A 49,881-nucleotide genomic window follows, 5' to 3' on the forward strand; every position below is an offset into this window, starting at 1 on the left:
CCCTTAATCGGCCGTCTGAGCAAGTTATGGCGCAGTCTGCCGCTGCGCAACATTACTGAAGTTTTCCTCGGCTGCCGCTAGAATGGCCGCTTTGCGAAGTATCTGGAGTTTCTGTTATGCGCACTTTCCGTCTGGTGATCGCCTGCCCGGACCGCGTGGGTATTGTGGCCAAGGTCAGTAGCTTTCTGGCGACCTACAATGGCTGGATAACCGAGGCCAGCCATCATTCGGACAACCAGAGCGGCTGGTTCTTCATGCGCCATGAGATTCGCGCGGATTCCCTGCCCTTCGATCTCGATGGCTTTCGCCAGGCTTTTGCGCCCATCGCTCGCGAGTTTTCCATGGAATGGCGCATCACCGATTCCGCGCAGAAGAAGCGGGTGGTGCTGATGGCCAGCCGCGAGTCGCACTGCCTGGCGGACCTGCTGCACCGCTGGCACAGCGACGAGCTGGACTGCGATATCCCTTGCGTGGTGTCCAACCACAATGACCTGCGCAGCATGGTCGAGTGGCATGGCATCCCCTTCCATCACGTGCCCGTCGATCCGAAGGACAAGGCGCCGGCTTTCGCCGAAGTGGCTCGACTGGTCGGCGAGTACCATGCCGATGTGGTGGTACTGGCGCGTTACATGCAGATACTGCCGCCGCAGCTGTGCCAGGAATATGCCGGGCGGGTGATCAACATCCACCACAGCTTCCTGCCGTCCTTCGTCGGCGCCAAGCCCTATCACCAAGCCTCTCTGCGCGGGGTGAAGCTGATCGGTGCCACCTGCCACTATGTCACCGAAGAGCTGGATGCCGGCCCGATCATCGAGCAGGACGTGGTGCGCGTGAGTCATCGCGACAGCGTCGAAGACATGGTGCGCCTGGGCAAGGACGTGGAGAAGATGGCGCTGGCCCGCGGCCTGCGCTATCACTTGGAAGACCGCGTGCTGGTGCACGACAACAAGACGGTAGTGTTCGACTGACCGCTCTGCGCGGGAGGAGGACGACATGCTCAGATCGATCAAGGTGCGCGACTACATGACCACGCACCTGCTGACCTTCAGGCCCGATACCGACCTTTACCGGGCGATCGGGTTGCTGCTCGAACACCGTCTGTCCGCCGCGCCGGTGGTGGACGAGGCGGGGCAGTTGCTCGGTCTGCTGGCCGAGACCGATTGCCTGCGCGGCATTCTCTCCGGTGCTTACTTCGAGCAGACCGGCGGGCTGGTGGGTTCCTGCATGAATTCCCAGGTCGACACCGTATCGCCCGATGCCAGCGTTATCGAGGTGGCCGAGCGCTTTCTGCAGGGCGGGCACCGACACCTGCCCGTGGTGGAGGCGGGGCGCCTGCTCGGCGAGCTCGGTTGCCATGAGGTGCTGCTGGCCGTGAAGGAGTTCGCCCAGCACGATCGAGGTCATATCGACCATGGCTGACAGGGCTCCCGGTACCGCTACACCGCCACCCACCCTCGGTGAGGGTTGCGTGCGTCGCTACGATCCCGAGGCGCTGAGCGAGCACGACGGCACCGAGTTTCCCGGTGCCGCCGAACTCTGGCAGAAGCTGCGGCAAGCACAGCCGCCTGCCGTCGAGGGGGCGCAGGAGGAGCCTGCGCCCGACTGAGGTCAGATGCGGAAGCTGTCGACCAGTTGCTTCAGGCGCGAGGCCTGCTGTTCCAGGTCGCCGCAAGCGCGCAGGGTCGCCTGCAGGTTCTCCACACCTTCCTGGTTGAGGGTGTTGATCTCGGTGATATCCATGTTGAGCGAGTCGACCACGGCGGTCTGCTCCTCGGTGGCGGTGGCGACCGACTGGTTCATGCCGTCGATCTCGCCGATGCGTTGGGTCACGCTGCCCAGACGTTCGCCGGCCTGATTGGCGATCTCCACACTTTCCTCGCTGTAGCGCTGGCTCTCGGTCATGGTGGTGACCGACTCGCGGGCACCGACCTGCAGCTCTTCGATCATCTTCTGGATTTCCTGCGCCGACTCCTGGGTGCGATGCGCCAGGTTGCGCACTTCGTCGGCCACCACGGCAAAGCCGCGGCCCGCTTCGCCGGCCCGCGCCGCTTCGATGGCGGCGTTGAGCGCCAGCAGGTTGGTCTGCTCGGAGATGCTCTTGATCACTTCGAGGATCTGGCCGATGTTCACCGTCTTGCTGTTCAGCGTCTCGATATTGCGGCAGGAGGCGCTGATCTTTTCCGACAGCTCGTTCATCGCGGCGATGGTCTTCTGCAGCACCTGGCTGCCGTCTTCGGCCAGATGACGGGCATCGGAAGCCTGGTGCGAGGCGTCGGCGGCGTTGCGCGCGATCTCCTGGGCGGCGGCGCCCAGTTCGTTGATCGCCGCGGCAACGCTGTTGGTGCGGCTGGCCTGTTCGTCGGAATTGGCCATCGACGAGTTGGAGGCATTGACCACCAGTTTGGCCACTTCGTTGAGCTGCTGGGTGGCCGAGGACACCTCGCGGATCGAGCCGTGGATACGCTCGACGAACTGGTTGAAGGAGGTCGCCAGCTCGCCGAATTCATCGCGGCTCTGCACGCTCAGACGCTTGGTCAGGTCACCCTCGCCCTGGGCGATGTCGCGCATGGCCTTGCCCATCACCAGCAGCGGCTGCATCAGCACGCGGATCAGCATGCCCAGCAGGAACATGATGATGACCACGGCAATGATGGTGGCGATGATGGCCGAGGCACGGAACTCGCTGAGGGTGGCGTAGGCCTTGTCTTTGTCGATGGACAGACCGACGTACCAGTTGACCGAGGGCAGGCCCTTGACCGGGGTGAAGGTGAGGATGCGTTCGACACCATCGAGTTCCGCTTCGGTCACACCAGCGCTGACGGTCGGCGTGTTCTGCGGATAGACCTCCTTGAGGGTTTTCATCACTAGGTCCTTGTTCGGATGGACCAGGATCTTGCCGTCGGCGCTGAGCAGGAAGGCATAGCCGATGCCGTCGAAATCCAGCGAGTTGATGATCTGCACTAGGGTATCGAGGCTCAGGTCACCGCCGACCACGCCGCTGCTGCCGGCCGGGGTGGCGATGGTGATGATCAGCTTGCTGGTGGCAGCATCCACGTAGGGTTCGGTCAGCGTCGAGCCGCCAGCGCTCATGGCGTCCTTGTACCAGGGACGGCTGCGCGGATCGTAGCCCTCCGGCATCTGCTCGTCCGGGCGCATAGTGAAGCTACCGTCGGCCGCGCCCAGGTAGGTGAAGTCGAAGGTCGAGGTCAGCACCTTGCTTTCCATTGTCTTGACCAGCGAGTCGGGGGTGCTGGTTTCGTCGATCGACTGGGCCACGTTCTCCACCAGCAGGATGCGTCCGGACAGCCAGTTCTGGATATTGCTGGCGGTTACCTGGCCAAGGCTCTCCAGTTCCTGTTCCAGATCTGTTCGGATGGCATTGCGCTGCAGGTAATCGTTGTACAGGGTGAACAGGGAGAAGGCTGCGATCACTACCAGCGAGGCGGCGAGCAGGATCTTGTGGCTGAACTTCAGGTTCTGGGTCATGGTTACTTGCTTCCGGTAAGGTCTGGCAGCAGTCTTATAGGTGGCCGCGCGGCGACGCAGCGGCCTTATGGGTAACACCATCTATAACGACATACTTGCAGTAAAGCTTTAGCCCGAGGGATGGCAAGATGCCTGTAACCGATACTTTTGTGCTGGGAGCCGATCCGCAGGGGCAGCCCGTGAGCCAGGCCCTGCGTCTGACCAATCGTCACGGCCTGGTGGCCGGTGCCACGGGGACCGGCAAGACGGTGACTCTGCAACGTCTCGCCGAACTGTTCAGTGATGCCGGCGTGGCCGTATTCGCCGCCGATATCAAGGGCGATCTCTGTGGCCTGGGCGCTGCGGGCAATCCTCAGGGCAAGGTGGCCGAACGTATCGCCGGCATGCCCTGGCTGAATCACCAGCCCCAGGCCTATCCGGTGACCCTGTGGGACGTGGCCGGGAAGAGCGGTCACCCGTTACGCACCACCCTGAGCGAGATGGGGCCGCTGCTGCTGAGCAATCTGCTGGAGCTGACCGACAGCCAGCAGGCCGCCCTGTATGCGGCCTTTCAGGTGGCCGACCGCGAGGGCCTGTTGCTGCTCGACCTGAAGGATCTCAAGGCCCTGCTCAATCACCTCAAGGACAATCCCGAGATGCTTGGTGAGGATCGAGCACTGTTTGCCGGCGCTTCCTCACAGGCCCTGTTGCGCCGCCTGGCGACCCTCGAACAGCAAGGCGCCGAGGCGCTGTTTGGCGAACCGGCGCTGCAGCTGGAAGATATTCTACGGCCCGATGCGGATGGCCGCGGGCGCATCCACCTGCTCGATGCCAGCCGCCTGGTGCATGAGGCGCCCAAGGTCTATGCGACTTTCCTGCTGTGGTTGCTGGCTGAACTGTTCGAGCAGCTGCCCGAGCGTGGCGATGCTGACAAGCCGGTGCTGGCGCTGTTCTTCGACGAGGCCCACCTGCTCTTTGCCGACACGCCCAAGGCCCTGCAGGAGCGCCTGCAGCAGGTGGTGCGACTGATCCGCTCCAAGGGCGTGGGGGTCTACTTCGTCACCCAGTCGCCCAGCGACTTGCCGGATGAAGTGCTGGCCCAGCTCGGCCTGCGTATCCAGCATGGCTTGCGCGCCTTCACCGCCAAGGAACAGAAGTCGCTGCGTGCGGTGGCCGATGGTTTCCGTCCCAATCCGGCGTTCGACAGCCTCAGCGTGCTCACCGAACTGGGCATCGGCGAAGCGCTGGTCGGTACCCTGGAGGAAAAGGGTACGCCGGCCATGGTCCAGCGCGTGGCCATCGCCCCGCCGCAGTCGCGCATCGGTCCGCTGAGCGACACGGAGCGGGCGGCACTGCTGCGCAGCTCGCCCCAGGCCGGTCGCTATGACAAGGCGGTGGACCGCGAGTCGGCGTATGAAATGCTTATGGCTCGTGCAGCCGAGGTGCCTGCACAGGCACCGGTCGGCAGGGGTTCGCCTGCGCCGGCAGAGCAGGGCGGGCTCGGTGGTATGGCGGGCGAGCTGCTGGGCAGCCTGGCCAGCCAGGTAATGAAGACCGCCGTGCGTCAGGCCGCCAACCAGATAGGTCGGCAGCTGGTGCGCGGGCTCATGGGGTCTCTGCTGGGTGGCGGTCGGCGCCGTTGAGGCGCCGATTCACTCGGCTTCGCGGGCCTGTTCGATTTTCTGCAGTTCCAGCTGAAATGCCTGGTCCAGCAGGCTGGGCTTCTTGCGCCAGGGTTTGCGCTCGGGGTCTGGCTGGGCCGCGTAAGTGAGTACCTCGCCGCCGTATACATCCTTGTAACGCTGCGCCTGGCGCTCCAGTTCGGCGCGCAGTTCGTCTTTCGTCACATGTTCACCCGTTGAGAGAAGTGCCGGAAGTGGCACCCGTCATCTGTATCAATACAGAATGTCTATAAGTAAGACGGTCGTGATTATAGCGATTGGCTCTTTAATTTTCATCGCTAATCAGTTTGTGCTTCTATTATTGGAAACCCTGTCGCACAAGGAGTTCAGTGAATCTGACTGCTTGGGCAAGTTGTTTCTGGCTAATCGTGTAGGCACAACTTTGCTTGCCGACTGGGAAATAACATTCCTGCAGCGGTAATGGTCTTGCTTCGATAACGAGCGTGCAGCCGCGCCGCAAAGCCGGTGTGACAATGCGGATTCAGGTTGGAGTGGGTCGAGCGGGGGGCTGCCCTGCTCGGTTGCTCAGGCCAGGAAACCCCGTTCGCGCAGCTGCTGGACTATCAGGTCAGCCGCTTCTTCGGCACTGTGCCTGAGCGTCTCGATGCGGATTTCCGGCTGCTCGGGTGCCTCATAAGGTGAGTCGATGCCGGTGAAATTCTTCAGTTCGCCGCGCCGGGCCTTCTTGTACAGCCCTTTGGGATCGCGTTTCTCCACTTCCGCCAGTGGCGTGTCGACGAACACTTCGATGAATTCGCCTTCGGCGACCAGATCCCTGGCCAGCTGACGTTCCGAGCGGAACGGCGAGATGAAGGCGGTGACCACCATCAGGCCGGCGTCCACCATCAGCTTGGCTACTTCGCCAATACGGCGAATATTCTCCACCCGATCGGCGGCGGTGAAGCCCAGGTCCTTGTTCAGACCGTGGCGTACGTTGTCGCCGTCGAGCAGGTAGGTGTGCACACCCAGGGCGTGGAGGCGGCGCTCCAGCAGGTTGGCGATGGTCGACTTGCCGGCGCCGGACAGGCCAGTCAGCCAGATCACGCAAGGTTTGTGACCGTTGAGGCGGGTGCGTGCCGCCTTGTCGACTTCCACGGCCTGCCAGTGGATGTTCTGCGAACGGCGCAGGGCGAAGTGCAGCATGCCGGCACCCACCGTCTGATGGGTGTAGCGGTCGATGACGATGAAGCTGCCCATGTCGCGGTTTTCCGCATAGGGGGCGAAGGGCGCGGAACGGTCCAGACTCAGGGTGCAGACGCCGATCTCGTTGAGGCCGAGGGTCTTGGCTGGCAGCTGGTCGAGGCTGTTGACGTCGACCTGGTACTTGGGCTGGCCGAGAGCGCCGCCGATGCTACTGGCACCGAGCTTGATCAGGTAGGGGCGGCCCGGCAGCATGGCCTCCTCGCTCATCCAGACCACGGTTGCCTCGAACTGGTCGGCCACCGCCGGCGGAGCATCAGCCGCGGCAATCACGTCGCCGCGGCTGATGTCGATCTCGTCGCTCAGGGTCAGGGTCACCGATTGACCGGTAATGGCCTGCGGCAGATCGCCATTCAGGGTGACGATGCGCTCGACCCGGCTGGTCTTGCCCGACGGCAGCACGCGGATGGCATCACCAGGGCGCACGCTGCCGCCGAGGATGCGCCCGGAGAAGCCACGGAAATCCAGGTTGGGACGGTTGACCCACTGCACCGGCATGCGCAACGGCGCATCTTCGCGGGCCTGTTCCAACTCCACCGTCTCGAGGAACTGCATCAGGCTCGGACCCTGGTACCAGGGCGTGTTAGGGCTGGGCTCGGTGATGTTGTCACCGCGCAGGGCAGACAGCGGGATGCTGTGGATATGTTCGATGCCGAGCCTGCTGGCGAAGGCGCGGTAGTCGGCGTCGATCTGCTCGAACACTTCCTGCGAGTAACCGACCATGTCCAGCTTGTTGATCGCCACTACCACCTGGCGGATGCCGATCAGCGATACCAGATAGCTGTGCCGGCGGGTCTGGGTCAGCACACCCTTGCGCGCGTCGATCAGGATCACGGCGACGTCGGCGGTGGAGGCGCCAGTGATCATGTTGCGGGTGTACTGCTCGTGGCCGGGAGTGTCGGCGACGATGAACTTGCGCTTCTCGGTGGCGAAGTAACGATAGGCCACGTCGATGGTGATGCCCTGTTCGCGCTCGGCGGACAGGCCGTCCACCAGCAGGGCGAAGTCCAGTTCGCCACCCTGGGTGCCGTGTTTCTTCGAGTCGTTCTCCAGGGCGCTGAGCTGGTCTTCCAGCAGCGCCTTGGATTCGTAGAGCAGGCGTCCGATCAGCGTACTTTTGCCGTCGTCGACGCTGCCGCAGGTGATGAAACGCAGCAGGGTCTTGCGCTGGTGAGCCTCGAGGTACTGCTCGATGTCCTCGTCGATGAGCTGGCGGTGGGCGTTCATCAGAAGTATCCCTCGACTTTCTTCTTCTCCATGGAGCCGGCGCTGTCGTGATCAATGACCCGCCCCTGGCGCTCGCTGGTGGTGGCCAGCAGCATTTCGCGGATGATCGCCGGCAGGCTGTCGGCTGCGGACTCCACCGCCCCGGTCAGCGGGTAGCAGCCCAGGGTGCGGAAGCGCACGCTCTTCAGTTCCGGCTGCTCGCCGGGACGCAGCGGCATGCGCTCGTCATCGACCATGATCAGCACGCCGTCGCGCTCCACCACCGGGCGCCGGTCGGCGAAGTACAGCGGCACGATCGGGATATTCTCCAGGTGGATGTACTGCCAGATGTCCAGCTCGGTCCAGTTCGACAGGGGGAAGGCACGAATGCTCTCGCCGGGCAGCTTGCGCGCGTTGTACAGGCGCCACAGCTCCGGGCGTTGGGCCTTGGGCTCCCAGCGGTGCTGGGCGCTGCGGAAGGAGAACACGCGCTCCTTGGCGCGCGACTTTTCCTCGTCGCGGCGTGCGCCGCCGAAGGCCAGGTCGAAGCCATGCTTGTCCAGTGCCTGCTTCAGGCCTTCGGTCTTCCACAGGTCGGTGTGCAGGGCCGAACCATGGGTGAAGGGATTGATGCCGCGGGCCCGGGCATCCTCGTTGTGGTGCACCAGCAACTCCATGCCCGACTCGCGGGCCATGCGCTCGCGCATCTCGTACATGGCGCGGAACTTCCAGGTGGTGTCCACGTGCAGCAGCGGGAAGGGCGGACGCGAGGGGAAGAAGGCCTTGCGCGCCAGGTGCAGCATCACCGCACTGTCCTTGCCGATGGAATAGAGCATCACCGGGTTTTCCGCCTCGGATACCGCTTCGCGGAAGATGTCGATGCTCTCCGCTTCCAGGCGTTCAAGATGGGTAAGGGGCATGTTCGGTGCCTCATGTGGCCAATGGGGTGCAGCTTACCGGTCGCCCGGGCGGGGCAACAGGGCTGGGGTCTGTGAGGCAGCGTGTAAGTTAGGGCGACGGGCGGGCTTAGTTGTTGTTCTTGAACTGGCTGGCGAAGTCCCAGGCCGCCTGGCTAGCGGAGAAGTTGCCGCCGAACAGCTTGCGGTTGCGCCGGCTGTCGCCGCCGGGCCAGACATGTTCGCCTCCGGGAATCAGTCGAAGTTGCAAAGGCGCCTTGCCCTGACAGTTCCAGCTGGTCAGCTCGGAACCATCCGGCAGTGCCTGCCCGCTCGGTGGCGTGTTGCAGCCATGGGCGTTGGCGATCATCTTCAGGGTCTCGGGCACGGAGCGGTGCTGCACACCTGCGATGGCGTTCTCCCCCATGCCTCCCTGGTACGGTACGTTGCTGTCCTTGCTGCCATGGATATGCAGCACCGCAACCCTGCTGGCGCCGGGGCAGCTGTTCAGCGCCAGCGTGCCCGAGACGGGAACAATGGCGGCGATATCCTGCGGCAGTTCGCAGGCCAGCCGGTAAGCCATCATCGCGCCATTGGAGATGCCGGTGGCGTAGATGCGTGAGTGATCGATGGCGTGGTGCCTGGCGACATCGGCGAGCATGGCCTGGATGAAGCCGACGTCGTCGATATTGCCTTCGACTGCCGGACCGCAGCATTTCCCGGCATTCCAGGTGCGGCGGTTGGGCATCAGGCGCATGCCGGTACCATTGGGGTAGGCGACCAGAAACCCGTTGCTCTGGGCCACACGGTTCATGCCGGTGGTGCGCTCGGTTTCATCGGCATTGCCCAGCCCGCCGTGCATCACGATCATCAGTGGCAGGGGCGCTTTGGGGGCGCCATCTGGCACGAACAGCTTATAGCTGCGTTCGGCACCGGCGAAGTTCAGTTGATGGGTTTCTCCCTCGCGGGCCTGTGCGCTAACGGCGAGCAGGCCGAGTACCAGGGCGACTCCACTTGCGATGCGCATGCGCCTCTCCTCAATAGCCTTCTTCTGCCTGTTGCACGCTGGCCACATCGAGGGCGGCGTCCTCGAGTTCGCGTACCACGGTGAGATCGCTGCGCAGCTCGGTCAACACCGCTTCCAGCCACTGGATGTCGGTCTCGATCTTCTGCCGGAACTTGCTGATTTCCTTCAGGCTGAGGTTCTCCGAGGGGCGTCCCTGGCCGTCGAACAGCAAGCGCACGCTGGCGGCGATCTCGCGGTTGCCGCTGAGGTGTGACAGTTCGCGATCCAGGTAGTGGCGCACACGACTGGCCTGCACGCGCTTCTGCAGATCGTCGCGCAACACCTGCAGGTGCGGGGGCAGTTCCGGGATCAGATCGCTCGGGGTGCTGATATGGCCCAGCCGGGTGCGGGTTGGCATGGCTCGTCTCGCTCAGTGGGAGTAGCCGAACTCCAGCGCCAGGCGCTGGACCTCGGGCTTCAGGCAGGCGCCATCCGGACGCCAGGGCAAGGGCGCGCGCAGCGGCGGCTGCTTCGGCTCATGCGGTTCGAATAGCGGATCGCGGAGGAAGTTCGGGTCGTTGCCGAACAGTGCGTTGATCGGTCCGACACTGGCAAAGGGGGACAGCTCCGGATGCAGCATGTCCTCCAATGCTTCGAAATCGTCGCGCAGGCCCAGCCAGCGGCAGATGCGCGGCAGGCATTGCAGCGGGTCGGCCATCACGTCTTCGCCGCGCACGTGCATCCTCTGTCGGGGCGGGATCTTCTCCAGCAGCTCCAGGATATTCAGATTGATGTCATGCCAGGCGATCTGTGGATCGACGAAGGCTTCGCCTTCGCCATAGTCGATGGAGTTGACCGACAGGGCGTAGTTGCCATCCTGAATCTTCATCACCGAGTGGCCCTGGTTGGTCGGGTGCCGCGTCAGGTGCAGGTAGAAAGCATCCGGATAGGCCTCGTAGATGCGCTGCAGGTAGACCGGGCTGACCACGTGGGCGGGGCTCTTGTCGATGGCCATCAGTGGCGATACCGCGTCGACGATCTCGCGAAACACCTGCATGCCGCTGCGATTCTGCCGTGCCGCGACCCAGTGGTTGGCCATCACCACGGCGGCGCTGCTCTGTTCGCCGGCGTAGATCTCTGCCACCGCACGCAGGATGCCGTGGCGCTGGAAACGCGACATGCCGGTCTTGTCCGGGCCGTCCTGCCACATCTCGATCAGTCGATCGACCGTGAACAGGTTCAGCTCCGGCAGGCCGTAGGTCTGCGGATGCTGGCCAAGCATGCCGGCGATCAGCGAGGTATAGGACCTCGGCAGCGCCAGGATGAACAGTGGCTGCGCCATCAGGCCTTGCCCGCGAAGCCTTCGACGAAGGGCACTTCGAAACACTTCTCGTGCATGATCGGGCCGTGGCCGAAATAGCCGTCCTCGCCGAACAGCTCGCCGTGGTCGGCGGTGATGATGAACCAGGTGTTCTCCGGTGCCTTTTCCATCAGTTTGCCGATCAGCCCGTCGACATACTCCACGCAGCGGATCTGCTGCTGGCGCAGCATCTCCATCTGTTCCTGATCGAAGAACGCCTCGCTGTCTGCCGCATTGTGCTGAGCCTCGCCACCCAGGCTCTTGAACACCCCGTGTACGCCGGAGATGCGCGGCAGGCTGTCGTCCTTGAGCATGTAGGGGTAGTGGGTCTCGCCCAGGTTGAGGAAGTAGTAGTGCGGCTCGTCCTCGGGGAAGGTCATCTCCTCGACCATGCCGGCGAAGTCGTTGTGGTTGCCCATCAGCTTGTAGTCATCGAAGTGCTGATTGATCGCCGTCTGCTGGTTGAGCACCGGCATCGACACCCGTGCCACGGTGCGATAGCCCAGCTGGCCCAGGACCTTGGGCAGCGACAGTTCCGGAATGAAGTCGCGGAACGACACATCGGCGATGCCGGTGCGCTCCACCCACTGGACGAACTCTTCCTTGTACACCTCCGAGGCATAAACCTCGCGCGGCGTGCTGTGCGGCAGCATGCCCATGGTGAAGGCGTAGTGCGACGGCGCGGTCCAGGAGGCATAGGAGTAGCGCTTTTCCACCTGGCCGACGCGCTCGATGTTCGGTGTGCTGGCGGCCATGCAGGAGTCGTAGCGGCAGCTGTCCATGATGATGAAGACGATGTGGTTGATGGGCGCGCTCATGGGGTTGTCCTCTCTGGGCGAATGCAGCGGTGGTCCGCACCGGGCGTTGCCGCAGGCGGTTGAACGTAGTGCGTGAACCCGGTGTGGCGGTGCGCTGTGATCAGGCTTGAGGCATCCATACCTTGTTCCTTGGGGGAGGGTTCCGATCACGCAAACGCTGTTCGCGGATTCGCATCAACCCTGCCGATGTTCGGTTCGAGACTCAGTGTCCCTGTTGTTATTTCCCGACACCCCCTCCCTTGGGTGGGGGGCAAAACCGTTGCGTGCTGATCTTATGGTTGGACGTATTTTTGACGTTATATGTTTTTTGGTCTGCTAATGGATGTATTTTTGACATTTTTTGGTGGCTGGTAGTAAATAGCCATCGAGATAGTTTCTGTTTCGTTGTGGTGTGTGTCTCACTGTGCCGTTACAGATGCGTAGTTACTCTTATAAATAAAGATCTGTATTTCTGCCTTCGCATCACCTTTCTGGCGTGAGGCGCTACCGGAGTAGCGCGATTTCGGATGGTTGCTGCGAGGGATTGCGGTGGGGACGATCGAGCCTTCAATGCGCCTTCCCGGGCTTTTGCCCGCGTCTTGCATCTGTGCTCAACAGGTAGTCGCTGCCAGCTAATCGGCCCCCGAGCCGGAGCGGACAGTCCGCGGCACGGGGTCTTTGGGCCCGGAAAAGAGCTACGTACCATGCAAGGCACTGGTCTTCGCAAGTTGCTGCTGTCGCCCCTTGGTTTTGACCACCCCGCCCTGGCGATAGCCGCTTCCCGTGCTGGCGGCACCGGGGTGCTGGACCTGGAGCTGAGTCGCGCTCCGGCCCTGGCTCAGCTACAGCTGCTGGCTCGCCAGGCCGGTAAGCAGGGCTTCGGCGTGCGTCTCGGTGGCTTCGATGGCGAGCTGGCTGAACAGCTCATTCAACTCCTGGATGCAGGCCTGAATCTGCTGATTCTCGGCCGTGAGCACTGGGCCGAATGGCAGGGCTGGCTGGCTGGCGCGGCGCTGACCGAGACGACCCTGCTGCTTGAGCTGAGCGACAATGACCCGCTCGATAGTGCCACTGCCTGCCGCGTGGACGGCCTGCTGCTCAAGGGGCACGAGGCCGCCGGCTTCGTCGGCGAGAGCAGCGCCTTCATCCTCATACAGCACTGGCGCGCGACCTGCGATTTGCCGCTGTACCTGCGCGGCGGCATCACTCCGCACACCGCTGCCGCCGCGGCCCTGGCCGGTTGCGCTGGCGTGGCGCTGGACAGCCAGGTGCTGTTGCTGCAGGAATCACCGCTGGCCACCGAGCTGCAGACGCACCTGCGCAGCCTCTCCGGCAGCGAGACGGTGGCCGCCGGCAACGGCGAGTTCGGGTGTTACTGTCGCATCCTCTCGCGTCCCGGCTTCGCCAAGGCCAAGGCCTTTATCGTCGCTGCCGAATCCCTGACACCCGAGCAGATACGCGAGCGCCTGCTGGCCGAGGTGGAGTGGCGCAATCCGCCTGCCGGCCTGCTGCCGCTGGGGCAGGACGTGGCCTTCGCCGCCGCCTGGCAGAAGCAGTACGGCAGCGTCGCCCAGCTGTTCCAGGCCATCGATGCGGCCGTGCAGCACAACCCGCAGCTCGCCCTGAACGCTCGTGCCCTGCGTGCCGAGCGCGCGCCCCTGGCTGATGCTCTGGGCCTGGGCCTGCCGCTGGTGCAGGGGCCGATGAGCCGGGTCTCGGACAAGGCCGAATTCGCGGCCGCGGTGGCCGAGGGTGGTGCGCTGCCGATGCTGGCCCTGGCTCTGCTCAAGGGCAAACCGCTGGCGGGCCTGCTGGAGAAGACCGCCGAGCTGCTGGCCGGTCGGCCCTGGGGTATCGGTCTGCTCGGCTTCGCCCCACAGACCCTGCTGGACGAACAGATCGCCACGGCCAAGCCGCATCAGCCGAGCTACGCCATCATCGCCGGCGGCCGTCCGGACCAGGCGGTGCGCCTGGAGCAGTCGGGCATTCCGTCCTTCTTGCATGTGCCGTCATCCAACCTGATCCCGATGTTCCTCAAGGAAGGCGCGCGGCGCTTCATCTTCGAGGGGCGCGAATGCGGCGGTCACGTCGGCCCGCTGAGCAGCTTCGTGCTGTGGAGCAGCATGATCGACCGTCTGCTGGAGGAGATCGCCCTGGGCGTGCCGGCGCACGAGATCCAGGTGCTGTTTGCCGGCGGCATCCATGACGCGCGCTCCTCGGCCATGGTCCAGGCCATGGCCGCACCGCTGCTGGCCAAGGGCGTCAAGGTCGGCCTGCTGATGGGCAGTGCCTACCTGTTCACCCGCGAGATCGTCGAGGCCGGCGCCATCGTCGAGGGCTTCCAGCAGCAGGCCATCGAGTGCGCACGCACGGTCAACCTGGAGTCCGGCACCGGCCATGCCAGCCGCTGCGCCTACACGCCCTTTGCCGCCGCCTTCTTCGCTCGGCGCAATGAACTCAAGCAGCAGGCGGTGCCGGCCGACGAGGCCCGCGAGCAACTCGACGACCTGATTCTCGGCCGCCTGCGCCTGGCCTCCAAGGGCAGCATGCGGGTGGGCGAGGAGGGCGTGCTCAAGGAATTCTCCGGCGCCGAACAGGTGGCCGACGGCATGTACATGATCGGCCAGGTCGCCACCCTGCGCGACGCCATCACCGATATCGCCAGCCTGCACCGCAGTGTCACCGAGGACTCCCTGGCCTTGCTGGAGGACTACCAGCAGGCCCAGCTCGAAGCGGTTGTCGAACCCGGCGAGCCGGCCGACATCGCCATCATCGGCATGGGCTCAATCCTGCCTGGCTCCAGCACCACCCGCGAGTATTGGCAGAACATCCTGGCCAAGGTCGACGCGATTACCGAGATCCCTTCGCACCGCTGGGACTGGCGCCTGTACTTCGACGAGAACCGCAGCGCACCGGACAAGATCTACTCGCGCTGGGGCGGCTTCATCGACGACCTGGTGTTCGACCCGACCCGCTACGGCATGCCGCCCAAGTCCATCGAGTCGGTCGACCCGATGCAGCTGATGGCCCTCGACATCGCCCGCCAGACCCTGGCCGACGCCGGCTATGAGCAGCGCGGCTTCAACCGCGAGAAGGCCTCGGTGATCATCGGTGCCAGCGGTGGTGCCGGCGACGTCGGCATGCAGTACGGCCTGCGCTCCGAGCTGCCGCGCTTCAAGGGCGACCTGCCGGGCGAGATCGCCGGGCGCCTGCCGCAATGGACCGAGGACACCTTCGCCGGCATCCTGATCAACGTGATGGCCGGGCGTATCGCCAACCGCCTGGACTTCGGCGGCGTCAACTTCGCCACCGACGCGGCCTGCGCCTCGTCCCTGGCAGCCATCTATCAGGGCATCAACGAGCTGCTCTCCGGGCGCAGTGACCTGGTCATCGCCGGCGGCGTGGACACGGTGCAGGGCCCGTTCGGCTACCTGTGCTTCAGCAAGACCCAGGCCTTGTCGCCGCGCGGCCGCTGCCGCACCTTCGACGAGTCGGCCGATGGCATCGTGATTTCCGAAGGCATCGCCATGCTGGCGCTGAAGCGCCTGAGCGATGCCGAGCGCGACGGCGACCGCGTCTACGCGGTGATCAAGGGCATGGCCGGCAGCAGCGATGGCAAGGCCAAGGGCCTTACTGCGCCGCTGCCCGCCGGCCAGCTGCGCGCCATGCGCCGCGCCTACCAGCAGGCCGGCTTCGGTCCGGACAGCGTCGGCCTGTTTGAGGCTCACGGCACTGGCACCGTGGCCGGCGACACCGCCGAGCTGGACAGCACCACTGCGCTGTTGCGCGAGGTTGGCAGCCGTCCGTCCCAGGCGGTAGTCGGCTCGGTAAAGACCATGATCGGCCACACCAAGGCCACCGCCGGCGTGGCCGGCATGATCAAGGCCGCCCTGGCCCTGCATCACAAGATACTGCCGCCGCACCTGGGCGTGCAGTCGCCCAACGCCGTGCTGAAGAAGGACGACAGCCCGCTCTGCGTGCTCGATGAGGCGCAGCCCTGGCTGACCGCCGCTCAGCAGCCGCGCCGTGCCGCAGTCAGTGCCTTTGGCTTCGGTGGGACCAACTTCCATGCGGTGCTCGAGGAGTATGCCGGCGAGTACCGCCCCTGGCTGATCCAGGGCGTCAGCGATGCCTGGAGCGCCGAGCTGCTGCTGTGGCGTGCCGGCAGCCGCGAGCAGCTGCAGAGCCAGGTGGCCCAGCTGCAGGCGCAGCTGGCGGCGCCGGGCAAGGTGGCGTTGCGCGATATCGCCTGTTACCTGAGCGACAACCTGGGCCAGGGCGAGCACAGCCTGGCGCTGGTGGTCGGCAGCCTGGACGAGCTGGCCGACAAGCTGGCCAAGGCCCAGCAGCGCCTGGCCGGCGAGATGCTGATCGACCCGACCATCGTGCTCGGCGACAGCCGCGTCGAGCCGGGCCAGGTGGCCCTGCTGTTCCCCGGCCAGGGTTCGCAGAACATCAATATGCTGCGCGAGCTGGCCGTGCTGTTCCCGGTGGTTGCCGACACCCTGGCCGAGGCCGACAGCCTGCTGGCCGCCGGCACCGAGCGTTTCGCCAGCAAGCCGCTGAGCCAGTTCATCCATCCGCGCGCCTGCTATGACGAAGCCTCCCGTCAGGCGGCGAGTGCGGCGCTGACCAGCACCGACGTGGCCCAGCCGGCCCTCGGTGCAGTAGAAGCCGGCCTGCTGCGTCTGCTGAGTGAACTGGGTGTTTCCGGAGATATGCTTGCCGGCCACAGCTACGGCGAGTTCGTCGCCCTGTTCGCTGCCGGGCAGATCGACTTCGCGACTCTGATGAGCCTGTCCGAGGCTCGTGGCCGATTTATCGTCGAGGCTGCCGCCAGCGCCGGCAGCGAGCTGGGCAGCATGGCCATGGTCCAGGCACCGCGTGCTCAGGTCGAACAGGCCATCGCCGCCATTCCGCAGCTGCTGGTCGCCAACCACAACGCCCCGGAGCAGAGCATTATCAGCGGCTCCAGCGCCGGCATCGCCCAGGCACTGGAGGTGCTGCAGCAGAGCGGCATCAATGCCAGCCCGATTCCGGTAGCCGCCGCCTTCCATTCGCCCTTCGTCGCTCCGGCCCAGGGCCTGCTCGCCGCCGCCATCGAGGCCGCGCGCTGGCAGGCCGGGCGTCTGCCGGTCTACTCCAACGCCAGTGCCGCCCTGCATGCCGCCGAGCCAGCGCTGGTCAAGCAGGCCATGGCCGAGCACCTGGTCAAGCCGGTGGAGTTCGTCGCCCAGATCGAGGCCATGCATGCAGCCGGTGCTCGGGTGTTCATCGAGGTCGGGCCCAAGGCCGTGCTCAGCCGTCTGGTCGGGCGAATTCTCGATGGCAAACCGCACCAGGCCGTGGCCCTGGACGAGCGCGGTGGTGGCCTCGCGAGCCTGCTGCTGGCCCTGGCGCGCCTGCATGGCCTCGGCGTGCCGTTCCAGTCCTCGCGCCTGTTTGCCGGTCGCGCCTGTCAGGCCAGCGCCAACGGTCGCCTCGAAGGGCTGTGGCGCGATGCCAGCCTGCCCAAGCAGGCCTGGCTGCTCAATGGCAGCGGTGCCCGCCGTGCCAGCGAGGCGCCGCGGCAGATCGGCGTACTGCAAGGCGAAGTACTGCCCGTTTCAAGTTCCATCACGGAATCGCACCCGGTGGTGGTTCCGCTCAATCGCAATCCCGCAACCCTGCCCCATAGCGCAGCCCCGGCTGCCACGCGACACAAGGAGAGGCTGGTCATGTCCGAACCCACGGCAATCCAAGGTGACGAGATGTCATCGGTGATGGCGGAATACTTCGCCACCATGCGCCAGTTCCTGGAAACCCAGGAGCGCGTGCTCAACGCCTTTATGGCCGGCGGCGCTGTGCCGGCTGCCATGCCGCGCAGCATGCCTGCCGCTGCACCGGCGCCGCGTCGCCCGGTCGTCGCCGCGCCGGCCGCTCGCGTGGCTCCGGCTCCCGTTGCGGCTCCTGTTGCCGCGCCAGCTCCGGTTGTTGCAGCTGCTCCAGCGCCTGTGCCGGTGGCTGCAGCACCCGTTGCCGCGCCGGCCCCGGTGGTTGCACCGGTAGCGGCCCCGGCGGCCCAGGTAGATGGCGGCAAGATCAAGGACATCCTGCTGTCCATCGTCGAGGAGCGCACCGGCTACCCGAGCGACATGGTCGGCCTGGAGCAGAACCTGGAGGCCGACCTCGGTATCGACTCGATCAAGCGCGTGGAAATCGTCGGCGCCTTGCTGCAGACCCTGCCGCCTGCCTACGGCAGCGCCCTGGGCGAGGCGCGCAGCCAGCTCAATACCCGAGCGACCCTGGCGGACATGCTGAAGATGCTCGAAGGGCTGGACGTCGGCGAGGTAGCCGTCCCTTTTGAGTCCGCCGAGGCGAGCCCGAAGACTGTGCCGGTAGCGGCCAGCCACTCGCCTCGGCACATAGTGGTACCCGAGGAGGAAGCCATCCCCGAACAGGCCCTGCGCCAGTTCGAGCCCGGCTACTTCATCCTCACCGCCGATGACCATGGCTTGGCCCTGCGCCTGCAGGAGTGGCTGGAGCAGCGCGGCTGCACGGTGTCGCTGCTGAGCCCGGGGCTGCTGGCCGACGAGGAGGGGCTAAGCGCCTGGTGTCGCGAGACGGCGGCCAACCCGGACAAGCAGGTCGCCGGCGTCATTCACCTGGCCGCCCTGGGCGCCCATGCCCTGCCGCTGGACGCCGAGCTGGAAGCCTGGCAGCGCGAGCTGCTGGTCAACGAGAAATCGCTGTACCTGATCCTCCACGCCCTGGCCGCGCAGCTGCGCAGCGATGCCCATGTGGTCGCCCTCAGCGCCCTCGGCGGTCTGTTCGCCCGCGGCGTCGACGAGCAACGCCAGGCCCTCAGCCTACAGGGTGGCGGCAGCGGCCTGATCAAGTCGCTGTGCGAGGAGCGGCCGGCCCTGCGCACCCGTGCCATCGATCTGGATCCGGCGCTGAGCGACGCCGAACAGCTGGCCATCATCACCGCCGAGCTGCAGCTGGTCGGCGGGCGCCAGGAAGTCGGCTATCCGGCCGGCCGTCGCACGGTGTTCCGTACCCAGGCCGATGAGATCACCGCCGAGGACCTGCTGCTGCCGCTGGAAAATGCCGTGGTGCTGGCCACCGGCGGCGCCCGCGGCATCACCGCCGAGGTGCTGCGCGAGATCGCCGGTCCCGGCAATGTGCTGGTGCTGACCGGGCGCAGCCCGCTGGCCGAAGAAGACGCCGCTACCGCCGGGTTGCTGGGCGAGCAGCAGCTGCGCCAGCACTTCATCGGCGAGGTGCGTGCCGGTCGTCTCAAGCTGACCCCGGCCGAGATGCAGAAGCGCATCGCCGCATTGGTCGGCCTGCGCGAGATGCACAGCAATATCGCCGACCTGCGCGCCCGCGGCGCGACGGTCGAATACCTGGCGGTGGATGCCACCGACGAGGTGGCGCTGGCTGCCGCCATCGACGGCATTCGCCAGCGCCATGGCAAGCTCAGCGGCGTGGTGCACGGCGCCGGAGTGATCGAAGACAAGCTGCTGGAAGACAAGACTCCCGACAGCTGGATGCGCGTGGTCGGCACCAAGGTGCTCGGCATGCTCCTGCTGCAGAAACTGGTGCACGTCGAGGAGCTGCAGTTCTTCTGCGTGTTCAGCTCGGTGGCCGGGCGCTACGGCAACAGCGGCCAGCTCGACTATGCCACCGCCAACGAGCTGATGAGTCGCCTGTGCAGCCAGCTGCAGAGCCTGTGGGGCAACAAGGTCAAGCTGCTGTCGCTGAACTGGGGCCCCTGGGGGCCGACTCTGTTCGGCGCCGGCATGGTCACCAGCGAAACCGAGAAGAAGTTCGCCGACAAGGGCGTGGCCCTGGTTGGCGCCGCCCAAGGCCGGCGCCTGTTCGACGAGGCCCTGCGCCTGAAGGCCGGCCACGCGGTGGAAGTGGTGGCCGGTGATGGTCCCTGGGAGCGTCATGAGGCGGAGGTCGGTCGCTGGCAGGAAGATGCCGGCGCCGCCCCGCAGAACGCCCGCCAGCCGTTGCTGACCCAGTGCCACATCGAGGATGGCGAAAAAGGCACGCAGGTCCTGCACTTCAACCTGGACGCCAGCCACGGCTACCTGCAGGAACACTGCATTGACGGCATCCCGGTGCTGCCGGCGGCCGTGGCCCTGGAGATCATCGCCGAGGCTGCCACCCTGATGTGGCCGGGCTGGATAGTCGCCGAAGTAGCCGAGCTACGCCTGCTCAAGGGCGTGCAACTGAGCGAGCCGACCCAGGCCCTGTCGGTGCTGATCAACCCGCCGACCTACGCCAGCAGCGAAGGCTTCGACGCCAGCATCAGCATCCGTTCCGGCAGCGGCAAGCAGCAGCGCATGCACTATCGCGCCGCAGTGAAGATGGCCCAGCAGCTGCCCGAGGCGCCGCGCCACTCGATAGGCGAGTACCGCGAGCGGGAGCTGCCGGTGGCCAAGGCCTACCAGGAGTGGCTGTTCCACGGCCCGCGCTTCCAGGTCATCCGTGGCATCAGCGGCCTGTCCAGTCAGGGGGCGGCGGCGCTGATGTGTTCGAGCTCGCCGCAACAATGGCTGGCCGGCGGGCGTGCCGAGCAGCAGTGGATCATCGATCCGGCGGTGCTCGACGCCGCGCCGCAGATGGCCCTGCTCTGGGCTCGCACCTTCCATGACGGCTCGGCGCTGCCGGCGCAGTTCGGCCGGGTGATCCGCTATGTCGAGCAACTGCCGGAGCGCTTCCACATGGACTTCCAGTGCCTGCCCGGCGAGGCCCAGCAGGTGCGCGCCAACGTGTTCTTCAGCGATGACGAGGGCCGCCTGCTGCTGCTGATCGAAGACCTGCAATGCATCGTCGATGCGCGCCTCAATCGCCTGGGCGGCACCCACCTGCGCAAGGAAACCGAGTGATGAGCAACGCGCCTATCGCCATCATCGGCATGGCCTGCATCTTCCCGCAGGCTCCGGACCTGGCCGGCTTCTGGCGCAACATCCTGGCCGGCCTTGATGCCGTCGGCGAGCCGCAGGACGAGTGGGAGGCCCGGCGCTACCTGGACTCGGGGCGCATCAACACCCAGCACGGCGGCTACCTGAACGACCTGTACCGTTTCGATCCGCGCGAGTTCGGCATCATGCCCAACTCGGTGGACGGCGGTGAGCCGGACCAGTTCCTCGCCCTCAAGGTGGCCTTCGATGCTCTGCAGGATGCCGGATACGCAGGTGACGGAGTCGACCATCGTGACACCGGCATCATCCTCGGCCACAGCACCTACCTGCACCGCGGCCAGGTCAGCCATATCCAGAACCACATCGTCCTCGACCAGACCCTGGAGCTGCTCAAGGCCGCCCAGCCGAGCCTGAGCGCGGACGACCTGTCGCGTCTGCGCACGGCCCTGCAGAAACAGCTGCCGCCGTCCAATACCGACATCGCCCCGGGCCTGGTGCCCAATGTGATGACCGGGCGCATCGCCAACCGCCTCAACCTCAAGGGGCCCAACTACATAGTCGACGCCGCCTGTTCGTCCTCGCTGCTGGCGGTCAACGCCGCCATGGACGAGCTGCGCAGCGGTCGCAGCCGCCTGATGATCGCTGGTGGGGTCAACGCCTCGCTGCCGGCCGAGGTCTCGGTGATCTTCACCCAGCTCGGCGCCTTGAGCGGGCGCGGCAAGGTACGCCCGTTCGAGCTGGGCAGCGACGGCACCCTGCTCGGCGAAGGCCTGGGCATGGTGGTGCTCAAGCGCCTGGATGACGCCCTGGCCGACGGCGACCGCATCTATGCCGTGCTGCGCGGTATCGGCCAGGCCAGCGATGGCCGCGGCACCGGCCTGCTGGCGCCGAGCGAGGAGGGCGAGGCCCTGTCGATCCGCCGCGCCTATGAGAGCAGCGGCGTCGATCCGGCCAGCATCTCCCTGGTCGAGGCCCATGGCACCGGTATCCCGCTCGGAGACAAGACCGAGATCGCCGCCCTGCGCAGTGTGCTCGGCGAGCGCCAGGGCCTGCTCGGCAGCGTGGCCATCGGCTCGGTGAAGTCGATGATCAGCCACTGCATCCCCGCCGCCGGCATCGCCGGGCTGATCAAGACCAGCCTGGCCCTGCACCACAAGGTGCTGCCGCCGACCCTGTGTGGCATGGTCAACCCGGCACTGGGCATCGGCGCCACGCCGCTGTACGTCAACACCGCCAGCAAGCCCTGGATCGCCAAGCCGCAGAATCCGCGCCGTGCCGGGATCAACTCGTTCGGCTTCGGCGGCATCAATACCCATGCGGTGCTGGAAGAGGCGCCGGCCGCCGCCCAGCGCCCATTGAGCTTCGCTCGTCGCGAGTGCGAACTGTGCGTGTTCGCCGCAGCCGACGAGGCTGCACTGCTGGCCCAGTTGCAGCAGGTGCAGGCTTATATAGAGAGCAACCCCGGCGTGGCGCTGCTGGACCTGGCCGCCACTCTGGCGGCCCGCGACTGTGCCGACAAGCCGGTACGCCTGGCCGTGCTGGCCGGCGATGTGGCCGAGCTGGCGAAGAAGCTGCAGCAGGCGGCGAAGAAGGTCGCCGAGGCCAAGAGCCCGCGCTGGATGACCCGCACCGGGCTGGTATTCAGCAGTCAGCCGCTACAGGGCAAGCTGGCCTTCCTGTTCCCCGGAGAGGGCTCGCAATACCTGAACATGCTGGCCGACCTGGCCCAGCAGTTCCCGGAAGTGCGCGAGTGGTTCGACTTCTGGCAGGGCCTGTATGACGAACAGCCCGGCTCGACCCGTACCGACATCCTGTTCCCGCCGGCCAGCGAGCTGGATGACCAGCTGCGCCGGCGCCTGGAAGCGCGCCTGTTCGATATGGACGTGGGCTCCGAGGCGGTGTTCGTCGCCAGCCAGGCCCTGTTCAGCCTGCTCGGCGCCCTGGGTGTGGAGCCGGATGCCATGCTCGGCCACAGCACCGGCGAGTCCTCGGCTCTGGCGGCCAGCGGCGCCATCGCCTTTAGCGACCGTGGCCAGCTGGCCGACTTTATCCGCGAGCTGAACAAGGTCTATCGTGGCGTACTGGACGGCGGTGGCATCGCCACCGGCGCGTTGCTCACCGTTGGTGCGCTCAAGCGCGAGGCGGTTGATCGGCATATCGCCGCGCGCAGCGAGCCGGTGGCGGTGGCCATGGACAACTGCCAGAACCAGCTGGTGCTGTTCTCCGATCGCGCCACCATCGAGGCCTTGCTGCAGCTGCTCAGCGAAGAGGGCGGCATCTGTTCGATCCTGCCTTTCGACCGCGCCTACCACACACCGCTGTTCGCCGCGGTGACCAGCGCCTTTCACCAGTACTACCACGCTGTCGGCCTGCAGGCGCCGAAGACACCGCTGTATTCCTGCGCCAGCGCCGGCCTGTTTCCGGCGGACTCTTCCGCAGTCTGCGAGCTGGCCGCGGCGCAGTGGTCGAACACCGTGCGCTTCCGCGAAACCATCGCCAACATGCACCGCGATGGCGTGCGCTACTTCGTCGAGGTCGGCCCGTCGGGCAACCTGACCGGCTTCGTCAACGACATCCTCGGCGGCGAGGAGTACCTGGCCATCGCCTCCAACGCGCGCAAGCGCAGCGGCGTGGAGCAGCTGTTCAACCTGCTCGGTAGCCTGTTCGTCAACGGCAAGGCGGTGGACCTCGGCAAGCTCTATCGCGGCATCGCCTGCCGCGTACTCGACCTCGACCAGCCGTTGCCACAGCTCAAGCGCGGCACACTGTTGAAGAACACCATGCCGGTGGTGCATGTGAATGAGTCGCTCGGTGAGCTGCTGCGCGAACTGTTCCAGCCGGTTGCGGCCGTACCCGCGCAGCCGCTCGCAGCCAGCCCGACGGCGCCGCTGCTGGTGGATATCCAGCGCCAGGGCGAGCGGCTCAGCGCCCAGTGCCCGCTGTGGTCCACCGACCGCTTCCTCGCCGACCACGTGCTGTCCGGCCCCAGTTCCTACCATCAGTCCGAGCTGCAAGGCCTGGCCTGCGTGGCGATGATGGCCAGCCTGGAAATCATGGCCGAGGCCTGTGCGGCGCTGGCCGGCAGCGTGGCGATCAACCTGATCGAGAACGTCCGCGCCTTCGACTGGGTGGCCCTTGATCGCGGCGAGCTGACCCTGCAAGTACAGGCCGAGCGCGTTGCCGACAACTACTACCGGGCCGAGCTGCACAACGCCGGCAGCCTGGTGATGAGCGCCGAATTCCGCTTCGCCGCGCCGCTCACCGGCACGCCGCTGGCTGAGCTGCAGGGCGGCGTCGGCTACCGCTGGCCGGACCACGAGCTGTACAGCACCGGCATGTTCCACGGCCCGCTGTTCCAGAGCATCGCCGGTATCCATGCCTGGGCGGAGGAGGGCATCGATGCCCAGCTCGCCAGCTGCTCGCTAGACGGCTTCGTGCATGACGGCGAGCCCTGTGCCCTGGTGCTCAACCCGGTTCTGCTGGACGCCCTCGGGCAGCTGGCCGCCTATTGGCTGGCGCAGCGGGTCGGTACCGATTTCAACAGCTTCCCCTCGCATATCGCCCGCATCGAGCTGCATGCGCCGGTCCCGGCCGACCTGTCCGGCGCCTGGCTGCGTGGTCGCCAGCGCCCGGTCGATGCGACCAACGGCGGCCTGGATGCACCGCGCACCTGGACTTTCGACTGCCTGCACGAGGGGCGCCTGCTGCTGCATGCCAGCGGTTTCGCCAACCTGTTCTTCCCGGTGCCAAACGCCTTCTACCAGCTACGCCGCGAGCCTATGAACGGCTGGCTCGGCGCGCCGCTGGCCAGTAGCGCTCCCGAGGTGCTGCTGTGGCAGCTGGAGCAGCTGCCCGAGGACTTCTGCAAGCAATCGGCGGCGATCTTCCTGCGCATTCTCGCCCACGCCGTACTGGCTGCGGAGGAGCGCGAGGAGTGGGAAGTGGTGCGCCAGACCCGCCGCGCCCGTGAGTGGCTGCACGGGCGCCTGTGCCTGAAGGAAGCGACCCGCTACTTCATCTACCAGCAGACCGGCGAGCTGCTGTGTCCTGCGGATGTGAGCGTGCATCACGACGCGCTGGGCGCGCCCTTCGTCGATGGCTGGTGGAACGGTCACTGGCTGGCCGCGCCGGGCGTCTCGCTGAGCCACGACCGCGACGGCTGCCTGGCGGCGCTGGTGCCGGTTGGCGCCGTGGGTGTGGATGCCGAGCGCCTGGACCGCCTGCAGCGTCCGGAGCTGGTGGCCGGCTCCTTCACCGCATACGAGCAGCAGGTGCTGGCCGCGGTGGACCCGGCCTGGCAGGGCGAGCTGACCCTGCGCACCTGGTGCGCCAAGGAGGCCGCCGCCAAGTACCTGGGCTGTGGCCTGCGCGGCGCGCCGCAGGATTTCGAGGTGCAGTTCGCCGAGACCGGCGAGCTGGCCCAAGTGAGTTTCGCCGGAGACGCCAGCCTGGCGCCGGCGTGCGTGAGTGTGGCCTTCGAGGTGTACGGCGATCGGCTGATCGCCCTGGCTGGGGCCGAAATGGAAGTAGCGGAATACGGAGTGGCCAATGGCTGAGAGCAAGAGCGCAATCGAGCAAACCCTGATCCATATCGTCGCCGACCTGACCCAGGACTGGGGCATCGAGCTGGACGAGCCGCTGAGCGCCGAGACCCGGCTGGTGGCGGACATGGAGTTCGCCTCGGTCGACATCATCCAGCTCATCGTCGCCATCGAAGAGCACTACAACCGCCCGAAGATGGGCTTCCAGGATCTGCTGATGAACGACGGCAGTTACGTCGACGATCTCTCCATCGGGCAGCTGATCGATTTCGTCCACGAAAAACTCTCAGGAGTGCCGGCATGACCACTCGTACCCTCTTCATCGGCATGGATGGCTGCACCTTCACCATCCTCGACGACCTCTGCGTGGAGAAGGACGGCCAGCCGGCCGTGATGCCCTTCCTCGGCGGCCTCATGGCCCGTGGTACTCGCGCCAAGCTGCGTTCGACGCCCAACCCGCTGACCCCGCCGGCCTGGGTCTCGCTGATGACCGGGCGCAGCCCGGGCAACCACGGCCTGCTGGATTTCATCCGCGCCGAGGAGCGTAACGGCGACGTGTTCTTCACCCTCTACGACTCGCGTGACAACCGCGCCGAGACCATCTGGTCGATCGCCAGCCGCCAGGATCGCCGCGTCGCCGTGCTCAACCTGCCGTTCACCGCGCCGCCGCCCAAGGACCTCAACGGTTTCATGGTGCCGGGCTTCATCCCGTGGCGACACCTGCGCCGCAACACCGTGCCGGCCAACTTCTACGATCGCCTCAAGGAAGAGCTGCCGGGCTTCGATCCGAAGGAGCTGGCCTGGGACTTCGAGCAGGAGAAGCAGGCGGTCAATGACCTCACCGACGAAGACCGCGAGAACTGGGTGCGTTACCACCTGCCGCGCGAGAAGCAGTGGTTCGAGATCGCCAAGTTCCTGCTCAAGGAAGAGGCGCCGGAGCTGATGGCGGTGATGTTCGACGGCGTCGACAAGCTGCAGCACCAGGCCTGGCTGTTCCTCGATCCGGCCCTGCAGCACGACGGCGTCAGCGACTACCACAGGCGCATGCGCAAGCTGTGCCTGGACTACTTCCGCCAGCTCGATGGCTTCATCGAGGAACTGGTGACCCTGGCTGGTCCGGACGTGCAGGTGTTCATGGCCTCCGACCACGGCTTCACCGCCACCACCGAAGTGGTGCGGATCAACGCCTGGCTGTTCGAGAAGGGCTACCTGCACTGGAAGGAAGTGCTCGATCCGGACTCCGAGGCTGCCAAGCGTCGCGAGGAGAGCATGTTCGCCAACCTCGACTGGAGCAAGACCACCGCCTACTGCCGTACGCCGTCGAGCAACGGCATCAACATCCGCGTGGCGCGCAATCCGGGCGAGACCGGGATCAAGCCGGAAGACTACGAGGTCTTCCGCGAGCAGCTGATCCTCGACATCAAGGAGCTCAAGGACCCGCTGACCGGCGAGAGCATCGTCGCCGAGATTCACCTGCGCGAGGAAGTCTTCGCCGGCCCGGCGATGATGGACGCGCCGGACCTGCTGCTGGTGCTGCGCGACTTCGGCTTCGTCTCGATCAAGAACAAGCTGCCGATCGTCGAGCCGCGCGAAGAACCGGCCGGTACCCACCACCCGGACGGCATCTTCATCGCCTGCGGCCCGGGCATCCGCAAGGGTGTGCAGATCGAGCGCCGGCACATCTGCGACGTCGGTGCGACCCTGCTCTACAGCCAGGGCCTGGAAGTGCCCGGCGACTTCGAGGGCAAGGTGGCCAACGACATGTTCATCAAGCCCTGGCTGATCCAGAACCCGATCCGCATCGGCGAGGCCACCCGCGGGGTGAGCAAGGACGCCAACGCCGAGGGCATGGCCGACGACGAGAAGGACAAGCTGATGGCGCAGCTGCAGATGCTCGGCTACATGGAGTAACGCGCAATGGCGATGGCCGAGGTCAACGGAGTCCGGCTGCACTACCAACAGCTGTCCTGCGAGCGCACGCAAGGCGAGGTCGAGGACGTGGTGCTGATCCACGGCCTCGCCGCCAACCTGGCGTTCTGGTATCTGCAGATCGGCCATGCGCTGGCACGCAATTATCGGGTGACCATGTACGACCTGCGCGGTCATGGTCGCTCGAGCATGCCGCAGCAGGGCTACACCCCGGCCGAACAGGCCGAGGACCTGCGTCAGTTGCTCGATCACCTGGGTATCGGTAGGGCGCATTTCATCGCCCACAGTTTCGGCGGCACCATCGCGCTGAACCTGGCCTGCGAGCAGCCGCAGCGCTTTCGCAGCCTGACCATCGCCGATACGCACATCGCCGCCATTCGCAACGTCGGTGCCGACTGGCGCTATGCCGACCACATCCAGCGCATCCTGGACGACAACGGCATTGCCCTGAACACCCGCGAACCTTACTTCGGCTACCGCCTGCTCAAGGAGGCGGCGACCCTGCAACTGAATCAGCGCGAGCTGCCGGAAGCGTTGCGCGAGCTGATCAACCCGCTGATGGGCGCTTCCGGCAAGCGCACTGCCGACCAGTGGGTGCGGCTGCTGGAAACCACCTCGGCGCAGGCCGAGCTGATGGGCGACGACGGCCTGGATGTGGAACGCCTGCGCCAGCTCGACTGCCCGATCCTGGCGATCTACGGCGAGCGTTCGCAGGCGGTGACCACTGGCGAGCTGCTGCTGAGCGTGTGGCCGCGCGCCGACTTCCGCCAGGTGCGCGGCGCCGGGCACTTCTTCCCGGCCTCGCGGCCGCAGAAGCTGATCCGTTCCTTCGAGTTCTTCCTGCGCCGCGCCAGTGGTCAGCGCCAGGGCCGTGCCGAGGATGACCAGACCAGGGCCTTCTTTCGCAGCGATCGCCTGTACAGCCGTGCCGAGCAGTGGTTCTACGCCACCCGCGAGGGCAAGGAGCAGGGGCCCTTCGGCGACTTCGACGAGGCCCTCGACCATCTCAACGCCTTCATCGCCGAGGTGCTGGCGCGCAAGGTGCGCGCCGGGTCGATGTTCAACCTGCCGAGCAAGATGCGCGTGCCGGCCGGGCTCAACGAGGACGATTTCCGTCTGATCGCGCGCAACGGTTTCGGCGACGGCATCAACGCTTATGCCCATGCCATGGCCTGGTTCAACGACCACCTGTATGTCGGTACCACGCGTGGCAACTTCCCGCTGATGAAGGCGCGCCTGCCGATCAGCATGGACCCCTGGCCGGTGGAATGTCCGGCCAACCCCTTCGATCTCGATCTGCACGCCGAGATCTGGCGCTACAACCCGCGCAAGGACGAGTGGAAACGGGTGTTCAAGGCGCCGACCATCGTCGGCAGCGACGGCTCGAAGATTCCCCGCGAGCTGGGCTTTCGCGGCATGTGCGTGTATCCCGGCAGCCCGGGGCACAAGCCGGCGCTGTTCGTCAGCACCTGGTCACCGGCCAAGGGACCGGGGCCGCTGTTGCTGCGCAGCGAGGACGGGCTGAACTTCACGCCCAGCTGCGAGCCGGGGCTGATGGGCCTGCCGGTAACCACCATCCGCACCATGGTCAGCTTCAAGGGGCGCATGTACACCACCCCGGCCGGCTCGCGTGGCGGCAACCCCAATGTCTCCTCGCACTCCATCGTCTACGAGAGCGCGGCGCCCGAGCTGGGACAGTGGGAGGCGGTCAGCGACTTCGGCTTCGGCGACGACGGCAACAAGACCATCTTCGAGATGTGTCCGTTCGGCGACCATCTGTACGTCGGCACCTTCAACCTGAGCGGCTACCAGGTGTGGCGCAGCACCTGCGAGAGCAAGCCCTACCACTGGGAGCAGGTGATCGCCGACGGCGCCGGCCGTGGTCCGCTCAACCAGTCGGTGCTGAGCATGTATCCCTTCAAGGGGGCGATGTACGTCGGCAGCGCCATCCAGGGCGGCGGCATCGACCGGCAGAACGGTGTGGGGCCGGCGCCGCCCGAGCTGATCCGCATCCACCCGGACAAACGCTGGGACCTGCTGGTGGGCGATGCACGGATGACCGACAGCGGCTGGAAGGAGCCGCTGTCGGGCTACATGGCCGGCTTCGACAACTTCTTCAACGGCTACTTCTGGCGCATGGCCGAGCACGAGGGCTGGCTGTACCTGTCGACCTTCGACTGGAGCGGCCTGCTCGGCTACGCCCGGCGCGACAGCTGGCCGGAGCCTTTCCTCAACATCGTCAACCATGTCGGCGAGCAGTTCATCTTCGAGCGCCAGTCGGGCTTCGACCTTTACCGCAGCTACGACGGCGAGAACTGGGTGCCGGTGACCACCGATGGCATGGGCAACCCCTACAACATCGGTATGCGCACCATCGTTTCCTCGCCCTACGGCCTGTTCCTCGGCGCTGCCAACCCCTTCGGTCCCAAGGTCTGGCCTCTGGGCGGGGACCGTTACATCGACAACCCGCGCGGCGGCTGCGAAGTGTTCTTCGCCCCGCGCAAACAGATGACCTCGGCCGCACCCAGCGCCGGTATCCGTGACCGGTCCACAGGAAGCCCCGTGCTATGAACGGCAATATCTCCGCGAAGAAAGAGTCCGATCTCGGCGATGCCCGCAAGATCGCCACGCCACTGCTGCTGCGCAAGGGGCTGCAGGTATTCCTGCGCAACGGCCGGCAGGAGCCGCTGTATGTGGTGCTCGACCCGGCCAACCAGCTGCAATGGGAGCTGGAAACCCGGCAATTCTTCATCCTCGAGATGATGCAGGTGGACGAGGAGTTCGTCGCCATCGCGGCCAGCTATGAGCGGCGCTTTGCACAGATGCTCAGCCGTGGCGAGCTGGATGCGATGCTGGTCAACCTGATCGATCAGCGCCTGCTGGGCCTGGCCGCCGCTGCCCATCCGCTGGTGGCGCAGTACCGCGAGCAGCTGCAGGAAGACCTGCAGCGCCTGCTGGAGGAAAAGGTTGCGCGCTTTCGTGACAAGGCCACCCCGCCGGCGCGGCGCGAGGCGGCCGCTCCGGCCCCGGCACCGATCAGCGCGGCACCGCTCAAGACGGCGTCGCCGAGCCATGCTGCTGCCGCCAGCGATGCCGGGCGAGGCGCTGGCGAGCCGCTGCAGGCTGGGGTACGCGATGCGGCGGGGATGGACGACACCTTGCAGATCCCGGTCTTGCACCTGTTCAATCCGCATGGCCTGCTCAAGTCCCTGCAGGGCTGGCTGGAGCCCCTGAGGTACGGCGTCTTCGTCCTGCCGCTGCTGTTCGGGTTGGCCCTGGGTATCCTGCTCAACAACTATGGCCAGGCGCATCAGGATGCCACGCGGCTGTTGTCGGGCTTTGGTGCCGTTGGCCAGGTGCTGTTCAGCCTGTTCACCGTCAACCTGCTATGCACCCTGACCCTGGCGCTCACCGCGCAGAAGTACCGCGGTACGGTGTACAGCCTGTCACTGGCCTTCATGCTCGGCTTCCTGCCGCGCTTCATGCCGCGCATCCGCCATCTGGTTGGCTTGAGCCGGCGCGAACGTCTGTGGCTGCATGGTGGTCCGGTGCTGATGCGCCTGGCGCTGTTCAGCCTGGGCGTGTTCACCTGGTACCTGAGCCGTGCCTCCAACGGTACATTGCCGGTTGCCGGCCTGGCCCTGGCGATGACCAGTGGGGTGGCGCTGCTGCTGACGCTCAATCCGCTGTCGAAGAGCAGTGGCTATCACCTGATCGCGGTGCTGGTGAACGAGCCGCAGCTGCGCGGCAAGGCGTTCAAGGCGCTGTTCGGCCGGATCAAGGGCGATGCCTATCGCGAAGCCAACGACACCGCCCTGGTGGCCTATGGCCTGGCCTCGATCCTGTACTCGGTGCTGCTGTTCGTCATTGCCCTGCTGCTGGTCGGCAGCTGGTTGCAGGTCAACTTCGGCGGCACCGGCGTGCTGGCCTGCACGGTGCTGATCGGCTACCTGAGCGTGCTGACCTATCGCAAGTTCAAGTCGGCCAACGAGATGTACGAGCGCGCCATCCAGTACGAGCGCTGGAAGCGCCGCCGTTTGCCGGAAAACGTCGAGCAGAAGGTTGGCGCCCGCCCGGACAACAAGCTGGCGCGCTACACCGGGCGGGTGTTTGCCCTGTCGCTGCTGATCTGCCTGTTCCTGCCCTATCCCTACGAGCCGGGCGGCTCCTTCGTGATTCTGCCGACCGAGCAGCAGCAGGTGGCCAGCGATATCGGCGGCATCGTCACCGAGGTGCTGGTGGAAGGCGGCGAGCAGGTTAAGGCCGGTCAGGTGCTGGCGCGCCTGGCCACCGGCGACTTGGCCGCGCAGGTGAAGATTGCCGAGGCGCGCATCGCCGAGGAGCAGGCGATAGTCGCCGAGCTGAAGGCGCGACCGCGGGCGGAAGAGGTGGACGTGGCCCGGCGTAGCCTGGACATGGCGCGCACCCAGACCCAGTTCAGCCTGACCAACCACCAGCGCCATATCACCCTGCTGGCCAAGGGCGGTGTCTCCGCCCAGCAGGCCGACCAGGCGCGTCGCCAGTACGAAGTGGATCTGATGGCGGTGAAGGTCGCCGAGGCCAACCTGGCGCTGGTCAGCAGTGGTGCCACCCCGGACTCCATCGCCGCCGCCGAGGCGCAGGTACAGCGCTGGCAGAGTGAACGCAACCTGTACCAGGCGAAGATCGAGCGTTCGCAGCTGCGTGCACCGATGGACGGCAAGCTGATCACCCTGCTGCTCAAGCAGAAGGTCGGCAAGTTCCAGCCGCCGGGCGAACCCTTCGCCGTGGTGGAGAAGGCTGAGCGGGTGTTCGCCGAGATCGAGGTACCGGAAACCGAGATCGGCTACGTGCAGCCGGGCGCGGTACTCAAGGTCAAGCCGCTGGCCTACTCGGACAGGCTGTTCGACGGCACCGTAACGCAGATCGATGCCAACGTGGTGGAGAAGACCGCCGGCAAGTACGTCAAGGTGCTGACCGTGATCGACAACCCGGGCGGCGAGCTGAAGTCCGGCATGACTGGCTATGCCAAGTCCGCTGGTGAGACCCTGCCGGTGTGGAAGGCCTTCACTCGGGCGATCTTCCGCTTTATCGATGTGGAGCTGTGGTCGTGGATTCCGTGATGGTGATCAATGCGTGATGGCTTTTGCTCCCTCTCCCGTTTACGGGAGAGGGCTGGGGAGAGGGCTGGGGAGGGAGGGTATGGGGGGGCTGTGACCCTCTTTACTGTGCTGGCTGCCTCGGTCGTTCTCCCACACGTGGGCGTGGGAGGCGCCGCCGTGTAGCCCGGATGCAATCCGGGAAACAGGCAGCTCCGCCCCCCGGATTGCATCCGGGCTACGAATGAAAACACCGGCCTTGGCCGGTGTCTTTCGTTTCGTAGGGGACTATCGCCAGGCTCAGGCTGCCGGTACCGGCAGCAGCTCCTTCAGCGGCCTGCTGTCGTCGGCCAGCTGCGCGTCTGTCACGGCAATGCCTTCGGCCACCAGGCGCTTGGCGGCGATGAAGTCCTGCGGGCGGTTCACCGTGTCGGCGGCCAGTACCTTGTCGCCCTTGAGGTAGAAGGCGCTGAAGCTGTCGGTTGCCGGGTCGCCGCGCAGTACCAGGCGTTCGAAGCCTTCGGCGAGGCCGACCATCTTCAGTTTCAGCTCGTACTGGTCGGACCAGAACCAGGGCACCGAGGCGTAGGTCTTGGCCTTGCCGGCCATGTTGGCGGCGGCCACCCGTGACTGTTCCAGGGCATTGGGCACCGACTCCAGGCGCAGGCGGCGACCGAGCAGGGCGTTGGGATGGTTGGTGCAATCGCCGGCGGCGTAGATGTGCGGGTCGCTGGTCTGCGCGTGTTCGTCGACCAGGATGCCGTTGTCCACTTGCAGCCCGGCCTCGGCGGCCAGCTCGGTGTTGGCCAGCAGGCCGATGCCGACCACCACCAGGTCGGCCGCCAGGCGGCTGCCGTCGGCGCAGAGCACGGCCGTGACCGTATCGCCCGTTACTTCCAGGTCGGCCACCTGCACGCCGGTACGGATATCCACCCCGGCCTCGCGGTGCTTGCGCTCGTAGTAGGCCGACAGCTCGGCGGCGGTAACCCGCTGCAGCACCCGTGGCAGGGCTTCCAGCACGGTGACCTGGAGGCCCTGGGCGATGGCCGAGGCCGCCACCTCCAGGCCGATGTAGCCGCCACCGACGATGGCCAGGCGCTTGCCCGGTGCCAGCTGGGCGCGGATCTGCTCGACATCATCCAGGGTGCGCAGGTAGTGGAGGTTGGCGCAGCGCTCGGCGACCGCGGCATTCGGCACGCTCAGCGGGCGTGGGCGGCCGCCGGTGGCGATGGCCAGCTTGTCGTAGGCCAGCTGCGAGCCGTCGGCCAGCTCCAGGCGCTGGTTGGCGCGGTCGATACGGCTGACGCGCACGCTGCCGATGAACTCCACATTGGCCTTGTCGTAAGCCATCTGCGGGCGGATCGACAGGCTGCTCTTCTCCACGCTGCCGGCCAGGTAGGCCTTGGACAGCGGCGGGCGGTGGTAGGGCAGGTGGGCTTCCTCACCGAGCAGCAGGATGCGGCCCTCCCAGCCCTCGTTGCGCAGGGCAATGGCCAGTTCGCCGCCGGCATGGCCGGCACCGATGATGATGGCGGTGGAGGATGCAGCGTCGGTCATGGCGGGCTCTCGGGCAGATGGCAATGCCCGCTAGTGTAAGCATCCGCGCCGGCCAAGTCCCGGCCGAAGATGCCAATCGTCATGCCAGACGCACGGCCAGTCGCGCAGTACGTGAGGCTGCCCCGACCCCAGCGGAGCTGGCGGTTGGCGCCGCGCTGACCTTCAGGGGCCGCCGACCAGCATGAACAGGAGTGATGGCAGGAACGTGAATCAGGTGAGCAGGCAGACAAGGGGTGTCGCGTTTTTCCGTCCCCGGACCTGTTGGGCTACGCGATAATGCCTCGGGCAGCCGCGCCGGGGCTTCTTTATTGACCCTGACGGCGCTTTTCTATATTTCAGACAGTGGGCCACAAGGCGGGCGGCGATATTCGATGAGTGCAGGCAACCATGAAGACAGCAGCCGTCGTCGCTGGTGGCAGAAGCCGGGCGTGCTGCCACTGGCCCGGGTCTTCGTGGTGCTGGTCTGCCTGTCGCTGCTTGCCACCGACGGCTGGCTGATGTGGAAAGCGCGCCAGGTCCAGCTGCGCGATGCCGAGATCGAGACGTCCAACCTGGCGGCGGCACTGGCCCGCCAGGCCAGTGACTCGTTGAAGAAGGCCGACACCGTCCTGCTCGATCTGGTCGAGCGTCTGCAGACCGATGGTCGCCAGCCCGCGCAGTTGCAACGCCTGGCGCAGCTGATGCGCATGCATGTCCACGAGCAGGGCGAGCTGCATGGACTGTTCGCCTATGACCGCGACGGTCGCTGGCTGGTCAACTCCTTCGGCGAGGTGCCGCCAGGGGCCAACAACGCCGACCGCGAATACTTCATCTACCACCGCGATCACCCCGATGACCACGGCCCCCGCGTCGGCCGGCCGATCCGCAGCCGCATGACCGGCGATTGGATCATCCCGCTGTCGCGGCGCCTGGAAGACGGCGCGGGCAACTTCGCCGGCGTGGCCCTGGCGACGCTGTCCATCGACTACTTCCGCCAGTTCTACGCCACCTTCGACATTCGCCAGCAGGGCACCATCAACCTGGTGCTGAATGATGGCACCCTGATCCTGCACAGCCCGTTTCGTGAGCCGATGATCGGCATGAGCGTGACCCACAGCCAGATCTTCAGCCGGCTGCTGCCGCAAAGCCCGAGCGGCACCGCGATGCTGCCCTCGATCAATGATGGCGTGGTACGGATCTACAGCTACCGGCAGGTCCAGGGTTACCCGCTGGTGATCATCGCTGCGCTGGCCAAGGACGACATCCTCGCCGACTGGCGCGATGATACCCTGCGTCAGGTGCTGATCGTCGCCCTGCTGATGGCCCTGCTGGGGCTGTTCGGCTTTCATCTGCTGCGCCTGATCAAGCAGGCCCAGCACACCGAGGTGGAGCTGATCGCCACCCGCGACGCCCTGCGTGCCTTCAATCAGCGTCTGGAGCAACAGGCGCTGGAAGACGAGCTGACGCGCCTGGCCAACCGCCGCCGTTTCATTCGGGCGCTGAGCGACGAGTTCGCCCGCGCCAATCGCTCGCAGCGACCCCTGGCGCTGGTGCTCTTCGATGTCGACTACTTCAAGCAGTACAACGATATCTACGGCCATTCGGCCGGCGACGAATGCCTGCGCCTGGTCGCCGAGGTGATTCGCGACGCGCAGAAGCGCCCAGCCGACCTGGCAGTGCGCTATGGCGGCGAGGAGTTCTGCCTGCTGTTGCCCGAGACCGACCGCGAGGGTGCCCTGCAGGTCGCCGAGCAGGTGCGCATGGCTTTGGAAGAGCGCGCCGTGGCTCACGCCGGCTCGCCCTGGCGGCGCCTGAGCCTGAGTGCCGGGGTCAATGTCTACTGGCCGGCGGAAGGCGTGGTGCTGGAAAAGGGACCGGAAGCGCTGATCCAGGGCGCCGACAAGGCGCTGTACGCGGCCAAGGCTGCCGGCCGCGATCGGGTGATGCTGTATGACGAGCGCATCGCGCAGCTGATCGGCTAGCTCAACGCCCGCTCGGCGGCCGCCTGCGCATGCAGCACGCAGGTGTCGAATAGCGGCACCTCGGCATCGTCGGCCCGTACCAGCAGGCCGATCTCGGTGCAGCCCAGAATCACCGCCTGGGCGCCACGCGCCACCAGGCGCGAGATGACCTGGCGGTATGCCTGCCGCGAGGCCTCGCTGACGACGCCCCGGCACAGCTCCTCGTAGATCACCCGATGCACCTCGGCGCGGTCCGGTTCGTCCGGTACCAGCACCTGAATGCCGTGACGATCCTCCAGGCGCTGGCGGTAGAAGGGCTGCTCCATGGTGAAACGGGTGCCGAGCAGGCCGACCCGCTGCAGGCCGGCCGCCTGGATGGCGGCAGCGGTCGGGTCGGCGATATGCAACAGCGGCAGAGCGCTGGCTGCCTCGATGGCATCCGCCACCTTGTGCATGGTGTTGGTGCACAGCAGCAGGAAGTCCGCGCCCGCACTTTCCAGGCGCCTGGCCGCATCGGCCAGCAGCGTGCCGGCGGCGGCCCAGTCGCCCTGGCGCTGCAGCGCTTCGATCTCATGGAAGTCCAGGCTGTAGAGCACCAGTCGTGCCGAATGCAGGCCGCCCAGGCGCTCGCGCACCGCTTCGTTGATATGGCGGTAGTAGGGCAGGGTGGACTCCCAGCTCATGCCACCGAGCAGGCCTATGGTCTTCATCGCGAACTCCTGGGTATCGGTCGCCGATCATGCGCCGCCGGCACCGTGACCCGACAGTGACAGCCAGGCGTGGATCGACCCCAACAGATGACCGGGGCGGCGTTTTTCCGCTGACTGCGGAATAATGCGCAGCCCCGTCGTCGAGCCCCTGTCATGTCGTTGCGCCCCCTGCACGTCCGCCCCAGTTTCCTGCACCTGCCGCCCGGTGACTGGGCAACCGTGCTCGACTGCCTGTGCGCGCGCTTCCCGCAGATCTCCCGGGAAACCTGGCTGCAGCGCATGGCCCGTGGCCTGGTGCTGGACGACCGCGACCAGCCGCTGGGCCCGCATGCCCCTTACCGCGAGGCGCTGCGCGTGCAGTACTTCCGCGAGATCGAGAACGAGCGGCAGATTCCGTTCCAGGCGCAGATCCTTCATCAGGACGCGCACCTGCTGGTGGCCGACAAACCGCACTTCCTGCCGGTGATGCCGGCCGGCGACTACGCCGAGGAAACCCTGCTCACCCGCCTGGTGCGCGAGACCGGCAACCCGCACCTGGCACCGCTGCACCGCATCGACCGGCACACCGCCGGGCTGGTGCTGTTCTCCACCGCACCGGCCAGCCGCGGCGCCTACCAGGCACTGTTCCGCGAACGGCGCATCGACAAGCGCTACCAGGCCATCGCCCCGGCACTGCCGCAATACGACTTCCCGCTGCGTCGGCACAGCCGCCTGGAGAAGGGCGAGCCGTTCTTCCGCATGCGTGAGGTGGCGGGCGAGCCGAACAGCGAGACCCTGCTGGAAGTGCTGGAGCGCCACGGCGAACAGTGGCGCTACCGCCTGTTCCCGGTGACCGGCAAGCAGCACCAGCTGCGCGTGCACATGGCCGCCCTCGGCGCGCCGATCGCCAATGACACCTTCTACCCCGAGCTGGTCGACGAGAAGGGCGTGGACGACTTCACCCGGCCGCTCAAGCTGCTGGCCCACAGCCTGGCCTTCGCCGACCCGCTGAGCGGCGAGCCGCGCAGCTTCGAGAGCCGTATCGAGCTCGACTGGTAGCGCTTCAGATCGCGCTGCGCAGCCGCGCCAGGTCGCGCACCGGTGGCTCGCCGAACAGGCGGCTGTATTCGCGGCTGAACTGCGACGGGCTTTCGTAGCCCACCCGGTAGCCGGCGCTCGATACATCCAGGTTCTCGCACAGCATCAGGCGTCGCGCCTCCTGCAGGCGCAGCTGCTTCTGGTACTGCAGCGGGCTCATGGCGGTCACCGCCTTGAAGCGGTGGTGCAGGGTGGAGGTGCTCAGGTTGGCCACGCGCGCCAGTTCGTCGATGCGCAGCGGCGCGTCGTAGTGCCGGTTCAGCCACTCGATGGCACGGTTGACCCGGTGCGCCTGGCTGTCCGCCGTGGCGATGTCGCGCAGCAGCTGGCCCTGCGGGCTGCACAGCAGGCGGTAAAGGATCTCGCGGCGCACCAGCGGGGCGAGCATGGCGATGTCGCGCGGCGCTTCCAGCAGGCGTAGCAGGCGCAGCACCGCGTCGAGCAGCGGCGCGTCCAGCTGGTCGACATGCAGGCCACGGCCGTTGCCGCGGCTGGGCACGCCGATGGGACCGGCGCTGGCGATCAGCTCACCCAGCTCGGCCGGGTCGATGTCCAAGCGCAGGCTCAGGTAGGGTTCGTCGGCCGTGGCCAGGGTCACTTCGCCGGTGACCGGCAAGGTCACCGAGGCCACCAGGTAGTGCAGCGGGTCGTAGCAGTAGCTCTCGCTCTCCAGGCGCACCACCTTCTGGCCCTGGGCCATGATGCACAGGGCCGGGCGGTACAGGGTGTGGATGATCGGCGAGGGCGCGCTGGCGCGATACAGCACCAGGCTGGCGATGTCGGTCTCGTGAGTGCCGTCCGCTGCGGCGAAACGGGCGATCAGCTCGGCCAGCTGCAGGCGCTGGCTGTCCACGGCGTTGGCGTCTGGCATGGGGCGTTCCTCCGGGGTGGCTCGCAGCTTACCCGGCACGCGGCGGGAAAGTCGGCCGTCCGGGTTATCTCGGCAGGATTAGGCAAGTCTCGGGCAGTATCGTGCAGGTTGTTCGCCTGCTCAGTGGGCGTAGTGGTCGTACAGCTGCCGGTAGCGGCCGTCGCGGTTCAGCTGGGCCAGGGCCGCGCGCCAGCGCGCCACCTCGCTGGCCGGCGTATCCAGGGACAGGGCGATGTAGCCATGGTCGTGGCCCAGTGACACCGCGCTGGGCGTCACCTCGGCCAGCTCCACGTCGGCCTCCGCCAGCTTGCTCGGCAGGTCGCTGTCGGCCGACGCGACCAGCAGCACGCGGCCGGCGGCAAGCATGCGAAAACAGCCGGCATAGGAGTTGGCGCGCTGCAGCTGGGTGAAGCCGTGTTCGGCCAGCAGGCTGTCATGGGAGCTGCCGTTGAGTACGCAGACCGGCAGGTCGGTAGCGTCGGCCAGGCTTCGGATGCCGGTGGGGCGCACGCTCAGTTCGTACAGGTAGTCGGTCTCGTGCAGGGTCGGGCCGACCCAGTGCACCAGATGCTCACGCTCTTCGGTGCGGCTGAGATTGAACAGCACCACATGGTTGCGTGACTGCACCAGCTTGAGGCCGCGCGCCAGTGGCACCTCGACAATGCTCTGCGGTTGTCCCAGCTCGCCGAGCAGGGCACGTACCAGTTCGACATAGAAAGCCCGCTTGCCGCCGTGTGGCTGGCCGCGCAGGCTGCCGTCAACAGTGCTGGCCTGGGCGCCGAGGCTGTGGGTATAGACCTGCCAGTCCGCGGCGGAGGCCGGCAGCGTGGCGAGCAGCAGGGCGAGCAGCAAGGGTCTCAAGGGCGGTCTCGGCGGGTGGCAGATGCTGGCAGAGTGCAATGTCCGGGCCGTCTGCGCAACTTTCTCGGCAGAATCAGGCAAATGCCGGACAGTATCCGGCTAACCCCTACGCTCCGCTCGGCCGCAGTCTCTGTGACCTGAGTGACAAGGGAGCGATGCCATGAAGCGAACGATAGTCAGCCTGGCCTGCTGCCAGGCGGCAGCGGGACAGGAGGCGATGCTGGAGCGGCGTCTCGGCGCGTTGCTGCAATGCGTGCGCGCCGACGCCGCCTGCCTGGGCTGTGAGCTGGAACGCCAGGGCCAGGAGTGGCAGCTGCGTGGCCACTGGGTGTCGCTGCAGGCGCTGGAGGCGCACCTGCAGCTGCCGCATATGCAGGTGCTTGGCCAACTGGTGAGTGACGGGCTGGTGCGGCGTCTGCAGATGAGCCTGACGCCTGTGATCAGCCGCAGCTCAGGCGGATGATGATGTCGTCATCGTCGATATCGATGTTCAAGCGTTGCGGGTTGTAGTCCATGGTCACCGGCTGGTTGGGGTGGGTGACCCGCAGTTGCGCGGCGCCGGACTCGATGCGCGCGCGCTCGGCCAGGTCGGTGGTGATGCGTTCTTCCAGCAGGTGCTGCACCGGCTCGGCGTTGCAGCGGCCGTCGCCCTTGGGCGCTTTGGCGCTGTCCTGCTGCGGGCTAGAGGCGCAGCCGGCGAGCAGGGCGCCGGCGAGCAGGGCGGAAAGGGGCAGGATTCGGTTCATGGTGGGCGTCCTTGTCTGAAACAGGGCTTCACCGTGCCACCGTCTGCCCCGTCAGGCAACCGTGGCGATCAGAGCACGCGGTAGACCTGGCCGGTCTGCCGGCCCTCGGCGCTCTTGGCGTAGGCCAGTGCCACCGTGGCCGCCGGCACTGCCTTGAAGCCGCGGAAGTAGGGGCCGTAGGCCGGCAGCGATTCTTCCAGGATGGTCGGGCTCACGCCGTTGATGCGCAGGCCGCGCGGCAGCTCGATGGCGGCGGCGCGGACGAAGCCGTCCAGCGCGGCGTTCACCGTGCTGACCGCCGCGCCGTAGCGGATCGGGTCTTCGCTGAGCACGCCGGAGGTGAGGGTGAAGGAGGCGCCGTCGTTGGCAAACTCGCGGCCGATCAGCACCAGATTGACCTGGCCCATCAGCTTGTCGTTTAGGCCCACGGCGAACTCCTTGGCGCTGAGCTCCTCCAGCGCGCCGAAGTGGGCGTTGCCGGCGGCGCTGATCAGCGCGTCGAACGGGCCGGTCTGCTCGAACAGGCGGCGGATCGACGCCGGGTCGGCGATGTTCACCTGCAGCTCGCCGCTGTTGCGGCCGACGCGGACGATGTCGTGGCGCTCGCGCAGTTCGCGGTCGATGGCCTGGCCGATGGTGCCGCTGGCACCGACGAGGATGATTTTCATGCTGTGGCTCCTGAGTGAGGGGTTGGTGGAGCCAGCTTAGGGTTGATTGGGTTGCCAATAATCCAGGCAATGTGAAACCTTTGGTTCTCATATGGAAACAATGAGTGCCGTGCCATGAGCGAGCTGGAAGACCTGGTCGCCTTCGCCCTGCTGGTCGAGGCCGGCAGTTTCACCGCCGCCGCCGAGCGCCTGGGCTGCAGCAAGGGCCAGTTGTCCAAGCGCATCAGCGGCCTGGAGCGCAGCCTCGGCAGCCAGCTGCTGCACCGCACCACGCGGCGCCTGCACCTGACCGCCGCCGGCGCCGCCCTGCTGCCCGAGGCCCAGGCGCTGCAGGCCCAGGCCCAGCGCGCGCGACAGACGGTGCGCAGCCTGCAGGACGAGGTGGCCGGCACGGTGCGCCTGACTGTGCCGGTGTCGCTCGGCGAGACCTTCTTCGATGCCCTGCTGCTGGATTTCGCCAGCCGCTACCCGCAGGTACAGGTCGAGCTGGACCTGGCCAACGCCTACCGCGACCTGCTGGCCGACGGCTTCGACCTGGCCATCCGCTCCGGCGTGGAGCAGGACGAGCGCCTGGTGGCGCGGCCGCTGTTCGCCCTGCAGGAAATCACCTGCGCCGCGCCGGCCTACCTGGCGCGCCACCCGGCGCCGCAGACGCCGGCCGAGCTGAGCCGCCACCAGTGCCTGCTGAATACCCACTACAGCGGCTTCGAGCAGTGGCTGTACCACCGCCAGCACCGCCTGGAGCGGGTGCCGGTGTCCGGGCAGCTGGCCAGCAACCACTACAGCCTGCTGAAGAAGGCGGCGCTGAGCGGCGCCGGCATCGCCCGCCTGCCGTCCTACATGGTCCAGGACGAGCTGGCCGATGGCCGCCTGCAATGGCTGCTGCGCGACTACCAGACGCGCAGCACCCCGGTGTTCCTTGTGCACCCCTGGCAGGGTGCCCTGCCGCGCCGCACCCAGGCGCTGGCGGACTACCTGCTTGGCTGGTTCGAGCGCAGCCGCCTGGCGCTGGACGGCCTCAGCGTCTGAGTTCGCTCGCTACCTGCTGGATCTGCTGGCGCAGCCAGCGGCGCAGGCGGTCGGCGTCGGTGCGCTCGTGCCAGATCTGCATCACTTCCACCTGCGGCAACTCCAGGCCCGCCGGCACGGGGTGCAACACCAGCGAGGCGTCGCGTGCCACCGCTTCCTCGGCCACCGAGCGCAGGCAGGTCAGCAACAGTTCGCTGCCGCGCACCAGGCGGCTCGGCGCGATGAAGCTGGACAGCCCGGCCGCCACCCGGCGCGTTTGCCCCTGGGCCTGCAGGGCGCGGTCGACCAGGCCGTTGAGGTCGCCGGTGAGGGTGGTCAGCAGGTGTTCGCAGGCCAGGTAGGCCGGCAGGTCGAGCCCCCCGGCCAGGCGCGGATGGTCGCGCGCGGCCAGCACCACGAAGTCCTCGGAGAGCAGGCGCTGCTGGCGGAAGGTGTCCGGCAGGTTGGCGTAGAAGCCGGCGATGGCCAGGTCGCAGGTGCCTTTCTCCAGCTCCTCGCGCGGCAACAGGCCACGGGTGTTGTGGGTGATCAGCAGCAGGTTGGGCGCCTGCTCGCGCAGGCGCGGCAGCAGGGCGGGCAGCAGGGTCTGCTCGATGTAGTCGGTGGTGTAGAGGTGGATGCGCTCGGCGCGCTGCAGGAAGTCGCGGCCCTCGCACTGGTCGTAGAAGGCCTCCAGCTCGGCCACCAGGCCCTGCACCAGCGGCGCCAGTTCATGGGCCCGCGGCGTTGGCGTGAGGCCGCGCGGGGCGCGCACGAACAGCGCATCGCCCAGCTCGTGGCGCAGCTTGTTCAGCTTGTGGCTCAGCGCCGGCTGGCTCAGCGCCATGCGCGCGGCGGCCAACGAGGCGTTGCGCTCCTGGTAGAGCACGTGGAAGACCAGCAGCAGGTTGAGGTCCTTGTTGGCGATATTCACTTTTTGGATACCAGAAATAAAAGCTTTCGAATTATCGAATCATAACCGCCCGCCTAAGATTCGCCTCATCCGAACGGCCCCACGTTCGCCTCATTCAACGGAGACCGCCCATGAAGACCTTCCACCCGTTGGCCCTGGCCGTGCTCGCCGGCCTCGCCGCCACCCCGGCTTTCGCCGCCGAGCCCAAGGGCCAGGTGCTGGTGCTGCTGTCCAGCGAGAACCAGCTGGTGCTCAAAGATGGCCAGCACTACGCCACCGGCTACTACCTCAACGAGTTCGGCGTGCCGGCCGACTGCCTGCTCAAGGCCGGCTACGAGCTGGTGCTGGTGACGCCCAGGGGCAATGCGCCGAGCGTGGATCAGAAGTCCGTCGACCCGCAGTACTTCGGCGGCGACGCCGCCGAGATGCAGCGCATCCAGCAGGTGGTGGCCGGGCTGCCGGGCATCGAAGACAGCCTGTCGCTCGACGAGGTGCTGGCCGGTGACCTGGGGCAGTACGAGGGGCTGTTCATCCCCGGTGGCCATGCGCCGCTGATCGACCTGGCCAACAATCCGCAGGTCGGCGCCCTGCTGCGCCATTTCCACCAGGCCGGCAAGCCCACCGCCGCCATCTGCCACGGCCCCATCGCGCTGCTGGCGGCGCAGGCCGACCCACAGGGCTACGAGGCGGCGCTGGTCAGCGGCGAACGGCCGGCGGCCAAGGACTGGACCTACCAGGGCTACCGCATGACCATCTTCTCCGACCCGGAGGAGGCGGTGTTCGAAGGCTCCCTGGATGGCGCGCGCATCCGCTACTACCCGGCCCCGGCAATGGCCGCTGCCGGTGGCGACATGCAGTACGCCAAGGCCTGGCAGCCGCACGTGGTGGTCGACCGCGAGCTGATCACCGGGCAGAACCCCTTCTCCGACAAGGCCCTGGCCGAGGCCCTGATCGACCAGCTGGAGGCGCGCTGAGCCAGCAGGCGCCTGTCCTGAAGGATGCGCCGGGCGCTTTTCAGCGGCTCGGCGAGCGGTGCCCGCCGCAGGTTGGCAGCCGGCTGGGCGATATCCGCTTTCTGGATGCGAGAAATATACCGGGCCATAGCGGCCGACCTACCCTCTACCCATAGCCATCGCAGCGGGCCCAGGCCCGAGGAGCTGACCATGAAGATTCTGCTGGTACTCACCTCCCACGACCAACTCGGCAACACCGGGCACAAGACCGGCTTCTGGCTGGAGGAATTCGCCTCGCCCTATTACGTGTTCAAGGATGCCGGGGCGCAGATCACCCTGGCCTCGCCCAAGGGCGGCCAGCCGCCGATCGACCCGAAGAGCGATGCCCCTGACGCGCAGACCGCCGCCACCCGGCGCTTTGCCGAGGACGCCGAGGCGCAGCAACTGCTGGCCACCAGCGTGCCGCTGACGCAGGTGCGCGCCGAAGACTTCGATGCGCTGTTCTACCCTGGCGGCCATGGCCCGCTCTGGGATCTGGCCGAGGACGCCACTTCCGTCGCCCTGATCGAGCGCTTCATCGCCCTCGGCAAGCCGGTAGGCGCGGTCTGTCACGCGCCGGGCGTGCTGCGCCATGTCAAGGCCGCGGACGGCACGCCGCTGGTGCGCGGCAAGCGCGTCACCGGCTTCAGCAACAGCGAGGAAGAGGCGGTTGCTTTGACCGACGTGGTGCCCTTCCTGGTCGAGGACATGCTCAAGGCCCACGGCGGCGTCTATGGCCGGGCGGCCGACTGGCACAGCCATGTCGAGGTCGACGGTCTGCTGGTCACCGGGCAGAATCCCGCTTCCTCGGACGCCAGTGCCGAGGCCCTGCTGACCCTTGTGGAACGGAACTGAGCGATGAAATACCTGCACACCATGGTGCGCGTCCGTGATCTGGACGCCTCCCTGCGCTTCTACCGCGATGCCCTCGGCCTGGAAGTACTCAAGCAGCGCGACTACCCCCAGGGCCGCTTCACCCTGGTCTACCTGGCTGCCCCGGGCGATGCGGATGCCCAGGTCGAGCTGACCTACAACTGGGACCCCGAGGACTACGGCAGCGCGCGCAACTTCGGCCACCTGGCCTATGCGGTGGACGACATCTACGCCGCCTGCCTGCGCCTGCAGGAACACGGCGTGACCATCAACCGCCCGCCGCGTGACGGCCACATGGCCTTCGTGCGCTCGCCGGACCAGATCTCCATCGAGCTGCTGCAGAAGGGCGAGCCGCTGGCGCCGGCCGAACCCTGGGTGTCCATGCCCAACGTCGGCAGCTGGTGAGCGCGCGGTGCGCCTGAACGCCGACTTCGCCCTGCCCGTGGTGATCCGCCCGGGCGATACGCCCTGGGTGGCCTCGCCGCTGGCCGGGGTGGAGCGGCGGATGCTCGACCGCATCGGCGAGGAGCTGGCGCGGGCCACCTCCATCGTGCGCTACGCGCCGGGCTCGCACTTCAGCGCGCACGGGCATCCGGGCGGTGAGGAATTCCTGGTGCTGGAGGGGGTGTTCTCCGACGAACGCGGCGACTATCCGGCCGGCACCTACGTGCGCAATCCCATCGGCAGCCGCCACGCGCCGTTCAGCCGCGAGGGCTGCACGATTTTCGTCAAGCTGATGCAGTTCGACGCGGCCGACCGCGCCGAAGTGGTGATCGACAGCCGCCGCGCCGAGTGGACGCCGGGGACGCTGCCCGGCCAGCGCGAGCTGGCCCTGCACGCGTTCGCCGCCGAGCAGGTGCGCCTGCAGCGCTGGGCGCCCGGCACCGCGCAAGCACTACAGGGCTATCCCGGCGGCGCCGAGTTGCTCGTGCTCGAAGGCAGCCTGCAGGACGAGCGTGGGACCTATCCTGCGGGCAGCTGGCTGCGCTACCCGGCGCAGTTCAGCCATAGCCCGGGCAGCAACGAGGGCTGCCTGCTCTGGTGCAAGAGCGGGCATCTCGCGCCCTAGGCGCTGGCCATCAGGCGCCGGTACTGACGGGCACGGCGGGCGGTCTTCAGCTGCTCGGCGAGCAGCGCGCGCAGCGGTGACACGCCGGGGTTGGGGCGCCGGCCCTGGCTGAGGCGGCGCAGCTGGTACTTCACCGCCGCCATATAGGCCAGCGACGCCAGCGCCTTGCGCTTCCAGCGGATCGGCGGCAGTTCGGCCGTGCTGTTCTGCCCGGCCTGCCACTGACGCGGCAGGGCCGGTTCGATGGCCAGCGCGGTGGCGATGCCGGCCATGGCCAGGCCGCTGTCGAGCACCTGCTGCACCACCGGCAGGCGACGGATGCCGCCGGTGACCATCACCGGCATGCGTGCCACCTGGGCGATCTCACGGGCGAATTCGAGGAAGTAGGCCTCGCGCGCCAGGGTGCGGCCGTCGCGGGCGTCGCCCTGCATGGCCGGTGCCTCGTAGCTGCCGCCGGACAGCTCGACCAGATCGACGTCCAGTTCATTGAGCATCTGCACCACGCGCTTGGCATCGCTGGCGTCGAAGCCGCCGCGCTGGAAGTCCGCTGAGTTCAGCTTGACCGCCACGCAGAAGCCTGGCGCCACCTGCGCGCGCACCGCCTTGACCACCTCCAGCAACAGGCGCGCGCGGTTCTCGATGGGGCCGCCCCAGCTGTCCGTGCGATGGTTGCTCAGCGGCGAGAGGAACTGGCTGAGCAGGTAACCGTGCGCGGCGTGGATCTGCACGCCGGTGAAGCCGGCCTGCTCGGCCAGTGCGGCGCTGCGGGCGAAGCGCTGGATCAGCTCGCCGATTTCCTCGTCGCTCAGCGGCCGCGGCAGCGGGAACATCTTGGAGAAGCTGCCCAGTTCCAGGGCCACGGCCGAGGGTGCCACGGTCGGCTGGCCGAGGTTGGCCTGCATCTGCCGGCCGGGGTGGTTGAGCTGCATCCAGAACTGCGCGCCCTGGGCGCGGCCGATGCGCGCCCAGTCGCGGAAGCGTTGCAGCAGGCGGTCGTCCTCCAGCACCACGCCGCCGGGGCCGGTCATGGCGCGGCGGTCGATCATCACGTTGCCGGTCAGCAGCAGGCCGGCGCCACCCTCGGCCCAGGCCTGGTACAGGCGCAGCAGTTCGGCCGAGGGGCCCTGGTCGAGGGCGGCCAGGTTTTCCTCCATCGCCGCCTTGGCGATGCGGTTGGGGATCTGGGTGCCGTTGGGCAGTAGCAGGGGCTGGAAGGCGTTCATGGAGGGCTCCGCGGTGGCGTGTGCGGCAAGACTAAGGTTAAAGTCAACTTCAAGGTCAATAGCCCGGAGGCATCGGCATGAAAATCGGCGAACTGGCCAGGCGCACCGGCCTGGCGCCCTCGCGCATCCGCTTCTACGAGGCCAGCGGGCTGATCGCCGCGCAGCGCCAGAGCAACGGCTATCGCGACTACCCAGCGGAGGCCGAGCAAACCCTGGCGGTGATCGCCTGTGCCCAGCAGTCGGGCTTCAGCCTGGAGGAAATCCGCCGCCTGCTGCCCGACCCGGTGGCCAAGAGTTGGCCGCACGACGAGCTGCTGGCCGCGCTCAGGGCCAAGGTCGGCGAGATCGAGGCGATGCAGGCGCGCCTGGCGCAGAACCGCGCGCAACTGCTGGCCACCATCGCCGACATCGAGAACAAGCCGGCGGGCATGCAGTGCGCGGAGAACGCCGAGCGCATGCTGGCCAGGCTGCACGAGCGCCAGTAGCCCGCACCTATACTCAGGAAGGACGGGCGCAGCGGCGCCATCTGCTCCCGCCCGCGGGCCCGGCATGGCGCGGGAGGCATCGAGATGCCCTGGCTGCGCCTGCTCCTCGCCGCGCCGCTGCTGGCGCTGGCGGCTTGCGCCTCGGCACCGCCGGTGCAGGTTTCCGCGCACACCTGGAGCCAGGTCGACCAGGCCATCGCTGCCGCCTCGCGCGAGGCCGAAGACCAGGCCCGCCAGTACGCGGTGGCGGCCATGGGGCGCTGGCTGCTGCTGGTGCAGCAGCAGACCGAGGAGGAGTTCATTCCCTGGTTCTCCGGCTACTGGACCCAGCAGTGGCTGGGCATCCGGGTGTCCTGGTACAAGCTCGGCGGCGACGAGGTGGAGCGGCTGGCCGCCTACCTGCAGGAGGAGTACCGCGAGCAGGTGCTGGAGCCGGTGGCCGAGGACATCTCGCCCGAGCGCATCCAGCGCGGCGCCCTGAGAATCTACATACGCCAGCTGGATATGCGCCTGCAGAGCATGGCGGCGCGTCATGGCGTACCGCAGCCACAGTTCGAGGCGCGCCTCGACGCACTGCCAGCCATCAGCGGCCCTCCCGATGCCTCGCTCCTGCAGCTGCTGCGTGCCGATCCGCTGGAACGCCTGCCGGCCTATGCGGTGCTGCTCGAACGGGTGCAGGTGAGCCCCGGTGGCGACTGGTCCAGCGATCCCGGCATCTCCCTGGTGGCCGCGCGTACCAGCGAGCGGCTGGTCGATGAGATGGCCACCAGTGGCGCCGCCAGCGCGCTATCGGCACTGCTCGGACGGGCTGCCGGCGGTGCGCTGTCGCTGGGCGTGACCCTGTTCACCGCCATCGCCCGGGCCAACGACCGGCCGCAGAGCGAGGCGCAGCTGCGCCTTGGCCTGCAGGCGACCCTGGAGCAGGAAACCCAGGCCCTGCTGCGCAGCCGCGAACACGGTGTGCTGGCCGGCGTCTGGCAACTGTCCGGGCAGATCGAGCGCGGGCTGGGGCAACCCTTCAGCTACCGCCCCTGAACTTGATTGTTTAGCGGATTCCTAACTGAAAGTGCAAAGAATCGGATTTAAACCCCGTTAGCCGCCGTGCGAGGCTGCGGAATCATGAATTTCCCTTCCTTTCCTATCGCCTGCGCGCGGCCCCTCTGGTGGGGGCGCCGTGGCTACCCCGTGCTGGCCTTCTGGGCCCTCTGGCACTGCCGTCACGCGCGGCCTCCGGATGCCAGTTTCGCCGCCTGAACCACGCAGCCGCTGTGCTGCTCCCCGCTTGCCTGCCGTGGCGCAGCGAGCGCTCCGTACAGAACAAGAATCGCCGGCCACGTACTGCCGGCCGCAGAGGAAAACACGATGAACGCCGCCACCCGCCCCGTGATCGCCGCCGCCGAGCGCGCCCCGTCCTACTACAGCGCCACGCTGAACGAGGAAACCAACTACCCGACCCTGCAGGGCCAGGTCAGCGTCGACGTCGCCATCATCGGCGGCGGATTCACCGGCGTCGCCACTGCCGTGGAGCTGGCCGAGCGCGGCCTCAAGGTGGCCATAGTCGAGACCCACAAGATCGGCTGGGGCGCCACCGGGCGCAACGGTGGCCAGGTCACTGGCAGCCTGTCCGGCGATGCGGCCATGCGCAAGCAGATGCGCAACACTCTGGGCGAGGAGGTCGACGACTTCATCTGGCACCTGCGCTGGCGCGGTCACGAGATCATCAAGAACCGGGTGGCTAAGTACGGCATCCAGTGCGACCTGCGCCACGGCCACCTGCATGCGGCGATGAAGCCCTCGCACATGGACGATTTGCAGGCCTCCTATGCCGAGGCCGTCGAGCGCGGCATGGGCGATGACGTCAGCCTGCTGGACGCCGCCGGCGTGCGCGAGCACCTGGCCAGCGACCTGTACCTGGGCGCGATCAAGAACACCCGCAACATGCACCTGCACCCGCTCAACCTGTGCATCGGCGAGGCCAAGGCCGCCGAGAGCCTGGGCGCGCTGATCTTCGAGCATTCCGAGGTGCTGGACATCATCCAGGGCGCCAACCCGGCGGTGATCACCGCTGGCGGCCGCATCGACGCCAAGCAGGTGCTGCTGGCCGGCGACGTCTACCACAAGCTGGCGCGCAAGCAGCTCAAGGGCATGATCTTCCCGGCCATGGGCGGCATCGTCACCACCGCGCCGCTGGGCGAGCTGGCCAAGGAACTCAACCCGCAGACCCTGGCCGTGTACGACTGCCGCTTCGTGCTCGACTACTACCGCATGACCGCCGACGGCCGCCTGCTGTTCGGCGGTGGCGCCAACTACTCGGGCCGCGACTCGCGCGACATCGCCGGCGAACTGCGCCCGTGCATCGAGCGCACCTTCCCGCAGCTCAAGGGGGTGGAGATCGAGTTCCAGTGGAGCTGCGCCATGGGCATCGTGATGAACCGCATCCCGCAGCTGGGCAAGCTGTCGCAGAACGTCTGGTACTGCCAGGGCTACTCCGGCCACGGCATCGCCACCACCCACATTATAGGCGAGATCATGGCCAACGCCCTGACCGGCACCCTCGGCCACTACGACACCTTCGCCGCCTGCAAGCACATCAAGGTGCCGATGGGCGACGTGTTCGGCAACCCGATGCTGGCCGCCGGCATGTGGTATTACCAGATGATGGAAAAGCTGCGCTGAGGCGCAGCTGCTCTGCTACTCGGGTGTATGGGCTGTACGTGTTCGAGGGCGCTTGCTGGGCGTTCTTGAACTATGGAAGGGCGTGCGGTTTGTATTACGCGAGAGAAACGAGGTTGTGACATGTCTGCTTCCGG

At 66.9% G+C, this 49,881-nt stretch carries 37 protein-coding genes; 21 read left to right on the plus strand and 16 right to left on the minus strand.

Annotated features, from left to right (window positions below; genetic code table 11):
• Positions 1-116: 116 nt before the first annotated feature.
• Genes purU through PA6_RS19120 form a run of 3 tightly spaced genes read left to right on the plus strand, consistent with a single transcriptional unit; the run spans position 117 to position 1,606 of the window.
• Positions 117-968, plus strand: a complete 852-nt coding sequence (purU, locus tag PA6_RS19110) for a formyltetrahydrofolate deformylase (RefSeq protein WP_021702617.1) — start codon at positions 117-119, stop codon at positions 966-968.
• A gap of 25 nt (positions 969-993) precedes the next feature.
• Positions 994-1,419, plus strand: a complete 426-nt coding sequence (locus tag PA6_RS19115; RefSeq protein ID WP_021702618.1) for a CBS domain-containing protein — start codon at positions 994-996, stop codon at positions 1,417-1,419.
• A gap of 49 nt (positions 1,420-1,468) precedes the next feature.
• Positions 1,469-1,606 (plus strand): hypothetical protein, encoded by a 138-nt coding sequence (locus tag PA6_RS19120; protein WP_370453120.1) that lies wholly within the window; start codon positions 1,469-1,471, stop codon positions 1,604-1,606.
• Between the two features lie 2 nt (positions 1,607-1,608).
• On the opposite strand, the gene PA6_RS19125 is transcribed toward PA6_RS19120, so the two are convergent.
• Entirely contained in the window at positions 1,609-3,486 is a 1,878-nt protein-coding gene (locus tag PA6_RS19125) for a methyl-accepting chemotaxis protein (protein ID WP_021702620.1), read from the minus strand.
• Positions 3,487-3,614: 128 nt separating this feature from the next.
• Here PA6_RS19125 and PA6_RS19130 point away from each other — a divergent pair, with 128 nt between their 5' ends.
• Positions 3,615-5,108, plus strand: a complete 1,494-nt coding sequence (locus PA6_RS19130; protein WP_021702621.1) for a helicase HerA-like domain-containing protein — start codon at positions 3,615-3,617, stop codon at positions 5,106-5,108.
• 9 nt (positions 5,109-5,117) lie between these two features.
• Here PA6_RS19130 and PA6_RS19135 read toward each other — a convergent pair whose 3' ends face one another.
• The 7 genes from PA6_RS19135 to PA6_RS19170 form a co-directional block, all read right to left on the minus strand.
• The gene (locus tag PA6_RS19135; protein WP_021702622.1) at positions 5,118-5,312 is read right to left on the minus strand and encodes a hypothetical protein; all 195 of its coding nucleotides are present in this window, start codon (positions 5,310-5,312) and stop codon (positions 5,118-5,120) included.
• A 360-nt stretch (positions 5,313-5,672) separates the two neighbouring features.
• Complete coding sequence (gene cysN / locus PA6_RS19145) at positions 5,673-7,574, minus strand: sulfate adenylyltransferase subunit CysN (RefSeq protein ID WP_021702623.1); 1,902 nt, start codon at positions 7,572-7,574, stop codon at positions 5,673-5,675.
• Complete coding sequence (gene cysD / locus PA6_RS19150; protein ID WP_021702624.1) at positions 7,574-8,473, minus strand: sulfate adenylyltransferase subunit CysD; 900 nt, start codon at positions 8,471-8,473, stop codon at positions 7,574-7,576. The genes cysN and cysD overlap by 1 nt, the downstream gene beginning before the upstream one ends.
• 106 nt (positions 8,474-8,579) lie before the next feature.
• Complete coding sequence (locus PA6_RS19155) at positions 8,580-9,476, minus strand: extracellular catalytic domain type 1 short-chain-length polyhydroxyalkanoate depolymerase (protein ID WP_021702625.1); 897 nt, start codon at positions 9,474-9,476, stop codon at positions 8,580-8,582.
• A 10-nt stretch (positions 9,477-9,486) separates the two neighbouring features.
• Complete coding sequence (locus PA6_RS19160; protein ID WP_021702626.1) at positions 9,487-9,873, minus strand: hypothetical protein; 387 nt, start codon at positions 9,871-9,873, stop codon at positions 9,487-9,489.
• Positions 9,874-9,885: 12 nt separating this feature from the next.
• Complete coding sequence (locus PA6_RS19165) at positions 9,886-10,797, minus strand: sulfotransferase family protein (RefSeq protein WP_021702627.1); 912 nt, start codon at positions 10,795-10,797, stop codon at positions 9,886-9,888.
• Complete coding sequence (locus PA6_RS19170) at positions 10,797-11,633, minus strand: sulfatase-like hydrolase/transferase (protein WP_021702628.1); 837 nt, start codon at positions 11,631-11,633, stop codon at positions 10,797-10,799. Before PA6_RS19170 ends, PA6_RS19165 begins: the two co-directional genes overlap by 1 nt.
• Before the next feature lie 683 nt (positions 11,634-12,316).
• Between PA6_RS19170 and PA6_RS19175 the strand changes: the two genes are divergently transcribed.
• Genes PA6_RS19175 through PA6_RS19200 form a run of 6 tightly spaced genes read left to right on the plus strand, consistent with a single transcriptional unit; the run spans position 12,317 to position 32,102 of the window.
• Positions 12,317-20,494 carry a type I polyketide synthase gene (locus tag PA6_RS19175; protein WP_021702630.1) on the plus strand — a complete coding sequence of 2,726 codons (8,178 nt, stop codon included), beginning with the start codon at positions 12,317-12,319 and terminating at the stop codon, positions 20,492-20,494.
• The gene (locus tag PA6_RS19180) at positions 20,494-25,086 is read left to right on the plus strand and encodes a type I polyketide synthase (protein WP_021702631.1); all 4,593 of its coding nucleotides are present in this window, start codon (positions 20,494-20,496) and stop codon (positions 25,084-25,086) included. Before PA6_RS19175 ends, PA6_RS19180 begins: the two co-directional genes overlap by 1 nt.
• Positions 25,079-25,375: an acyl carrier protein gene (locus PA6_RS19185; RefSeq protein WP_021702632.1), complete on the plus strand. Its 297-nt coding sequence runs from the start codon at positions 25,079-25,081 to the stop codon at positions 25,373-25,375. Before PA6_RS19180 ends, PA6_RS19185 begins: the two co-directional genes overlap by 8 nt.
• Complete coding sequence (locus tag PA6_RS19190; RefSeq protein WP_021702633.1) at positions 25,372-26,982, plus strand: alkaline phosphatase family protein; 1,611 nt, start codon at positions 25,372-25,374, stop codon at positions 26,980-26,982. The genes PA6_RS19185 and PA6_RS19190 overlap by 4 nt, the downstream gene beginning before the upstream one ends.
• A gap of 6 nt (positions 26,983-26,988) precedes the next feature.
• On the plus strand, positions 26,989-29,571 hold the full coding sequence (locus PA6_RS22955) for an alpha/beta fold hydrolase (protein ID WP_021702634.1): 2,583 nt from the start codon (positions 26,989-26,991) through the stop codon (positions 29,569-29,571).
• Positions 29,568-32,102: an HlyD family secretion protein gene (locus PA6_RS19200; RefSeq protein WP_021702635.1), complete on the plus strand. Its 2,535-nt coding sequence runs from the start codon at positions 29,568-29,570 to the stop codon at positions 32,100-32,102. The genes PA6_RS22955 and PA6_RS19200 overlap by 4 nt, the downstream gene beginning before the upstream one ends.
• A gap of 276 nt (positions 32,103-32,378) precedes the next feature.
• Here the strand turns inward: PA6_RS19200 and PA6_RS19205 are convergent, their stop codons facing one another.
• Positions 32,379-33,635 (minus strand): NAD(P)/FAD-dependent oxidoreductase, encoded by a 1,257-nt coding sequence (locus PA6_RS19205; RefSeq protein ID WP_021702636.1) that lies wholly within the window; start codon positions 33,633-33,635, stop codon positions 32,379-32,381.
• Positions 33,636-34,006: 371 nt separating this feature from the next.
• Between PA6_RS19205 and PA6_RS19210 the strand changes: the two genes are divergently transcribed.
• Positions 34,007-35,596, plus strand: a complete 1,590-nt coding sequence (locus PA6_RS19210) for a sensor domain-containing diguanylate cyclase (protein ID WP_021702637.1) — start codon at positions 34,007-34,009, stop codon at positions 35,594-35,596.
• Here PA6_RS19210 and PA6_RS19215 read toward each other — a convergent pair.
• Positions 35,593-36,285, minus strand: coding sequence for an aspartate/glutamate racemase family protein (locus tag PA6_RS19215; RefSeq protein ID WP_021702638.1), 693 nt, complete (start codon positions 36,283-36,285; stop codon positions 35,593-35,595). The genes PA6_RS19210 and PA6_RS19215 overlap by 4 nt on opposite strands.
• Positions 36,286-36,438: 153 nt before the next feature.
• Here PA6_RS19215 and PA6_RS19220 point away from each other — a divergent pair, with 153 nt between their 5' ends.
• Positions 36,439-37,323, plus strand: a complete 885-nt coding sequence (locus PA6_RS19220) for a pseudouridine synthase (protein ID WP_021702639.1) — start codon at positions 36,439-36,441, stop codon at positions 37,321-37,323.
• Between the two features lie 4 nt (positions 37,324-37,327).
• On the opposite strand, the gene PA6_RS19225 is transcribed toward PA6_RS19220, so the two are convergent.
• Complete coding sequence (locus tag PA6_RS19225; protein WP_021702640.1) at positions 37,328-38,233, minus strand: AraC family transcriptional regulator; 906 nt, start codon at positions 38,231-38,233, stop codon at positions 37,328-37,330.
• 120 nt (positions 38,234-38,353) lie between these two features.
• On the minus strand, positions 38,354-39,094 hold the full coding sequence (locus PA6_RS22550; RefSeq protein WP_162149689.1) for a substrate-binding periplasmic protein: 741 nt from the start codon (positions 39,092-39,094) through the stop codon (positions 38,354-38,356).
• A gap of 160 nt (positions 39,095-39,254) precedes the next feature.
• On the opposite strand from PA6_RS22550, the gene PA6_RS19235 reads away from it, so the two are divergent.
• A complete protein-coding gene (locus PA6_RS19235; protein ID WP_021702642.1) occupies positions 39,255-39,557 on the plus strand; it encodes a putative quinol monooxygenase in 303 nt (100 codons plus the stop codon).
• Here the strand turns inward: PA6_RS19235 and PA6_RS19240 are convergent.
• Positions 39,535-39,840: an I78 family peptidase inhibitor gene (locus tag PA6_RS19240; protein WP_021702643.1), complete on the minus strand. Its 306-nt coding sequence runs from the start codon at positions 39,838-39,840 to the stop codon at positions 39,535-39,537. The genes PA6_RS19235 and PA6_RS19240 overlap by 23 nt on opposite strands.
• Before the next feature lie 68 nt (positions 39,841-39,908).
• Complete coding sequence (locus PA6_RS19245) at positions 39,909-40,508, minus strand: short chain dehydrogenase (protein ID WP_021702644.1); 600 nt, start codon at positions 40,506-40,508, stop codon at positions 39,909-39,911.
• 114 nt (positions 40,509-40,622) lie between these two features.
• Here PA6_RS19245 and PA6_RS19250 point away from each other — a divergent pair, with 114 nt between their 5' ends.
• Positions 40,623-41,537: a LysR family transcriptional regulator gene (locus tag PA6_RS19250; RefSeq protein WP_021702645.1), complete on the plus strand. Its 915-nt coding sequence runs from the start codon at positions 40,623-40,625 to the stop codon at positions 41,535-41,537.
• Here PA6_RS19250 and PA6_RS19255 read toward each other — a convergent pair.
• Positions 41,527-42,450, minus strand: coding sequence for a LysR family transcriptional regulator (locus PA6_RS19255; protein ID WP_021702646.1), 924 nt, complete (start codon positions 42,448-42,450; stop codon positions 41,527-41,529). The two genes, PA6_RS19250 and PA6_RS19255, sit on opposite strands and share 11 nt — an antisense overlap.
• A 110-nt stretch (positions 42,451-42,560) precedes the next feature.
• Here PA6_RS19255 and PA6_RS19260 point away from each other — a divergent pair, with 110 nt between their 5' ends.
• From PA6_RS19260 to PA6_RS19275, 4 genes are all read left to right on the plus strand, one after another.
• The gene (locus PA6_RS19260) at positions 42,561-43,403 is read left to right on the plus strand and encodes a type 1 glutamine amidotransferase domain-containing protein (RefSeq protein WP_021702647.1); all 843 of its coding nucleotides are present in this window, start codon (positions 42,561-42,563) and stop codon (positions 43,401-43,403) included.
• A 189-nt stretch (positions 43,404-43,592) separates the two neighbouring features.
• Positions 43,593-44,276 carry a type 1 glutamine amidotransferase domain-containing protein gene (locus PA6_RS19265; protein WP_021702648.1) on the plus strand — a complete coding sequence of 228 codons (684 nt, stop codon included), beginning with the start codon at positions 43,593-43,595 and terminating at the stop codon, positions 44,274-44,276.
• 3 nt (positions 44,277-44,279) lie between these two features.
• Complete coding sequence (locus PA6_RS19270; protein ID WP_021702649.1) at positions 44,280-44,699, plus strand: VOC family protein; 420 nt, start codon at positions 44,280-44,282, stop codon at positions 44,697-44,699.
• Between the two features lie 7 nt (positions 44,700-44,706).
• Entirely contained in the window at positions 44,707-45,363 is a 657-nt protein-coding gene (locus tag PA6_RS19275) for a cupin domain-containing protein (protein ID WP_021702650.1), read from the plus strand.
• Here the strand turns inward: PA6_RS19275 and PA6_RS19280 are convergent.
• Positions 45,360-46,586, minus strand: a complete 1,227-nt coding sequence (locus PA6_RS19280; RefSeq protein ID WP_021702651.1) for an NADH:flavin oxidoreductase/NADH oxidase family protein — start codon at positions 46,584-46,586, stop codon at positions 45,360-45,362. The genes PA6_RS19275 and PA6_RS19280 overlap by 4 nt on opposite strands.
• A gap of 77 nt (positions 46,587-46,663) precedes the next feature.
• On the opposite strand from PA6_RS19280, the gene PA6_RS19285 reads away from it, so the two are divergent.
• The 3 genes from PA6_RS19285 (at position 46,664) to PA6_RS19295 (ending at position 49,747) form a co-directional block, all read left to right on the plus strand.
• A complete protein-coding gene (locus PA6_RS19285; protein WP_021702652.1) occupies positions 46,664-47,071 on the plus strand; it encodes a MerR family transcriptional regulator in 408 nt (135 codons plus the stop codon).
• 84 nt (positions 47,072-47,155) lie between these two features.
• Positions 47,156-48,106, plus strand: coding sequence for a hypothetical protein (locus PA6_RS19290; RefSeq protein WP_021702653.1), 951 nt, complete (start codon positions 47,156-47,158; stop codon positions 48,104-48,106).
• Positions 48,107-48,433: 327 nt separating this feature from the next.
• Complete coding sequence (locus tag PA6_RS19295) at positions 48,434-49,747, plus strand: NAD(P)/FAD-dependent oxidoreductase (RefSeq protein ID WP_021702654.1); 1,314 nt, start codon at positions 48,434-48,436, stop codon at positions 49,745-49,747.
• The last annotated feature ends 134 nt before the right edge of the window (positions 49,748-49,881 follow it).

Source organism: Aquipseudomonas alcaligenes NBRC 14159 (assembly GCF_000467105.1).
GTDB lineage: Bacteria > Pseudomonadota > Gammaproteobacteria > Pseudomonadales > Pseudomonadaceae > Aquipseudomonas > Aquipseudomonas alcaligenes.

Coding starts and splice junctions, on each gene's coding strand:
- cysD (WP_021702624.1), bottom strand. CDS start 8,473: ATGCCCCTTACCCATCTTGAACGCCTGGAAGCGGAGAGCATCGACATC.
- purU (WP_021702617.1), top strand. CDS start 117: ATGCGCACTTTCCGTCTGGTGATCGCCTGCCCGGACCGCGTGGGTATT.
- PA6_RS19290 (WP_021702653.1), top strand. CDS start 47,156: ATGCCCTGGCTGCGCCTGCTCCTCGCCGCGCCGCTGCTGGCGCTGGCG.
- PA6_RS19190 (WP_021702633.1), top strand. CDS start 25,372: ATGACCACTCGTACCCTCTTCATCGGCATGGATGGCTGCACCTTCACC.
- PA6_RS19165 (WP_021702627.1), bottom strand. CDS start 10,797: ATGGCGCAGCCACTGTTCATCCTGGCGCTGCCGAGGTCCTATACCTCG.
- PA6_RS19295 (WP_021702654.1), top strand. CDS start 48,434: ATGAACGCCGCCACCCGCCCCGTGATCGCCGCCGCCGAGCGCGCCCCG.
- PA6_RS19170 (WP_021702628.1), bottom strand. CDS start 11,633: ATGAGCGCGCCCATCAACCACATCGTCTTCATCATCATGGACAGCTGC.
- PA6_RS19270 (WP_021702649.1), top strand. CDS start 44,280: ATGAAATACCTGCACACCATGGTGCGCGTCCGTGATCTGGACGCCTCC.
- PA6_RS19220 (WP_021702639.1), top strand. CDS start 36,439: ATGTCGTTGCGCCCCCTGCACGTCCGCCCCAGTTTCCTGCACCTGCCG.
- PA6_RS19215 (WP_021702638.1), bottom strand. CDS start 36,285: ATGAAGACCATAGGCCTGCTCGGTGGCATGAGCTGGGAGTCCACCCTG.
- PA6_RS19125 (WP_021702620.1), bottom strand. CDS start 3,486: ATGACCCAGAACCTGAAGTTCAGCCACAAGATCCTGCTCGCCGCCTCG.
- PA6_RS22955 (WP_021702634.1), top strand. CDS start 26,989: ATGGCGATGGCCGAGGTCAACGGAGTCCGGCTGCACTACCAACAGCTG.
- cysN (WP_021702623.1), bottom strand. CDS start 7,574: ATGAACGCCCACCGCCAGCTCATCGACGAGGACATCGAGCAGTACCTC.
- PA6_RS19180 (WP_021702631.1), top strand. CDS start 20,494: ATGAGCAACGCGCCTATCGCCATCATCGGCATGGCCTGCATCTTCCCG.
- PA6_RS19235 (WP_021702642.1), top strand. CDS start 39,255: ATGAAGCGAACGATAGTCAGCCTGGCCTGCTGCCAGGCGGCAGCGGGA.
- PA6_RS19240 (WP_021702643.1), bottom strand. CDS start 39,840: ATGAACCGAATCCTGCCCCTTTCCGCCCTGCTCGCCGGCGCCCTGCTC.
- PA6_RS19155 (WP_021702625.1), bottom strand. CDS start 9,476: ATGCGCATCGCAAGTGGAGTCGCCCTGGTACTCGGCCTGCTCGCCGTT.
- PA6_RS19225 (WP_021702640.1), bottom strand. CDS start 38,233: ATGCCAGACGCCAACGCCGTGGACAGCCAGCGCCTGCAGCTGGCCGAG.
- PA6_RS19160 (WP_021702626.1), bottom strand. CDS start 9,873: ATGCCAACCCGCACCCGGCTGGGCCATATCAGCACCCCGAGCGATCTG.
- PA6_RS19210 (WP_021702637.1), top strand. CDS start 34,007: ATGAGTGCAGGCAACCATGAAGACAGCAGCCGTCGTCGCTGGTGGCAG.
- PA6_RS19245 (WP_021702644.1), bottom strand. CDS start 40,508: ATGAAAATCATCCTCGTCGGTGCCAGCGGCACCATCGGCCAGGCCATC.
- PA6_RS19185 (WP_021702632.1), top strand. CDS start 25,079: ATGGCTGAGAGCAAGAGCGCAATCGAGCAAACCCTGATCCATATCGTC.
- PA6_RS19200 (WP_021702635.1), top strand. CDS start 29,568: ATGAACGGCAATATCTCCGCGAAGAAAGAGTCCGATCTCGGCGATGCC.
- PA6_RS19205 (WP_021702636.1), bottom strand. CDS start 33,635: ATGACCGACGCTGCATCCTCCACCGCCATCATCATCGGTGCCGGCCAT.
- PA6_RS19175 (WP_021702630.1), top strand. CDS start 12,317: ATGCAAGGCACTGGTCTTCGCAAGTTGCTGCTGTCGCCCCTTGGTTTT.
- PA6_RS19265 (WP_021702648.1), top strand. CDS start 43,593: ATGAAGATTCTGCTGGTACTCACCTCCCACGACCAACTCGGCAACACC.
- PA6_RS19280 (WP_021702651.1), bottom strand. CDS start 46,586: ATGAACGCCTTCCAGCCCCTGCTACTGCCCAACGGCACCCAGATCCCC.
- PA6_RS19115 (WP_021702618.1), top strand. CDS start 994: ATGCTCAGATCGATCAAGGTGCGCGACTACATGACCACGCACCTGCTG.
- PA6_RS19285 (WP_021702652.1), top strand. CDS start 46,664: ATGAAAATCGGCGAACTGGCCAGGCGCACCGGCCTGGCGCCCTCGCGC.
- PA6_RS19130 (WP_021702621.1), top strand. CDS start 3,615: ATGCCTGTAACCGATACTTTTGTGCTGGGAGCCGATCCGCAGGGGCAG.
- PA6_RS19250 (WP_021702645.1), top strand. CDS start 40,623: ATGAGCGAGCTGGAAGACCTGGTCGCCTTCGCCCTGCTGGTCGAGGCC.
- PA6_RS19260 (WP_021702647.1), top strand. CDS start 42,561: ATGAAGACCTTCCACCCGTTGGCCCTGGCCGTGCTCGCCGGCCTCGCC.